This is a genomic window from Pseudomonas sp. B21-041 (genome assembly GCF_024748675.1).
GTDB lineage: Bacteria > Pseudomonadota > Gammaproteobacteria > Pseudomonadales > Pseudomonadaceae > Aquipseudomonas > Aquipseudomonas neuropathica.
Window position 1 is genome coordinate 5802672 of record NZ_CP087175.1, and the last position, 57671, is coordinate 5860342.

The following is a 57671-nucleotide window of genomic DNA, read 5'->3' on the forward strand; positions in this document are numbered from 1 at the left end:
TATCACCGGTTTCAATAGCGCCATGTCGGTGGATCGCTCGGCACTGGATCTGGGAATCTGGGTCAACCTCAACGAACGCAAACAGATGCTCGATCTGTTGCATCGCGACGGCTTCGTCCGTGACTTCACCTGCCATATCCGCCGCAGTGACGGGCAGATCCGCCTCTGTGAAGTATCCAGCCGTCCGCTGCCGATTGGCGAAGATGACTGCATGCTGACCATCGCCCGCGACATTACCGAGCGGCATCTGATGCAGGAAAAACTGCAGCAGGCCGCCACCGTGTTCGAAAGTACCGCTGAAGGCGTATTGATCACCGACACCCAACAACACATCAGTGCGGTCAATCGCGCTTTCACCGAAATCACCGGCTACAGCGAAAGCGAAGCGCTCGGGCATACCCCGCGTCTGCTCGCATCCGGTCTGCACGACAGCGCATTCTACGCGGCAATGTGGCACCAGTTGACCGACGAAGGTCACTGGCAAGGCGAGATCTCCAACCGACGCAAGAACGGCGAGCTGTACCCCAGCTGGCTGACCATCAGTGCTGTGCGCAATCGCGACAAGTTCATTACCCACTTTGTCGCGGTGTTTGCCGACATCTCCAGTCTCAAGCATGCGCAAGCCAAACTCGACTATCAGGCGCACCACGACCCGCTCACCGGCCTGCCAAACCGCACGCTGTTCGAAAACCGCTTGCTGATGGCACTGAACAGTCAGCAGGAAAACGGCGGTCAGGGCGCCGTGCTGTTTCTCGATCTCGACCGCTTCAAACACATCAATGACAGCCTCGGCCACCCGGTCGGCGATCTGCTGCTCAAGGGCATCGCCGTGCGCCTGAAGGAGCAATTGCGAGACATCGATACCGTGGCGCGTCTGGGCGGTGACGAATTCATCATTCTGCTACCCGGCCTGCAACAGGCCAGCGACGCCGATAACATCGCCACCAAACTGCTCAACTGCTTCGGTGCGCCATTCCAGGCCGGCGAGCATGAGTTCTTCATCAGCGCCAGCATTGGCACCAGCCTCTACCCACGGGACGGCTGCGATGTCGCCACCTTGGTGAAAAACGCCGACGCGGCGATGTACCGCTCCAAGGCCAAGGGTCGCAACCGCGTCGAGAGCTACACCCGCGACCTCACTGCCCAGGCCAGCGAGCGCATCGCGCTGGAGCATGAACTGCGTCGGGCCATTGAACGTGATGAACTGTTCCTCTACTACCAACCGAAAATCAGCCTCGACGATCATCGCCTGGTCGGTGCCGAGGCGCTGATCCGCTGGCGTCACCCGACCTTCGGCGACGTGCCGCCAGAGCACTTCATTCCGCTGGCCGAAGAGAACGGCATGATCCTGCAGATTGGTGACTGGGTGCTCGAGACGGCGTGCCGTCAAATGTTCGAATGGGGGCAGGTCTACGACAGCCTCGGCCCGCTGTCGGTGAACCTCGCCGGTGCGCAACTGCGTCAGCCAAATCTGCTCGGACGCATCGAACAGCTACTCAACGACAACCGCCTGCAGCCGGATTTACTGCAACTGGAAATTACCGAGAATTTCATCATGAGTCAGGCTGAAGAGGCGTTGGCGGTGTTACACCAACTCAAACACCTCGGCGTTCAATTGGCGATTGATGACTTCGGCACCGGATATTCTTCGCTCAGTTACCTCAAACGGCTGCCGCTGGACATCCTCAAAATCGACCAGTCGTTTGTCCGCGGACTGCCCGACGATCCCCATGATGCGGCCATTGTCCGGGCCATCATTGCGCTGGGCCGGAGCATGCAATTCACGGTTATCGCCGAAGGTGTGGAAACCCAGGCACAACAACAATTTCTCGCCGCCGAAGGCTGTGAACAGATCCAGGGCTACATCGTCAGCCTGCCGTTACCACCAGAAGAGTTCGCCGCGACGTTTCTTCGTGTAACCGTATCGGATTATTCGGATAGCACAGCCGAGAAACCGTCGCTATAATCCGCGACCTACTGAGGGCCTATAGCTCAGTTGGTTAGAGCAGAGGACTCATAATCCTTTGGTCCACGGTTCAAGTCCGTGTGGGCCCACCAAACCTGAAAGCCGCGCAAATGCGCGGCTTTTGCGTATCTGAAGCGAAAAAATGCGGCTCCTCAAAATCGCGGAATAGCTTATTCCGTCCATAATCTGTCCACTCGTGTGCACTGATGCTGCAACAGACACATCACCTTTCGCACTCCCACCGTCAAGGCCTTTAACCAGCGCGGCACCGGCAGTTGCTTCGCGACACTTGGTACTGGCTCACCAGCAGCACCCGGACTTGAGGCCTGCCGAGCGTTGCGCCGCTATCGCCCTTTTGCAAGGATTCGCAAAATGAGTGGTAAACCTGCTGCACGCGTTACAGATCCGACCGCCTGTCCATTGCCCGGACATGCAACCAACCCGATCGTTTCGGGTTCCCCCGATGTAATGTTCGAAGGCCTGCAGGCCGCACGACTGAACGACGCCACCGCTTGCGGAGGCCACATTGCTTCAGGAGTATCCTCCACCGTTTTCATCAACGGCCAACCCGCCGCCATGCTTGGCATGCGTCACCGACCACGGTGCACCGGTCATTCAGGGCGCGAGCACGATCATCATCGGCGACACGCACACTCTCGCGCCCTTCATCCCGATCCCGTCTCTACCCGCGCCATTCTCCGGGCGCTTTCAATTGATCAACCAGGAAACCGGCAAGCCCATGGTTGGCCGCAAGGTCAAGGTCTGGTCCTCCTCCGGCACCAGCTTCTTCGACACCACGGATGCCGAGGGTATGACCCGTTGGGTCAAGGATAAATCGCCGCAAACCCTTCATATCGACCTTGTGCAGGGTGAAAGCAATGACTGAACCGTTCGTATCCCAAGGTGGCATGAAACCAGAGGGTCAGATGAACCCTGTCAGCGTCCTGGAACCCAAACTCGACCCGCAGGACCGGGAAGTACTTTGCTCGGCGATGCGTCACTGCAGCGCTACGCCGAACATCAGCAAGGACGGCAAGAGCCTCAAGTTGCTGCGCGACGAACCGCATCTGGACTCTACAAATTCGCTGGCAGAACGCTTGTAGCGGTCTGCGCGCAGAGAAAAACCGATGCTCGCTGCACATGCTGAACCGCCCATGATGGGCGTTTTTTTTGCGTGTGCTTTTCTACTCATGAGATCACCCTCCTGTAAATCAACCATTAACCAGTTCGTTACTTCAGTATCCAGGCCCCACAGCCGTGGCGCATCTGATGATCCGAAAAGGGAGTTTTCATGGTTGATGTCACTCGACGCTCATTCGTTGGATTTGCTGCGACGCTGCCGTTACTGGCCCACAACCCCTGGGCACAGGCTCACATTGAAACCGCCTCGACAGCAGCAACTTCCGATGACGTGCTGATCAACTTCAACGAAAGTCCTTGGGGACCCTCAGCGGCAGCCCGGCACGCGATGCAGGAAGGTATCGCCCTGTCGGGACGTTATCCCTACAAGATCCAGTACCGACTCAATGCACTGTTTGCCCGCCAGCAAGGCATTCCCGAGGATTTCGTCCAGACGTATTGCGGCTCCAAACAGGCCTTGCAGCATGCCGTGCATGCCTTCACCCAGCAGGGCAGTCTGGTAGTCGCCGCCCCCTCCTACGAAGATCCCGCCCAGGCGGCTCGTGGCAGGAAAGTCACTGTCCACGAGGTTCCCCTGAACGCCGAGCATGCCCACGACCTGCCGCGCATGCTGGTTGCCGACCCTCGGCCCGGTTTGATCTATATCTGCAACCCGAACAATCCGACTGGCACTCTCACGGCTCGCAGCGATATCGAACGTGCCCTGAAGGACAAACCCAAAGGCTCGATTCTGTTGGTCGATGAGGCCTACATTGATTTCTCGCAGGCCACGACGTGCATTCCCCTGGTCAAGGAACACCCCGACCTGCTGGTGCTGCGTACCTTTTCGAAAATTTACGGCATGGCCGGCGCAAGGCTCGGTATCGCGGTGGGCAATCCGGTGTTGCTGGAACAACTGGAGGTGTTCGGCAACTACAACGTCCCAGCCGCATCGTCCCTGCTGGGAGCAATCGCCAGCCTTGAAGACGCGTCGTTGTTGAGCCAAAGGAAACACAACAATACGCGCCTGCGCGAGGAAACCGTCGCGTGGCTGAATACGCGCGGTTTTCGCTGCACGGCGTCCCAAGCCAACTGCTTCATGATAGACGTCAGACGCCCGGCGAGTGACATAGTCAAGGCTTTGGCCGAGCGTCGCGTGCATGTCGGTCGCGTCTGGAAAGAATGGCCGACCTGGGTTCGGGTGAGTGTCGGCACGGACGATGACATGCACCGGTTCCGGGAGGCGTTTGCCGAGGTTATGGCCTAAGCAACACGGGCGTGAAGTAACGGTCAGTTTTCAGCAGTTCAATATCGTCGACACGCAGATGAAAACCCGATCATCGCCTGCAAGCGTCCGCTCTATTGAGCCTGTAACATGCGCAAGCCACCGATTCGCGCCAATGGAGCCGCCCCCTTGCCAGACATCCGCCCGCCCGTGCTTGATGAAATCGACCGTCAGTTGATCGCCGCCCTGCAGATCAATGCCCGTGAAAGCGTAGCCATGCTCGCGCGGCAATTGGGCATCGCGCGCACCACTGTGACGTCGCGTCTGGCGCGGCTGGAAAAAGCCAAAGTGATCACCGGTTATGGCGTGCGTCTCGGCCAGCGAGTGGTCGATGGCGGGTTGCAGGCGTATGTCGGGATCAAGGTGCAGCCGCGCTCAGGCAAAGAGGTGTTGCGCCGGTTGAGTGCGATGGCGCAGGTGCAGCAGCTGTGTGCCGTGAGTGGCGAGTTTGATTATGTGGCGTGGTTGCGCACCGATTCGCCGGAGCAACTGGATCAGTTGTTGGATCAGATTGGCAGTGTGGACGGGGTGGAGAAGACGACGACGTCGATCATTCTGAGTAGCAAGATTGATCGGGGGCAGCCAGTTTAAGGTTTTGATCGGGCTTCTCGGCTGGATCAGAGGGCCTCTTCGCGAGCAGGCTCGCTTCTACACGCTGGTCGATGTGCAGTCTCTGATCGTCATATTGATATGTTAATTGGCAAAACGACGACATTTTGCGTCTTATTAACGTGTTCTACGCTCCCTAGAATGGCTGGCATCTTTTCCTATACTCAGACGCGCATCCTGCGTCGGGTCGCCAGCAAGGTCAGCCATGAACAAGAACAATCGCCATCCTGCAGACGGTAAGAAACCAGTCACCATTTTCGGCCCGGACTTTCCGTTCGCGTTCGACGACTGGATCGAGCACCCGGCCGGTCTCGGCACTATTCCTGAACATCATCATGGCGCTGAAGTGGCGATCGTCGGCGCTGGCATCGCCGGCCTGGTAGCGGCTTACGAGCTGATGAAGCTCGGCCTGAAACCGGTGGTCTACGAGGCTTCGAAGCTCGGCGGGCGTCTGCGCTCGCAAGCGTTCAACGGCACTGACGGCATCGTCGCGGAACTGGGTGGCATGCGTTTTCCGGTGTCCTCCACCGCGTTCTATCACTACGTCGACAAGCTCGGCCTGGAAACCAAACCTTTCCCGAACCCGCTGACGCCGGCCTCCGGCAGCACCGTGATCGACCTGGAAGGCAAAACCCATTACGCACAAAAGCTGGCGGATCTTCCTGCACTGTTTCAGGAAGTGGCTGACGCCTGGGCGGACGCACTGGAAGCCGGCTCGCAGTTCGCCGATATCCAGCAAGCCATCCGCGATCGCGATGTGCCGCGCCTGAAAGAACTTTGGAATACCCTGGTGCCGTTGTGGGACGACCGAACGTTCTACGACTTCGTCGCCACCTCCGAAGCCTTCGCCAAACTGTCGTTCCATCACCGCGAAGTGTTCGGGCAGGTCGGTTTCGGCACCGGCGGCTGGGATTCCGACTTCCCCAACTCGATGCTGGAAATCTTCCGCGTGGTGATGACCAACTGCGACGATCACCAGCACCTGGTGGTCGGTGGCGTCGAGCAAGTCCCACAAGGCATCTGGCGGCATGTGCCGGAGCGTTGCGTGCACTGGCCGGAAGGCACCAGCCTGAAATCCCTGCACCGTGGTGCGCCACGCTCGGGGGTGAAGAAAATCGCTCACGCGGCCGATGGCCGTTTCGCGGTCACCGACAATAATGGCGACACTCGCGAATACGCCGCAGTGCTGACCACTTGCCAGAGCTGGCTGCTGACCACCCAGATCGAATGCGACGAAACCCTGTTCTCGCAGAAGATGTGGATGGCCCTCGACCGCACCCGCTATATGCAATCGTCGAAGACTTTCGTGATGGTCGACCGGCCATTCTGGAAAGACAAAGACCCGGAAACCGGCCGCGACCTGATGAGCATGACCCTCACCGATCGCCTGACCCGCGGCACTTATCTGTTCGACAACGGCGACGACAAACCGGGGGTGATCTGCCTGTCGTACTCGTGGATGAGCGACGCCTTGAAGATGCTTCCGCACCCGGTGGAAAAACGCGTTGAGCTGGCGTTGAACGCGCTGAAAAAGATCTACCCGAAAGTCGACATCGCCGCGCGCATCATCGGCGATCCGATCACCGTGTCGTGGGAAGCCGACCCTTACTTTCTCGGTGCGTTCAAGGGCGCCCTGCCCGGCCACTATCGCTACAACCAGCGCATGTACGCGCACTTCATGCAGGACGAGATGCCCGCCGAGCAGCGCGGGATCTTCATCGCTGGCGACGACGTTTCGTGGACACCGGCATGGGTTGAAGGCGCGGTGCAGACGTCGCTCAACGCGGTGTGGGGGATCATGAAGCATTTCGGCGGTTCGACACATAAAGCGAACCCGGGCCCGGGTGATGTGTTCAAAGACATCGGCCCTATCGCCCTGCCCGAGTAAGAGGAATCCCTGATGCGTGTAGCCCTTTACCAATGTCCACCGCTGCCTCTGGACCCTGCCGCCAACCTGCAACGCCTGCATCAAGTGGCGATGGAGGCCAAAGGCGCCGATCTGCTGGTGCTGCCGGAGATGTTCATGACCGGCTACAACATTGGCGCCGAAGCGGTCAGCACCCTGGCTGAGGTCTACAACGGGGAATGGGCGCAGCAGATCGGCCGCATTGCCAAGTCGGCCGGTTTGGCGATTCTCTACGGTTACCCCGAGCGCACGGCGGACGGGCAGATCTACAACGCCGTGCAGTTGATAGACGCCAACGGTGAGCGCCTGTGCAATTACCGCAAGACGCACCTGTTCGGTGACCTTGATCGCTCGATGTTCAGCCCCGGTGAAGGCGATTTTCCGGTGGTTGAACTGAACGGCTGGAAACTCGGTTTCCTGATCTGCTACGACCTGGAATTCCCGGAAAACGCCCGACGCCTGGCCCTCGACGGCGCCGAGCTGATTCTGGTGCCGACGGCGAACATGATTCCGTTCGATTTTATCGCCGATGTCTCCGTACGCTCCCGCGCCTTCGAAAACCAATGCTACGTGGCCTACGCCAACTACTGCGGCCATGAAGGCGATATCCACTATTGCGGGCAAAGCAGCATCGCCGCGCCTGACGGCAGCCGTATTGCTCAGGCCGGTCTGGACGAAGCATTGATCGTCGGCGAACTGGATCGGCAGTTGATGATCGATTCACGCGCGGCCAATCGCTACCTCAGCGACCGCCGCCCGGAGCTTTACGGCGCGCTGAACAAGCGCTAATCCGCTAGCATGGGCACTCCACTGTTCTGGAAGTGCCCATGCCTGCGCCGACTCACCCCCGCCCCCACACCGAAACCCTGGCCAACGGCTTGCGCGTGACCCTGCGTCATGTGCCAGGCCTCAAGCGCAGTGCCGCTGCCCTGCGGGTGGCTGCCGGTAGTCATGACGTGCCATTGGCGTGGCCGGGGCTGGCGCATTTCCTCGAGCATTTGCTGTTTCTCGGCACTGAGCGTTTTCCGGCGGACGAAGGGTTGATGGCCTACGTGCAGCGCCACGGTGGCCAAGTGAATGCCAGCACTCGCGAACGCACCACTGACTTTTTCTTTGAGCTGCCGACGCGCTCGTTCAGCAAGGGGTTGGAGCGTCTGTCAGACATGCTAGCCAAGCCGCGTATGAATCTGGACGATCAACTGCGGGAACGGGAAGTGTTGCAGGCGGAATTTGTCGCCTGGTCGCAAGATCCTGCGGCTCAGCAGCAGTTTGCGTTGTATGAGGGTTTACCGGCAGAGCATCCGTTGCGCGGATTTCATGCGGGGAATCGGGACAGCCTGAAAGTGGAATTGCCAGCGTTTCAACAGGCGTTGAAGGATTTCCACCAGCAGTTCTATCGCACCGGACAAATGAGCTTGAGCCTGGTGGGGCCGCAGAGCCTTGAAGAGCAGCGCGCGCTGGCCGAGCAGTTCGCAGCGGCTTTGCCGGTTGGGGATAAAGTTGCACAGGTGGCGCCCCTGCCGCTGGCGGTGAAAAGTTATCAACAGGCCGCTGAGCGACGCGGCAATCTGCTGTTTGCGTTCGATGATTTGCCGGAGACTTCCGCCGAGGCAATGGCATTCCTCTGCCACTGGCTGAACAGTGCCAAGCCCGGGGGGTTGCTGGCGCATCTGCAGGAACAGAATCTGGCGGATGATCTGAAAGCCGCACCACTGTACTGCTTTGCGGGGCAAGCCTTGCTACATCTGGCATTCATCGCACCAGCCGAATCGATGAACGCCATTAGCGAACGCGCAAAGGATTGGCTGAGCTTCTTCGCGCAACAGGATTGGACGCCGCTGCGGGCGGAATACACGGCCCTGGTTCAGCGCCAGCAACAAGTCAGCGGCGCGCTGCAACTGGCACGACTCGACAGCGAGCGACAAGAGAGTGGTCTGTCCGACAGCGGCATCAGCGCCCTCAAACATCTGCTCCGTGAAATCGGTGTTGTGGATAACTTCAGCGCTCACTGGCGATTACCTGCTGCCAATCCATTCCTGCGCACCAGCGAACCGCTCGCCAATGCAGGCCTGATTCGCGGCCAAACCAGCGCCCACCGTGGCCTTCGTACATTTGCTCAGGATCGCTCGCGCGGCCGTCGCGAACGCTCGCCGATGCAGTTCAGCCAGGTCTTGCCGGACAGCGGCAATGAAGGCGCGATTTATCTGCGTTGGCAGGTTGAGTCTGCCGCCAGCCCTGATCTGCACTCGAGATTGCAACGCAGTCTTCGGGAAACTCAGCAAGACGCGCGCGAGGCTGGAGTCGAGTTGTCTTTCAGCACCACAGGGCATCAATGGTTGCTCAAGCTCACCGGCCTGCAGGAGCCAATGCCCAGCGTCCTGGAGCATGCGCTGAAATGTCTGACGCAAGTTGACGCCGATTCGTTGCGTAGTGAGGCGGAAACGCCGCTGATCCCCATTCGCCAGTTGCTGAAAGCGCTGCCGGAACAGGCGCTGGAATCAGCTAAAACCGGCGACGACGCCCAACAGCTGTGGACAACTTCGCATTGGGACGGCCTCGCGTTGGGACTGAGCCAACAGACCCAGTCCGCCTTGGGCCTGGCCCTGAGCCGGGTTCCCGGCATCCCGGACAACCAACTGGCAGCGCCGGCGGCAATCACCGCGCAAAAACACTGGCGCCATGTCGATACCGCCTCCAGCGAACACGCTGTGCTGTTGTTCTGCCCCGCCGCCAGCCGCGACATCGTCGAGGACGCCGCGTGGCGACTGTTGGCGCACGTGTGCCAGACGCCGTTCTACCAGCGCCTGCGCGTCGAATTGCAATTGGGCTATGCGGTGTTCAGTGCGCTTCGTCAGATGAATGGCCAAACCGCCCTGCTGTTTGGCGTGCAATCCCCGAGCGCCAGACCTGCGGAGTTGCTCAAACACATTCAACAGTTCCTCAAAGGTATGCCCGCGCTGATCGAACAGTTTGATGAGGCCAGCCTCAACCAGCAGCGGCATAACCTCGCGGATCAATTCGACGCAGCCAATCTATCCAGCAAAGACGCTGCTGAGCTGCTCTGGCAGGCCAGACTCGCAGGCCACTCGTCGGATTATCTTGGGCAATTACTCGCCGCCATTGGCCAACTGGATCGCCAGGCGTTGTTTAACGCAGCACAGCGCTTGATCAACGCCGAGGGCGGCTGGCTCTGTCTCGCCAGCGACCCCGCACCCGGTAACCCATGGCAAACGACAAATTGATCATTACCGAGGCTGCAAGGAGCTTTCTCGAATATTCACGGGCAAACCCGGTGAAATTTTGAGTAACATAGCCGCCTAACTATTTGGAACATCTTTGCGCTGCCGTGGACTATACCTATGGACAGCGCTATCCCACCCAACCTGAGGAGACACCCTATGTCCTGGACAAAACCGGCTTACACCGACCTGCGTATCGGCTTCGAAGTCACCATGTACTTCGCCAGCCGCTGAGCTCTGCTTACGTAGAATTGCAGTGCAACGCCTCGGCTCGCCGGGGCGTTTTATTTTCCGCGTAGAAATGATGGAGCGTTCATGTTCGTCCAGATTCTGGGTTCGGCCGCCGGTGGCGGTTTTCCGCAGTGGAACTGCAACTGCGTCAATTGCGCAGGCTTTCGCGACGGCAGCCTGAATGCCAAGGCCCGCACCCAATCGTCCATCGCGATTTCCGATGACGGCGTGAACTGGGTACTGTGCAACGCCTCGCCGGACATCCGCGCACAGCTGCAAAGCTTCGCCCCGATGCAACCGGGCCGCGCCCTGCGTGACACCGGCATCAGCGCGATCATTCTGATGGACAGCCAGATCGACCACACCACCGGCCTGCTCAGCCTGCGCGAAGGCTGCCCGCATCAGGTCTGGTGCACGGACATGGTTCATGAAGATCTGAGCACTGGTTTTCCGCTGTTCAAGATGCTCACCCACTGGAACGGCGGGCTGGACTGGAACCGCATCGAACTCGACCAGAGCTTCACCGTGGCCGCATGCCCGAACCTGCGCTTCACCCCGCTGCCGTTGCGTAGCGCCGCGCCGCCGTACTCGCCGCACCGCTTCGATCCTCACCCGGGCGACAACATCGGTTTGATCGTTGAAGACTTGAAGACCGGCGGCAAATTGTTCTATGCGCCGGGCCTGGGCAAGGTCGATGCGCCGTTGCTGGAGATCATGGCCGGCAGCGATTGCCTGCTGGTGGACGGCACGATGTGGGATGACGATGAAATGCAGCGCCGTGGCGTCGGCACCCGCACCGGTCGCGAGATGGGCCATCTGGCGCAGAACGGCCCTGGCGGCATGCTCGAAGTGCTGGAGCAGTTGCCTGAGCAGCGCAAAGTGCTTATCCACATCAACAACACCAATCCGATTCTCGATGAAGATTCGCCGGAGCGTGCTGAGTTGGCCCGGCGTAATGTTGAAGTGGCGTTCGATGGCATGAGTATTGTGCTGTAAGCATTTGAGACCGCTGCGCGGTCTATCGCGAGCAGGCTCACTCCTACATTGGAATGCGATCACTTGTAGGAGTGAGCCTGCTCGCGATAAGGCCGGTACAGACACCAGATATTTCTAGGGTTGTTCCCCGGAGAACCGCAATGACCGACACCCCGCTTTCCCCGGCCGAATTCGAAGCGGCCCTGCGCGCCAAAGGCGCCTATTACCACATCTACCACCCGTACCATGTGGCGATGTACGAAGGCCGCGCCACCCGCGAACAGATTCAGGGCTGGGTCGCCAACCGCTTCTACTATCAGGTGAACATCCCCCTGAAGGACGCGGCGATCCTCGCCAACTGCCCCGATCGGGAAATCCGCCGCGAGTGGATTCAACGCCTGCTCGACCACGACGGCGCCCCCGGCGAGGACGGCGGCATCGAAGCCTGGCTGCGTCTCGGCCAAGCGGTCGGCCTCGACCCTGATCAACTGCGCTCCCAGGAACTGGTGCTGCCCGGCGTGCGTTTCGCCGTCGACGCCTACGTCAACTTCGCCCGCCGCGCCAGTTGGCAGGAAGCCGCCAGCAGCTCGTTGACCGAACTGTTTGCACCACAGATCCACCAGTCGCGCCTCGACAGTTGGCCGCAGCATTATCCGTGGATCGACCCGGCCGGTTACGAATACTTCCGCACCCGTCTCGGTCAGGCGCGACGCGATGTCGAGCACGGTCTGGCGATCACGCTTGAGCACTACAAGACGCGTGAAGGCCAGGAGCGCATGCTGGAAATTCTCCAGTTCAAACTGGACATTCTTTGGAGCATGCTCGATTCCATGAGCATGGCCTACGAACTGAACCGCCCGCCGTATCACAGCGTCACCGAACAACGCGTCTGGCACAAAGGAATCACCTTATGAGTTTCGACCGCAGCAAAGTCCCGACCTGGCGTCCCGGCTACCGCTTCCAGTACGAACCGGCGCAGAAAGGCCATGTGCTGCTCTACCCCGAAGGCATGATCAAACTCAACGAAACCGCTGCGTTGATCGGCGGTTTAATCGACGGCGAACGCGATGTCGCGGCAATCATTGCCAAACTTGATGAGCAGTTCCCGGGCGTGCCTGAGCTCGGTGACGACATCGAGCAATTCATGGAGGTTGCCCGTGCGCAGCACTGGATCGAACTTGCCTGATCTGCCGCCCAAGCCTGAAGTCGGCCTGCCGCTGTGGCTGCTCGCCGAGCTGACCTACCGCTGCCCGCTGCAATGCCCGTACTGCTCCAATCCGCTGGATTTCGCCGAGCAGGGCAAAGAGCTGAGCACCGAGCAGTGGATCAAGGTGTTCCGCGAAGCGCGGGAGATGGGCGCGGCGCAACTGGGCTTTTCCGGTGGCGAGCCGCTGGTGCGTCAGGATCTCGCCGAGCTGATTCATGAAGCGCGGCAGTTGGGTTTCTACACCAACCTGATCACCTCTGGCATCGGCCTGACCGAGCAGAAAATCAGCGACTTCAAGAAGGCCGGGCTCGATCACATCCAGATCAGTTTTCAGGCCAGCGATGAGCAAGTGAACAACCTGCTGGCCGGCTCGAAAAAGGCTTTCGCGCAAAAGCTGGAAATGGCTCGCGCAGTGAAGGCCCACGGCTATCCGATGGTGCTGAACTTCGTCACCCATCGGCACAACATCGACAAGATCGACCGCATCATCGAGCTGTGCATTGCGCTGGAAGCCGACTTCGTTGAACTCGCCACCTGCCAGTTTTACGGTTGGGCGCAGCTCAATCGTGTCGGCCTGTTGCCGACCAAAGAGCAACTGGTGCGCGCCGAGCGCATCACCAACGAATACCGCGCGAAGCTGGAAGCCGAAGGGCATCCGTGCAAGCTGATTTTCGTCACCCCGGATTACTACGAAGAACGCCCGAAGGCCTGCATGAACGGCTGGGGCAGTATTTTTCTGACAGTCACACCGGACGGCACCGCCCTGCCTTGTCATGGCGCCCGACAGTTGCCGGTGCAATTTCCCAATGTGCGCGATCACAGCATGCAGCACATCTGGTACGACTCGTTCGGCTTCAACCGCTTCCGTGGTTACGACTGGATGCCCGAGCCGTGCCGCTCGTGCGACGAGAAAGAAAAAGACTTCGGCGGCTGCCGCTGTCAGGCGTTCATGCTCACCGGTGATGCGAGCAATGCCGACCCGGTGTGCAGCAAGTCCGAACATCACGGCGTGATTCTCAAGGCCCGCGAAGAAGCCGAGACTGCCACTCAAACCATCGAACAACTGGCCTTCCGCAATGAACGAAACTCGCGCCTCATCGCCAAGGGCTGAGCCATTCAGCGCTTCGCAAGCCGTCGCTGCCGGCATGGACTTCGCCGAACTTCAGCTCGGCGCCAACGGGTTGTTCTGGAATGAGTATCGACCGGAGGATGCCGCGTGCCGGATCTGGCATTGGCGCGATGGCGTGACGAAATGTCTGACGCCGAATGGTTTTAGCGTGCGCAGTCGCGTGTACGAATATGGCGGTGGCGCGTTTTGTCTGACGCCGGATGGGGTGGTTTTCGTCGCTGAGGCGGATCAGCAGTTGTATCGCCAGAAGCTCGGTGGCGAGCCGGAAGCACTGACCTCGGGTGAGTGTCGTTACGGCGATCTGCATTTTGCTTTCGGGCAAGTGCTGGCGGTCGAAGAACAGCAAGATCAGCATCGGCTGGTAGCAATCGGTCTCGCTGACGGGACGCGGCATTTATTGGCTGAAGGCGCGGATTTTTATGCGGCGCCAATCCTTAGTGTGGATGGCCAGCGTTTGGCCTGGATCGAGTGGAGTCGGCCGCATCAGCCGTGGACGTCGACCCGGTTGATGGTGGCTGAGCGTTCGACTGACGGTGCATTTGGTTCGCCGCAATGCATTGCCGGCACCGAGGTTGAAGAGTCCATTCAGCAACCGCGATTCGATGCCGACAATCGCCTTTATTGCCTGACCGATCGTGGTGGATTCTGGCAGCCGTGGGCTGAGACTTCCGACGGTTTGGAGCCATTACCTGCTGCGCAAGCCGATCACGCGCCAGCACCGTGGCAACTGGGCGGCTGCACTTGGTTGCCTGTTGAAAATTCGGTTTTAGCCAGTTGGAGTGAAGGCGGTTTCGGCCGTCTGACATTAGGCGATGACGACTTCACCGGTGACTACAGTCGTTTCCGGCATTTGGCTTTGGATGCGCAATTTATCTACTGCATCGCCGCCTCGCCGATCAGTCCTTCTGCGGTCATCGCCATTGATCGGGCGACGCGCAAAGTGAACATGCTGGCCGGCGGCGTAGCGCCTTTACCCGCAGAGCGCATTAGCCGTCCGCAAACCCTGTGTTACCCAAGCGGTTCGGGCGAAGCGCATGGGTTCTTTTATCCGGCCATGAGCGGCGAGACAAACCCGCCGCTGGTGGTGTTCATCCACGGCGGCCCGACATCGGCCTGCTACCCGATGCTCGATCCGCGCATTCAATACTGGACGCAACGCGGCTTCGCCGTGGCCGATCTCAACTATCGCGGCAGCAGCGGTTATGGCCGCGAATATCGGCAGGCCTTGCATCTGAGCTGGGGTGAGGTGGATGTCGAGGATGCTTGTGCGGTGGTGAGTTATCTCGCCGGCCAGGGTTTGATCGACGGTGATCGCGCATTCATTCGTGGCGGCAGCGCAGGTGGCTACACCACGTTATGTGCGCTGGCGTTCAAGCAAGTCTTCCGCGCTGGAGCGAGCTTGTACGGCGTCAGCGACCCGGTTGCGTTGGCTCGAGCTACGCACAAATTTGAAGGTGATTATCTGGACTGGCTGATCGGCGATCCCGAGCAAGACGCCGAACGCTACGCCGCACGCACGCCGTTGTTGCACGCAAACAACATCCGCGTACCGGTGATTTTCTTTCAGGGTGAACTGGACGCCGTGGTAGTGCCGCAACAGACCCGCGACATGGTCACGGCGCTGGAGCACAACGGCGTCCCGGTCGAAGCGCATTACTACCCCGACGAACGCCACGGATTCCGCCGCGCGGCCAATCAAGCGCATGCGCTGGAGCAGGAGTGGAAGTTCTATCGCCAGGTAATGGGATTGACGGACTGATCACCGCGCCCTGTTCAAAACCGGGTTGCCCCATTCGCGAGCAGGCTCGCTCCCACATTGGATCTGTGTTGTTCACAAATCCCCTGTGGGAGCGAGCCTGCTCGCGAAAGCTATCTACTTGGCGCCGCAGTACTCAGCGCTTGGCGATGATGTACACCGCATGCACGATCCCCGGAATATAACCGCACAACGTCAGCAGAATGTTCAACCAGAACGCCCCGCCAAACCCGACCTGCAGAAACACGCCCAGTGGTGGCAACAGAATAGCGATGATGATGCGAATGAAATCCATGGGGCAGCTCCTGTATGGGGGTTGGCTCACTTGAGCCATACAAGCTAATCGACCTGCGCCGCTCGTCAGGGTTCAGTGCAACGGCCATTTGATCGCCACCACCTCAAAAAAAACGCCCCACGCCAAAAGAATCAGGCGTGGGGCGTGCGTTATACCGCGAGACGGTTCTGGAAATCGGGTAAGAAACTTCAGTTCAGACGGCAATCCCCTTGCGGCATTGCAGTTGTGCGGTTCGCACTCGCGAGAAGGCGCGGCCCAGGCGCAGGAGCATTTCGTCGATGTTGGTTTTGCTGACGGTAAGGGCCGGGGTGAAGCGCAGGCAGTTGGCTTGCGGGGCGTTGAGCAGCAAGCCTTCGTGAAGGGCGGCGTGGACCACGGCCTCAGCGGAATCGTCCGACAGGGTCAGTCCGTAGAACAAACCTTGGCCACGCAGTTCGCCGTGGTCGTAGCGGTGCGCCAATCGGGCCAGGCCTTCGCGCAGATGCTGGCCATTATCGTTGACCTGCTGCAGGAAGCTGCGGTCGTACACGCTGTCGAACACCACCAGGCCAGCCGCTGTCATCAGCGCATTGCCGTGATGCGTGCCGCCCAGTTCACCCGTGTCGAAACAACACGCCTTGCCCCGCGCCAGCAGCGCCGCCAAGGGCACACCGCCGCCAAGGCCTTTGCCGAGCACGACGATATCGGCGCGTACGCCATAGGACTGTTCGGCAAGCAAGGTGCCGCAGCGACCGATGCCGGTTTGTACTTCGTCGAGGATCAGCAGAATGCCCAGCTCTCGGCACAGACGTTCAACGCCTTTTAGGTAATGCTCAGTCGCCGGAACAACCCCGGCATCGCTCTGGATCGGCTCCAGCATGATCGCCACGGTTTGCGCATCGACCGCGGCGTGCAGCGCGGGCAAGTCGTTGAACGGCACCAGATCGAAACCCGGCAGTAACGGCGCGAAACGGTTGTGCAAGTTGCAGCTATCGGAGGCAGAAATCGTCGCCAGACTGCGGCCATGGCAACCCTGCTTCGCGACAATGATTCGCGAGGCGCCGCCACGATGCAGTTGGCCCCATTTGCGCGCCAGTTTGATCGCCGCTTCACAGGCTTCGCTGCCGCTGTTGAGCAGATAGGCCTGATCGCTGGAGGTGCTGGCGCACAGCCGTTCAGCGAGGCTGAGCATGCCGCGATTGTGCAGGTTGAAACCGGGATTGATCAGCGCCTGCGCCTGGCTGGCAATCGCTTTGACCAGCGCTGATGGGCTGTGGCCAAGACTGTTGGCGCCACCGGCCTGGGAAAAATCGAGGTACGCGCGGTCATTGCTGTCCCACAGCCACGAACCCTGACCACGCACGAACACCTGTTGCGGCCGTTCGACGCTGGGCATCAGGCGCTCGGAGCTAAGATTTTCGTTGATATCAGAAGGATCAGCCTCAAAAGCGAGGTCATCGAGACTCGGCGTCTGGCGCCGCAAACTGAACAGATTCATTGAAAAACACCACGTTTAAGGTGTTTTGAACTGCCTATGCAAACACTGTCGAAGCGAACGCTATTCATCGCGCTTTCTGGCCCTGTAAGCCTTGTGAATGCGGTTAGACTAGGCTCACTGAGGTCTGCGGGCCATTTCGATTTACCAGCATTTTCGATAAGCATTACTTATGGATTTCAAACAACTGCGTTATTTCGTCGCGGTCTACGAAGAAGGCCATGTCGGCCGCGCCGCCGAACGCCTGTCGATCTCGCAACCGGCACTGTCGCAGCAGATCCGCCAGCTCGAACAGAACCTCGACGTCACCTTGTTCGAACGCAGCAGCAAACGCCTGCTGCCGACCCTCGCCGCGCACACGTTGTACAACCACGCTTTGCCACTGCTCGACGGATTGCAGCGGGCGCGTGAGGCGCTGGGCAACTTCAAGGGGCAGGCCTTGCGCACGCTGGCAATCGGCGTGCTGCAAACGGTTCACACCAGTCTCGTTCCGCAAATGCTTGAGCGGGTGCGCAAGGCACAGCCACATCTGGTGGTGCAGATCTATGAATTGACCGGACTTGAGATCGAGCGGCGGCTGCTCAACGGTTCTTTGGACATCGGCATCAGTTACCTGCCGCCGCGCCAACCCGGCCTGCACGGCGTGATGCTCTACGAAGATGAACTGACGCTGGTCATCCCGGCGGATCATCCGCTGCGTGAATTCAAGAAAGTTTCGATGCGCCAGGCTGCCGAGCTGCCGATGTTGCTGCTGGGCGAAGAGTTTCAGATCCGCCAGATCTGGCAGGCGCAATTGACCGCGCTCGGACGACGCCCGCAGGTGCAGGCCGAACTGAACAATATGGTGGGGATACTCGACAGCCTGCCGCACACCAAACTGGCGACGGTGCTGCCGGGGCGTTCGCAAAAGGAGTACGACGATCAGGATCTGCTCTGGAAACCGCTGAGCGAACCGCGCGTGCCGCTGAAGGTAGGGTTGGTCTGTCGCGATGTGCAGCGCCAGCAGGCGCCTTTGGCGCTGTTGCAGACATTGTTGGAAGAAGTGATGGAGCGCGAAGTGAAGCCGGCGCTTGATCCGCTGGCCTGACTACTTTTCTGCAGGCAAAAGAAAACCCCGCCGAAGCGGGGCTTTGCAGACTGTTTCCCTGACATCCATTTCACTCCGCCACCCTGGCAGAATCCTACGTGTCCGTGTTGTTGCTTTGCGCTTCCTGCGCGACGTCCATGAAATGTAGATTAGCCGTGGATCCAATCTACGCATATGGGAGAACAGCAGCACGTCATGTAAGAGAATGCTTACATGACGTCATCGCATCAGAATTGCGCCGCATCCAGCAGGAACAGCGACTCGCTACCGGCCTTCACCGACGCACTCAACGAGTGAATACGCGGCAGCAAGCGGGCGAAGTAGAAGCGCGCGGTGCCCAGTTTGCTGGCATAGAAATCGTCTTGCGCTTCTTTGCCTAGCGAAGCTTTGGCCATCAATGCCCACATGTAGGCGTACGCTGTGTATCCGAATGCTTGCAAATATTCGACCGAAGCCGCGCCGATTTCGTTCGGGTTGTTTTTCGCCCGATCCAGCAGCCACGAGGTCAGCTCGTCGAGGGTGTCGACGGCATCGTTCAGCGGTTTGGTGAATTCGCCCAGATCGGCGCTGGCCGTCGCGGTGAAATGGCGGATCTCGTCAGCGAACAGCTTGTAGAAAGCGCCACCGCTGCCGACGATCTTGCGCCCGACCAGGTCCAGTGCCTGAATGCCGTTGGTGCCTTCATAGATCTGGGTGATGCGCACGTCACGTACCAGTTGCTCCTGACCCCACTCGCGGATGTAGCCGTGGCCGCCGAAAATCTGCTGGCCGTGCACGGTGGTTTCCAGACCCAGGTCGGTGAGGAATGCCTTGGCCACAGGCGTCAGCAACGCGACCAGATCTTCCGCACGTTTGCGGGTGGTGGCGTCTTCGCTGAACTTGGCGGTGTCGAGCTGCATCGCTACGTAGGTGGAGAACGCACGGCCGCCCTCGTTCGAGGCTTTCATGGTCAGCAACATGCGCCGCACGTCCGGGTGGACGATGATCGGGTCAGCGACTTTGTCTTTGTTCTGCGCGCCAGTCGGCGAACGGCTTTGCAGACGGTCGCGGGCGTATTCGACGGCGTTCTGATAGGAGCGCTCGCCGGTGGCCAGACCTTGGATGCCCACGCCCAAACGCTCGTAGTTCATCATGGTGAACATCGCGGCCAGACCTTTATTCGGCTCACCGACCAGATAGCCCACGGCTTCATCAAAGTTCATTACACAGGTCGCGGACGCCTGGATGCCCATTTTGTGTTCGATCGAACCGCAGTTCGCCGGGTTGCGCGCGCCCAGGCTGCCGTCGGCGTTGACCATGAACTTCGGCACCAGGAACAGCGAGATGCCCTTAGGACCGGCCGGGGCGTCCGGCAGCTTGGCCAGCACCAGGTGAATGATGTTTTCGGTGAGGTCGTGTTCGCCACCGGTGATGAAGATCTTGGTGCCGCTGACTTTGTACGACCCGTCGGCCTGAGGCTCGGCCTTGGTGCGAATAATCCCCAGGTCGGTGCCGGCGTGCGGCTCGGTCAGGCACATCGAGCCGGCCCAGACGCCAGCGTACATGTTCGGCAGGTACGCGGCTTTCAGCTCTTCGCTGGCGTGAGCGTTGATCGACAGGCAGGCGCCGGCGGTCAGCATCGGGTACAGACCGAACGACAGGCTGGCGGAGTTGACCATTTCTTCGACTTGCGCCGACACGGCTTTGGGCATGCCCATGCCGCCGTATTGCGGATCGCCACCGACGCCAACCCAGCCGCCTTCAGCGTACGTCTGATAAGCCTGTGGGAAACCGGCCGGCGTGGTGACGGCACCGTCCTTCCAGTGGCAGCCTTCTTCGTCGGCAGCGCGGCTCAGAGGTGCGATGCTTTTGCTGGTGACTTTGCCGGCCTCTTCGAGAATGGCTTCAACGGTTTCGGCGTCGACAGTCTCGGCCAGGGCCGGCAGTTCGGCCCAGAGCTTGGCGACCTCGAACACTTCATTGAGGACGAAGCGCATATCGCGCAGCGGCGCTTTGTAGTCAGCCATGGCAAACCTCGCAAGATCTAAACAGGTGATTCGTGGAATGATGTTTTCGTTGAGCCCGAGTGTACCTCAACAACTTTTGCGACACATAGGGTCAACCCGTGACCGTTTTGTTATTTTTAGTCATCACAAAAAAGATCGCAGCCTGCGGCAGCTCCTACAGATAAAACTCGGTCCCATGTAGGAGCTGCCGCAGGCTGCGATCTTTTGATCTTGCTTAAAGCGCAAACATTTCCGCCGGCAACTTCATCAAGCAATCACTGCCCGCCTCGATCGCCGCACGATGCGCCGCCGTACGCGGCAACAAGCGCTTGAAGTAAAACTCGCAGGTCGCCAATTTCCCGCGCAGGTAATCCCCCTCGCCCTCGCCCGCCTCCAGTTGCGCCTGCGCCACCAGGCCCATGCGCAACCACAGATAGCCAAGGATGATGTAACCGCTGTACATCAGGTAGTCCACCGACGCCGCGCCCACTTCATCCGGGTTCTTCATCGCCGCCATCCCGACCTTCACAGTCAGGTCGCCCCACTGCTGGTTCAGCTGATTGAGCTGCGCAACGAAACTGCCCAGCTGCGGGTGCTCAGCGTTGGCTGAGCAGAACTTATGGACGATTTTGGTGAAACCGCGCAGCAACTTGCCCTGACTGCCCAGCACCTTGCGTCCGAGCAGGTCCAGCGCCTGAATGCCGTTGGTGCCTTCATAGATCGGTGCAATCCGGCAATCGCGCACCAGTTGCTCCATGCCCCATTCGCGAATGAAACCGTGGCCGCCGAACACCTGCATGCCGTGGTTGGTCACTTCCAGGCCGGTGTCGGTCATGAACGCTTTGCAGATTGGCGTGAGGAACGCCAGCAAATCCTCGGCCTCCTGCCGTGCTTCGGCATCACCGCTCAGATGCGCGACATCGAGCAACTGCGCGGTGAAGTAGGTCAGCGCCCGATTGCCTTCGTTAAAGGCTTTCATGGTCAGCAGCATGCGCCGCACGTCCGGGTGGACAATGATCGGGTCGGCAGGTTTATCCGGGGCTTTGGCGCCGGTCAGCGCGCGCATCTGCAAGCGGTCGTTAGCGTATTTGATCGCGCCCTGGAAGCTTGCTTCGCCCAGACACAAACCCTGCATGCCGGTGCCTAGCCGCGCGTGGTTCATCATGGTGAACATGCAGTTCAGGCCCTTGTTCGGCTCACCGATCAGATAGCCCTTGGCGCTATCGAAGTTCAGCACACAAGTGGCCGAAGCCTTGATGCCCATCTTGTGTTCGATCGAACCACAGGAAACACCGTTGCGCTCGCCCGCTTCACCCGCCGTATCCGGCAAGAACTTCGGCACGATAAACAGCGAAATCCCTTTGGTCCCGGCCGGCGCATCCGGCAACTTGGCCAACACCAGATGGATGATGTTATCGCTCATATCGTGCTCGCCGGCAGAGATGAAAATCTTGCTGCCGGTAACCGCGTAACTGCCATCAGCCTGAGGCACGGCGCGGGTCTTGATGATGCCCAGATCGGTGCCGCAGTGGGCTTCGGTCAGGCACATGGTGCCGGTCCACTGGCCGGCGGTGAGTTTGCTCAGGTAGGTGTCTTTCTGCTCGGCGCTGCCATGGGCATGGATCGCCGACATCGCGCCGTGGGTCAGGCCCGGGTACATGCCCCAGGAAGTGTTGCTGGAGCCGACCATCTCACTGATCACCAGCCCCAGCGAACTTGGCAGCCCTTGGCCGCCGCAGCTCGGATCTGCCGCCAGACCATGCCAGCCACCTTCGACATATTGTGCGAATGCCTGCTTGAAGCCTGTAGGCGTTGTCACCACACCGTTGTCGAAATGGCAGCCCTCTTCGTCACCGCTGCGATTGAGCGGTGCGAGCACGTTCTCGCAGAACTTCGCGCCCTCTTCGAGGATCGCGTTGATCATGTCCGGGCTGGCGTCGTGGGCGCCGAGGGCGGCGTAGTTGCTGTGAAAGTCGAAGACGTGGTCGATCAGAAAGCGCATGTCGCGCAGGGGAGCTTTGTACTCAGGCATGGTGGCTTCTCCGTCAGCAGATTTCTCCAACCTACTGCCGGCCACCACGCCCCACAATCATTGTGCAGGCGCTGAATGCGCCGTCATCACTCAACCTGCGGCCGTGTCCATGCGCACCGCGCCACGACGGTTCTGGCCGAACGCAACCACGCAGTTACGCCCCGCGCCTTTAGCGGCGTAAAGCGCCTCGTCGGCGGACTTCAGCACTTGTTCCGGGTTGCGTTGCTCCACTCGCTCGGCGACGCCGATGCTCACCGTGACCGAAACGCTGGAAGCACCGGAACCGGCGCGGCGCTGACGACCTTGCTGATCATCCTGCGGACGGTTTTCCTGATTGCGCAGTTGAATGCTGTAGGACGCAATCGACTCGCGGATCACCTCAAGGTGCGGCATGCACTCCTCAAGGGTTTTGCCTGCGAACACCAGGGCGAATTCCTCACCGCCATAGCGATACGCCCTACCGCCACCGCTGATTTTCGACAGTTTGCTGGCGACCAGACGCAAAACCTGGTCACCAACATCGTGGCCGTGGGTGTCGTTGAATTTCTTGAAGTGATCGACGTCGCTCATCGCCAATACATAGTTGCGACCCAAGCGCTGCATGCGTTCATTGAGCGCGCGACGGCCCGGCAGTCCGGTGAGTTCATCGCGGAAGGCCATTTGATAAGCCTCATGCGCAACCGCGGCGGCGATCATCAACATCACCTGACTGCACATGATGTTCAGGGTAAACGGCAGGATGAACGTTTTCGGCAGCATCCAGAACACACCGAGCAAACCCACCAGTTGCGCCGCATGCAGCGGACGCGGGTTGCGCCAGTATTGCCAGGCCAGCAGCAGGAACGCCGAGATGAACACTGGATACGAGAGCTGAATCAGACTCATCCACGCGCCGTGTAGCGCCGGCCAGCGAATTTCCGAGAGCCACATCAGCAATGCCTGGGGATAACTTTGCTCAAGCCCCAATGCCACGCTGCCAAAGGCCAGCAACACGGCGAAACGCGCGACCATGTCCTGGAACAGATGTGTACGTTCCTGCCATGCGGCGAACAAGCCGAACAACAACGGCAACAGCAGGCAGACGAGGTGGAAGACCACCGCAGCGTCTTCGCGGACCTTGCCATTGTCGCGGTAATAGTCGGTCTGGGTGTCGAGCAGAAAGTAGGCGATGTACACCGTGAGCATCAGAAACAGCTCGCGCTGACGGCGGTAAACCGCGCAATACGCGCCGCCCAGCAACAGCACCAACGTCGGCAACACGTTGAACAGCGACGTGAAGAATACGCTAAGGTCTTTGACGTACGCAGCCGCCAACCCCGCGAGTAACAACAGCAGTGAAGGTAGGAAATGGCTGAAACGTACAGCGGAAGAACGCGGCAAGGGTAAAGCTCCGACCCGTCATGGCAAAGAGGTGGCATTGTGCCTGCAATGCATGCAGTTAAGCACACACAATGTGATCCAGATCACACGCAGTCTCTTTAACGGCCGGAAACGCTGATTTCTGAGCCTTCGACCAAGGTTTTTTGCCTCCTTGGAGATGAAACCTCCTTCATGGCCATCATGCTTGATGGCCATGTCGGGAATTTCTTCCAGGAATACCCACAACCGGAGGAAATCCGCGCATAAAAAAACCGCTACCCCCCAAGGGAGCAGCGGTTTTTCAACAGACCGCGTTAATGCTTAGTAGCCCAGTGCGAAGTCTTCTTCTTTCATATCCATCAGGTTGTTGGCGCCCGACAGCATGGTGGCCACATGCGTACGGGTACGCGGCAGGATGCGCTGGAAGTAGAAGCGCGCGGTTTGCAGCTTGGCCGTGTAGAACGCCGCGTCGCCGGTGCCTTCTGCCAGCTTTTCAGCTGCCAGACGCGCCATGTCGGCCCAGAAGTAAGCCAGGCAGGCATAACCGGAATACATCAGGTAGTCCACGGAAGCCGCGCCGACTTCTTCGCGATCTTTCATGGCAGCCATACCGACCTTCATGGTCAGCTCGCCCCATTCCTTGTTGATCGCGGCCAGCGGTGCGACGAACTCTGCAACGGCTTCGTTGCCTTCGTTGTTCTGGCAGAACTTGTGGACGATCTTGGTGAAGCCTTTCAGGGCCTCGCCTTGCGTCATCAGCACTTTACGGCCCAGCAGGTCGAGTGCCTGGATACCGGTGGTGCCTTCGTACAGCATCGAAATGCGGCTGTCGCGAACGTTCTGCTCCATGCCCCATTCGGCGATGAAGCCATGGCCGCCGTAGATCTGTACGCCGTGGTTGGCGGATTCAAAACCGACTTCGGTCATGAACGCCTTAGCGATCGGGGTCATGAAGGCCAGCAGTGCGTCGGCTTTCTTTTTCTCTTCTTCGTCGACGCCGTATTTGACGATGTCGACCTGTTTGGCAGTGAAGTACACCATCGCACGGTTGCCTTCGGCGAACGCCTTCATGGTCAACAGCATGCGGCGAACGTCAGGGTGCACGATGATCGGGTCAGCGGCTTTGTCCGGCGCTTTCGGGCCAGTCAGGGAGCGCATTTGCAGACGGTCGCGAGCGTATTTCAGGCCGCCCTGGAAACCGATTTCGGCGTGGGCCAGACCTTGCAGTGCGGTACCCAGACGTGCGGTGTTCATAAAGGTGAACATGCAGTTCAGGCCTTTGTTCGCCGGGCCGATCAGGTAACCGGTGGCGCCGTCGAAGTTCATCACGCAAGTGGCGTTGCCGTGGATGCCCATCTTGTGTTCCAGCGAACCGCAACTCACTGCGTTGCGTGCACCGACGGTGCCATCAGCATTGGGCAGGAACTTTGGAACGATGAACAGCGAGATGCCTTTGGTACCAGCCGGTGCGTCCGGCAGGCGGGCCAGCACGATGTGGACGATGTTATCGGCCATGTCGTGTTCACCGGCCGAGATGAAGATCTTGGTGCCGGAAACCTTATAGGAACCATCGGCCTGAGGTTCGGCCTTGGTGCGCAGCATGCCCAGGTCGGTGCCGCAGTGTGGTTCGGTCAGGCACATGGTGCCGGTCCATTCGCCGGAAACCAGTTTGGTCAGATAGGCTTCTTGCTGCTCAGGGGTGCCGTGCTCGGAGATGGTGTTCATCGCACCGTGCGACAGGCCTGGGTACATGCCCCACGACCAGTTGGCTTCGCCAACCATCTCGCTCACTGCCAAACCCAGCGATTCAGGCAAGCCCTGACCGCCGTGCTCAACGTCGTGAGCCAGGCTTGGCCAGCCGCCTTCGACGAATTGCTTGTAAGCCTCTTTGAAGCCGGTCGGGGTTTTCACGCCGGACTCGCTCCAGGTGCAACCTTCGAGGTCGCCCACGCGGTTCAGCGGTGCCAGTACCTGCTCACAAAACTTGGCGCCTTCTTCGAGAATGGCGTCAACCATGTCTGGAGTTGCGTCTGCGCAAGCCGGAAGGCTCTGATAGTGCGCTTCGTAGCCGAGCAGTTCGTCACGAACGAAGCGAATATCACGCAAGGGGGCCTTGTAGTCAGGCATAGCGATAAACCTCTGCTGATGTAACCGGGAATGAACGACCGTGTTGATTTGTTGTGACGGTCAAACAGTTGTTTGAAACATACGTTTACGCCGAAATCTTGTCAAGCATCGATCTTTTGCCGTTCGTCCCCGCATCTTTCAAACAGCGGACGCAGCAAACCGCCATGAGCTCGAACGAGTCATGGGCGCTGAAAAAAGATTAGTTGAGGGAGAAGGACTTACAACGAAAAACGCCGCGACAAAGCGCGGCGTTCAGGGTGTAGATGGTGAAAAATCAGGCGAAGGTGTCGATGATCGTACCGAGCATTTCGTCGGAAGCTTTGGCAACTTTTACGCCTAGCTCCACCTGAAATTTGCCCTGGGCCATTTGCACCATGTCGCTGCCCAGGTCCATTTGCTGGCTGCGATCAACGCCGCGCAGACGATCGACCTGCGCTTCCGAAGACTGGCTGGTGACCGAACGCTCAATGGTGTTGTTGGCAATCTGGCTGGCGGCCTGATCAACGCGGTTCTGCCCGCTTTGAATCGAGCTCAGACCTGCATAAAAAGCTGTGTTACCGGAGATTTCCATAACAGTTCTCATCCTTGGGAAGGATCAATGGCGCCATTGAACCAGAGGCGCCAGAAAAACACCCGTCAAAAACACTAATGGCACAGTGCCTGCCCATAGAGAAAAGCTTAGTCGAGCAGATCCAGTTGCAAATGATCCGCTACCGCTTCGGCACTCAAGCTCTTGAGTTTCGGCACGCGCCCAAGGCACGGCGCCGGAATTCTCTCGGCCAATGTGGCGAGGTTCTCCTCAAGCCGCGAAGTCTTCGGATCGATGATATTCGCCACCCACCCGGCCAGTTGCAGCCCATCACGGGCAATCGCCTCGGCCGTCAGCAAGGCATGACTGATGCACCCCAGCCGCACACCCACCACCAGAATCACCGGCAGCTTCAACGCAATCGCCAGATCCGACAGATTGTCCTGGTCCGCCAACGGCACCCGCCAGCCACCCGCGCCCTCGATCAAGGTGAAATCGGCGTTCATCGCCAGAATCTCGCGCATCGGCGCCAGCAACGATTGCACGGTCAACGCTACTCCGGCCTCACGCGCCGCCAGATGCGGAGCAATCGCAGGCTCGAACGCCACGGGATTGACCTGTTGATAAGTCAGCGGCAGCGAACATTCGGCCAACAGCGCCAACGCATCGGAATTGCGCAGCCCCTTGGGCGTCACTTCGCACCCGGACGCCACCGGTTTGCCCGCCGCTGTGCTCAGCCCGGCCGAACGCGCCGCGTGCAGCAACCCTGCGGCAACCGTGGTCTTGCCGACATCGGTGTCCGTTCCGGTGATGAAATAGGCTGCGCTCATACGGGTTTCTCCAACACGGCGTAGACCACCTGATAAGTCGCCGGCAATCCCGACGCTTCACGGAACTGCTCGTAAGCTTCCACCAGCCCGAGAATCCGCGCGCGCCCGGTCAAACCACCGGGCCGTCCGGGATTCAGATTGTGCGCACCCAAGGCCTTCAATTCATGGGTCAGGCTGCGCACATCGGGGTAATGCAGCACGTGAGGCTGATTCTCCAGGCTTAGCGTACGCAAGCCACTGGCCGTACACAGTTGCTCATAACGGGCGAACTCGCGGAAGCGGTTGACGTGCACCATCCCGTCGACCTGCCGCCAGCTGTCGCGCAACTCAAACAGCGTCCCGACACAAAGACTAGCAAACGCAAAAATCCCACCCGGTTTCAGTACGCGAAAGGCTTCGCTGAGCACTGCATCGAAATCCGCGCACCACTGCACCGCCAGGCTGGAAAAGATCAGGTCGCAAGTCGAGTCCTGCAACGGCAGACGCTCCGCATCGCCAGCAATGAAGTACTCAGCGCCGCCCAACGGCCGCGCGTGATCGAGCATGCCCTCGGCAATGTCCAGCGCCAGACCGTGCCCCTCGATAAAATGCGAGGCCAGTGCCCGGGTGAAATAGCCGGTGCCGCAGCCCAGATCCAGCCAGCGCGACGGTGAAAAATCCGCCGGCAAGCGTTGAAGCAATTGTGTACCCACATCACGTTGCAACTCGGCGACGCTGTCGTAACTGGCCGCCGCGCGGGAGAAAGAGGCCGCGACCTGACGCTTGTCAGGCAAGCCGCCAGGCAGCACAAGAGACAAATCAGTCATCACCGCACTCATGTAAAAAAGCCTGGATAGCGCCCGCCAGTCCGTGGGGGTCTTCCAGAAGGAACGCATGACAGGCCTGTTCGATCAGACCTATTTCGATGTCCGGCAACAGGACGAACAACGCCCCCGCCGCTTCCGCCGGAACGAGAGCGTCCTGTCCGGCGAACAGATGAAATTGCGGGCCGCGAAATGCTTGCAGTGCTTCGCGGGTGTCCAGTTGCGCGAGCAATTCCAGGCCCGCCATCAACGCCGACGGCGCCGTGTGCGGTGCGCCGCCGAGCATCAACCGCGACAAGCCGCGCGCATCTTGTGCACCTTGAGCACAGAGCAGCGAAAAGCGTTTGAGGGTCAGCCGGGGATCGGCCTGGCAACCGGCGAGAAATGCATCGAAGGTCTCGCCCGGCATCGCGGTCGGCCACTGCTCATGGGCAACGAAGGAAGGGTTGCTCGCCAGAGTCAGTAAACCGCAGCAGCGCTCGCCACGGCGCGCCGCCAATTCGGACGCGAGCATGCCACCCAGCGACCAGCCACCGAGCCAGACGTCTTGTGGAATGCGTTCATCGAGTTCATCGAGCCAGTCTTGCAGGTCACTGGAATCCAGCTCCGGCAGCGGCTCGATTTCCACTTTCAGATGCTCGTCGAGCCCTTGCAAAGCGGCGGCCAGAGGCTCCATCGGCGACACACCGAGGCCCCAGCCGGGCAGCAGAATCAGGCGATTACGCATGGCTTGGCTCCGACGACAGTTGGGCAAAGCAATCGGCCAGTCCCTCTAACAATAGCTGCACCTGCGCCTCGCTGTGGGCGGCGGTCAGGGTCACGCGCAAGCGCGCGCTGCCGGCGGGCACGGTCGGTGGGCGGATGGCGGTAACCATCAGCCCGCGCTCGCGCAACATTTGCGACAACCGCACCGCGCGCCCGGCATCGCCGATCATGATCGGCTGGATCGGCGTGAAGCTGTCCATCAACTCCAGGCCGATCTGCTCGGCGCCCTGGCGGAACTGGCGGATCAAGGTCTGCAGATGATCCCGGCGCCAGTGTTCAGTGCGTAGCAACTCCAGACTTTTCAGGGTCGCGCAAGCCAGCGCCGGGGGCTGGCTGGTGGTGTAGATGTACGGACGGGCGAACTGGATCAGGCTTTCGATCAGCTCTTCGCTGCCCGCGACGAAGGCGCCAGCGGTGCCGAAGGCTTTACCGAGGGTGCCGACCAGTACCGGCACGTCCTCCTGACTCAAACCGAAATGCTCGACGATGCCGCCACCGTTCGCACCCAGCGGCCCAAAACCGTGAGCGTCATCGACCATCAGCCACGCGCCTTTGGCCTTGGCTTCACGAGCCAATGCCGGCAGGTCAGCGAGATCGCCGTCCATGCTGAACACACCGTCGGTGACTACCAGCGTATTGCCGGTGGCTTTCTCAAGACGCTTGGCCAGGCTCACCGCGTCGTTGTGCAGATAACGATTGAAACGCGCGCCGGACAACAGACCCGCGTCCAGCAGCGAAGCGTGATTGAGGCGGTCTTCCAGCACCGTATCGCCCTGCCCGACCAGCGCCGTGACCGCGCCGATATTAGCCATGTAACCGGTGGTAAAGAGCAATGCACGCGGTCGACCGGTGAGATCGGCCAGCGCTTCTTCCAGTGCGTGATGCGGGCCACTGTGGCCAATCACCAGATGCGAGGCACCGCCACCGACGCCCCAGCGTTCAGCACCGGCGCGCCAGGCTTCGATCACTTGCGGATGATTGGCCAAGCCCAGGTAATCGTTGTTGCAGAAGGCGAGCAACGGTTTGCCGTCGACCACCACTTCAGGCCCCTGCGGGGACTCAAGCAGCGGTCGCTGGCGATAGAGATTTTCGGCACGACGGGCAGCAAGGCGTGCGGCGAGATCGAAAGACATGCAGGCCTCGACTTTCAAGTGACACAGATCCCTTGTGGGAGCGAGCCTGCTCGCGAATAGGCCTTCACATCCAACATCAATGTCGACTGAGGCACCGCTTTCGCGAGCAGGCTCGTCCCACAAGGGGTTTTGCATTCCTTCAGAGGAATCCGCGCAGCTTTAAACCGCGGCGTTGTAGAACTGCTCGCTGCTCTTCTGCTCCACCAGCGCCTGTTCGATTGCGGCCTGGTGAACCTCATCGGAATGTTCTTCACGAGCTTCCGGCTGAATGCCCAGACGCGCGAACAACTGCATGTCCTTGTCCGCCTGCGGGTTGGCGGTGGTCAGCAGTTTGTCGCCGTAGAAAATCGAGTTGGCGCCGGCGAAGAAGGCCAGGGCCTGCATCTGCTCGTTCATCGCTTCGCGGCCGGCGGACAGGCGCACGTGGGATTGCGGCATGAGGATGCGGGCCACGGCGAGCATGCGGATGAAGTCGAACGGATCGACGTCTTCGGCGTTTTCCAGCGGGGTGCCGGCAACTTTCACCAACATGTTGATCGGCACCGATTCCGGATGCTCCGGCAGGTTGGCCAACTGGATCAGCAGATTGGCGCGGTCATCCAGCGACTCGCCCATGCCGAGAATGCCGCCGGAGCAGATCTTCATCCCCGATTCACGCACATAGGCCAGCGTTTGCAGACGTTCGCTGTAAGTACGGGTGGTGATGATGCTGCCGTAGAACTCGGGCGACGTGTCGAGGTTGTGGTTGTAGTAATCGAGCCCGGCCTTGGCCAGTGCCTCGGTCTGATCCTGATCGAGACGGCCGAGGGTCATGCAGGTTTCCAGGCCCATGGCCTTCACGCCTTCGACCATTTTCAGCACGTACGGCATGTCTTTGGCCGACGGATGTTTCCACGCCGCGCCCATGCAGAAACGTGTCGAACCGATGGCCTTGGCGCGTGCTGCCTCTTCGAGGACTTTCTGCACTTCCATCAACTTTTCTTTTTCAAGGCCGGTGTTGTAGTGACCGGACTGCGGGCAGTACTTGCAGTCTTCCGGGCAGGCGCCGGTCTTGATCGACAGCAGGGTCGACACCTGAACGCGGTTGGCGTTGAAATGTGCGCGGTGCACCGTTTGCGCCTGGAACAGCAAGTCGTTGAATGGCTGTACGAAGAGTGCTTTGACTTCGGCCAGAGACCAGTCGTGACGCAGGGTGGCAGTGGTGCTCGCGCTCATGGGTAGTTCCTTGGTTATGCTTGGCTGGCGGCTGCGGGAACGGAATACCCACAGGCGCGACACGGATGTTCGGCATATTTAAGGAAGAGTCATGCGCTGTCAACCACGATACGAAGGACAGGTTTACATCTGTTTAAATAACATACAGAGCTGCTTGCTTTGCGATGAGCCGGCAGAAGCAGAAATGCCAATCTGTGTGGCCTGCGAAACTGATTTGCCGTGGCTCGGCGACCACTGCCAGACCTGCGCTCTGCCACTCTTCGCCGCCGGCCTGACCTGTGGCGAGTGCCTGCTAGAGCCGCCGGCATTCGAACAGGTGGTGGTGCCGTGGCGCTATGGCTTCCCGGTCGACAGTTTGATTACGCGTTTTAAACACAACGCAAAATGGCCGTTTGGTCACCTGCTCGCCGACGTTCTCGGGCAATACCTGCAACATCGCTTCGATGAGGGGTTACCGAGGCCTGATGTGTTGTTGCCGGTGCCGCTGGCGAACAAACGCCTGCGTCAACGCGGGTTCAACCAGGCTGCGATGCTGGCGCGGTGGTTGAGTCAGTCACTGGATCTGCCGTGCGAAGAACGGGTTCTGCGGCGAATCAAGGATACCGACGCTCAGCAAAATCTCGATGCCAAGGCGCGTAAAGGTAATCTGCGCAATGCTTTCAGCCTGATACCCGACTCCGATGTGAAAGGCCGGCATCTGGCGTTGATCGATGATGTGCTGACTACGGGTGCCACTGCCCAGGCAATCGCCCGGTTACTGATGAACGCAGGCGCTGCACGGGTCGATGTCTATTGCCTGGCCCGCACGCCAAAACCCGGAACCTGAGCCAGCACAATCCCTGTAGGAGTGAGCCTGCTCGCGATAGCGTCATCATTGCCAACATTTATGCTGACTGATCCACCGCAATCGCGAGCAGGCTCACTCCTACAAGGGATCTCGGCTCGACTTGACTCTCGCGTCGCTAGCGGCCAACTTCCACGTCCACCGCCATAAAAAAGCACCCATCCATGTCCATGCCTTCCCTGCTCTCCCAGCACATCGTCCGCCGTCCGCAGCGCATCGCCTTGCTGCAACACATCGCCGAACAGGGCTCGATCACCCGCGCGGCGAAAAGCGCAGGCCTGAGTTACAAAGCGGCGTGGGACGCCATTGATGAGCTGAACAACCTGGCGCAAAAACCATTGGTCGAGCGCGCCGTCGGTGGCAAGGGCGGCGGCGGCGCGAAACTCTCCAGCGAAGGCGAGCGCGTTTTGCGCCTGTACCAAAAACTGCAGGCCTTGCAGACCCAGGTGCTGGAGGCAGCGGAAGACGCCAGTGATCTGGATCTGCTCGGTCGTTTGATGCTCAGAACCAGCGCACGCAATCAGTTGCACGGCAAGGTCGTGGCGATTGAAGCGCAGGGCCGCAATGACCTGATCCGCCTCGAACTGGCCGAAGGCCTGTGCCTCGACGCGCAGATCACCCACGACAGCACCGTGCATCTGGAGCTGCAAGCCGGCACCGAAGTGGTGGCCCTGATCAAGGCCGGCTGGCTGGAATTGCTCAGCAACGAGCAGCCTGCAACGTTTGGTCACAATCTTCTCAACGGCACCATCGAAACGATCCTCGACGCCGAGGATGGCCCGAGCGAAGTGCGCATTGCCCTGCCCAACGGCCATACCCTCTGTGCCCTGGCGGAACCGCTGGACCTGCGCACTCGCGGGCTGGGCGTCGCACAACCGGTGCAGGTGCAGTTTTCGCCGTCCAATGTGCTGCTCGGCACGCCGCTGTAATCAGGCGCTGCAACGAAAGCGTCATCGACGCTCATTAAGGTGGCTGCCAAAACCATGCAGGGAGCCTGATGTGAGCCTATTAGAAGAAAACCAATCCACTGACCTGGAAAAAATGGTCGGCCTCAGCCGTCGCGGTTTCATCGGCGCCGGTGCGCTGTGCGGCGCGGCGATGTTCCTCGGCGGCAGCCTGTTGAGCCGCAGCGCGCTGGCCACTGGCGTCAGCGCCGGCAACAGTCGTCTGCTCGGTTTCGAGAGTATTCCGGCGGCAACCACCGACGTCATCACCCTGCCCAAAGGCTACAAGTCTTCGGTGCTGATCAGTTGGGGCCAGCCCCTGCAGAAGAACGGCCCGGCCTTCGACCCGAGCGGCAACGGCACCGCGGCCGCACAGGAAGTGCAATTCGGCGACAACAACGACGGCATGAGCCTGTTCGCCTTCCCCGACGACCGCAATCGCGCGTTGATGGCGATCAACAACGAATACACCAACTACCGCTACCTCTACCCGCACGGCGGCATGCCGCAATCGGCCGAAGACGTGCGTAAAGCACTGGCCTGCGAGGGCGTGTCGGTGATCGAGGTACAGCGCAAGAACGGCCAATGGCAGTTCGTTCAGGGCTCACGCTACAACCGCCGCATTCACGGCAACTCACCGCTGCGCATCAGCGGCCCGGCTGCCGGTCACGACTTGATGAAAACGGCAGCCGACAAACACGGCAAGAAAGTCCTCGGCACCTTCCAGAACTGCGCCAACGGCAAAACGCCGTGGGGCACTTACCTGACCTGCGAAGAAAACTTCACCGACTGTTTCGGCAGCAGCAATGCCCAGCAACAGTTCGACCCGGCGCAGAAGCGTTACGGCGTCTCGGTCGCCAGCCGCGAGATCAACTGGCACCCGTACGACCCGCGCTTCGACATGGCGAAAAACCCCAACGAACTCAACCGTCACGGCTGGGTGGTCGAGATCGATCCGTTCGACCCGCAATCGACCCCGGTCAAACGCACCGCGCTGGGCCGCTTCAAACATGAAAACGCCGCACTGGCCGAGACCGACGACGGTCGCGCCGTGGTGTACATGGGCGACGACGAGCGTGGCGAGTTCATCTACAAATTCGTCAGCCGCGACCGCATCAACCACCGCAACGCCAAGGCCAACCGCGACATCCTCGATCACGGCACCTTGTACGTGGCGAAATTCGACAACGGCGACAGCAACCCCGATCACCCGAAAGGCCAGGGCCAGTGGATCGAGCTGACCCACGGCAAAAACGGCATCGACGCCAGCAGCGGCTTTGCCGATCAGGCCGAAGTGCTGATCCATGCACGCCTCGCCGCCAGCGTGGTTGGTGCAACACGCATGGACCGCCCGGAATGGATCGTCGTCAGTCCGAAGGATGGCCAGGTCTATTGCACCCTGACCAACAACGCCAAGCGCGGCGAAGACGGGCAGCCGGTGGGCGGGCCGAACCCGCGCGAGAAAAACGTCTACGGGCAAATTCTGCGCTGGCGCACCGACCGTGACGATCACGCATCGAAGACGTTTGCCTGGGACCTGTTTGTAGTCGCCGGTAATCCGGGCGTGCATGCCGGGACGCCGAAGGGTGGCTCGAAGAACATCACCCCGCAGAACATGTTCAACAGCCCGGATGGCCTGGGTTTCGACAAGGCCGGTCGCCTGTGGATTCTCACTGATGGCGATTCGAGCAACGCCGGCGACTTTGCCGGGATGGGCAATAACCAGATGCTTTGCGCCGATCCCAAGACCGGTGAAATTCGCCGGTTCATGGTCGGGCCGATTGGTTGTGAGGTGACGGGGATCAGTTTCTCGCCGGATCAGAAAACCCTGTTTGTCGGGATTCAGCATCCGGGGGAGAACGGCGGGTCGACCTTCCCCGAGCATCTGCCGAATGGCAAGCCGCGGTCTTCGGTGATGGCGATCACTCGCGAGGATGGTGGAATCGTCGGCGCCTGACAGGCCCTCATCGCGAGCAGGCTCACTCCTACATTTGGAATGCGTGCGTTCCCCTGTAGGAGTGAGCCTGCTCGCGATAGCGTCAGCACAGACACCAACCACCTCCCCCGCTGCCATCTGCGCTACCATGCTGGGCCGGACGCGGCAGCCTGCTGCGCGCAGGAGTCAGCATGGCCCACCCGTTTGAAACCCTCACCCCCGACCTCGTGCTCGATGCCGTTGAAAGCATCGGTTTCCTGAGCGATGCGCGCATTCTCGCGCTCAACAGCTACGAAAACCGCGTCTATCAGGTCGGCATCGAAGACTCCGAACCGCTGATCGCCAAGTTCTACCGCCCGCAACGCTGGACCAACGAAGCCATCCTCGAAGAACATCAATTCACCTTCGAACTGGCCAACGTCGACATCCCGGTGGTAGCGCCGCTGATCCACAACGGCGAAACCCTGCACGAGCATGCCGGTTTCCGCTTCACCCTGTTCCCGCGTCGCGGCGGTCGTGCGCCGGAGCCGGGCAACCTTGATCAGCTGTATCGCCTCGGCCAGTTGCTCGGGCGCATCCACGCGGTCGGCGCGACCAAGCCGTTCGAACACCGTGAAGCCCTCGCCGTGCAGAACTTCGGCCATGCCTCGCTGAACACCTTGCTTGAAGGCAACTTCATTCCAAAAAGCCTGCTGCCGGCCTACGAGTCTGTCGCCCGCGACCTGCTCAAACGCGTGGAAGATGCCTACGCCAACACGCCGCACCAGAACATCCGCATGCACGGCGACTGTCACCCCGGCAACATGATGTGCCGCGACGAGATGTTCCACATCGTCGACCTCGACGACTGCCGCATGGGCCCGGCGGTGCAGGACATCTGGATGATGCTCGCCGGTGATCGTCAGGAATGCCTAGGGCAGTTGTCGGAACTGATGGACGGCTACAACGAGTTCCACGACTTCGATCCGCGAGAACTGGCGCTGATCGAGCCGCTGCGCGCCTTGCGCCTGATGCACTACAGCGCCTGGCTCGCGCGGCGCTGGGATGACCCGGCCTTCCCGCACAGTTTTCCGTGGTTTGGCACCGAGCGTTATTGGGGTGATCAGGTGCTGGCGCTGCGTGAGCAGCTATCCGCGCTGAATGAAGAGCCACTGAAACTCTTCTGATCACCACCTCCCCCTTGTAGGAGTGAGCCTGCTCGCGATAGAGCTTTGTCAGTCGACGTAAATGTTAAATGTCAGACCGCGATCGCGAGCAGGCTCACTCCTACATTTGTCCGGTGTTCACAATTTCCCGACCATTGCGCTACGGCACTCGTAGACAAATCTCCTTACAATCCCTCCTTTGTTAGCTGCCTAAGCAAGGATTCTGCATGCAAGCCGCCAACCCGCGTCGCGGGTACATTCTGGGCCTGAGCGCCTACATCATCTGGGGCCTGTTCCCGATCTACTTCAAAGCCATCGCCGAAGTGCCGGCCGTTGAAATCATCATCCATCGAGTGCTGTGGTCGGCGCTGTTTGGTGCGTTGTTGCTGATGGTGTGGAAACACCCGGGCTGGTTGCGCGAACTGCTCGACAACCCTAAACGTTTGGCGATTCTGGCCTTGAGCGGCACGTTGATCGCGGCCAACTGGCTGACCTACGTGTGGTCGGTGAATAACGGGCGCATGCTGGAAGCGAGCCTCGGTTACTACATCAACCCGTTGGTAAACGTGCTGTTGGGCATGTTGATTCTCGGCGAGCGCTTGCGGCGGATGCAGTGGCTCGCGGTCGGCCTGGCGGCGGTCGGTGTGGCGCAACAGGTGTGGCAGGTCGGCAGTCTGCCGTGGGTGTCGCTGGTGCTGGCGTTGACGTTCGGCTTCTACGGTCTGATCCGCAAACAGGCGCCGGTCAAGGCGTTGCCGGGACTGGTGGTGGAAACCTGGATGCTGGTACCGATCGCGATTGCCTGGCTGCTGTTCAATCAGACCGCGACCAGCGCCCAACCGGAGTTCTGGACCACCTCGCAAGCCTGGTGGCTGGTAGCGGCCGGCCCGGTGACATTGGTCCCGCTGGTGTGCTTCAACGCTGCCACGCGTCACTTGCCCTACACCACCATCGGCTTCTTGCAATACCTGGCGCCGACTTTGGTGCTGCTGCAAGCCGTGCTGCTGTTCGGTGAGCATCTATCGTCCAGCACACTGGTGGCGTTTATCTTCATTTGGGCCGGCCTGGCCGTTTACAGCGTCGATGCCGTGATCAGTTTACGCCGGCGCAGCTGATCAAAAAACGTACAAACCCTCACAGGCCACGGTTCTCGTGGCCTGCATCGTTCCTTCCCAAGGTTATCCACATCGTGATCCCCGCCGTTTGTGTGCAAGTCACTGAATGTTGGCGGTTTTTTGATCAGTTCCGCGCAAGCCCCGGCCGGCTTGGCGCTGCGCCCGGTCTCTACAGGTTATCCACAGGCAGGTGCACGTTAAAACTGGATAACCCGGTCAGCGCTTAACTGTCTGTGCGTAACACCAGTTCGACCATCAGATCATCAGCCAGGGTTTCCAGCCGCGACTGCAATACATCCAGCGACAGGGTTAGCGGTACCGCGAGAATCGCTTCGGCGTGGAACAGCGGTTCGCTGCTCATCGGTGCCGGACGCACTTCAGTCACCAGCCGCTCAAGGTTGACGCCCTGCTCGCTCAACAACCGAGTGATGTCGCGGACGATACCGGGCCGGTCATTGCCCACCAACTCCATGGCGATCGGCTTCCAGGTGCAGGATTGCTCGATGCCACTCTCGGCAATCAATACGCGAATGCCATGCGTCGACAATGCTTGTAAGGCATCGACTAATTCGTCGTAAGCCTCTGCCGGCACCCCGACCCGAAGAATCCCGGCGAACTGCCCGGCCATCCGCGACATGCGGCTTTCCAGCCAGTTACCGCCGTGTTCGGCAATGCATTGGGCGATGCGCTCGACCTGCCCGGGCTTGTCCGGGGCGAATACGGTGAGTACGAGATGGTCCATGGCGCAGCCCTCTTGTCATGACTTTTGTTGTAGAAGGGCAAGTATAGGCAAGGGACGGTCCGCCGCCTCAGACGCCCGAAACAACAAATCGTGTACAACTTTTTATATTTAGCTGGAACAATCCATCTGTTTTTTGAGAACATCCCGTTCCGCGATGTGACCGCAATGCGACATGAGGTCGCAGAACGACGTAATTAGTCTGATTTTCACAAGCGCAACTCATCATGTAGTATGCCGCAGCGCGCACTACATAACGCTGAATCGATGTCTGCCCAAAGCCTGTTCGCAACCCTGAAAGCCCCGTCAGCAAGGCCCCAAGCCGTTGATTGGTCCCAGCCCAGCCGCCAGCAATGGCATGTACTGGTCGGCAGGTTTGTGGTTTAAATGGCCAGAGGCTTCATTGTCAAATTGAAGAGCTGAAAAGCGAAATAGCTGAGCAGAGTGAGGCAAGCAATGACTGAACACGTTCAAGTCGGTGGCCTGCAGGTCGCCAAAGTCCTGTTCGACTTCGTGAACAACGAAGCCATTCCCGGTACCGGCCTCACCGCCGAAAAATTCTGGGAAGGTGCCGACAAGGTCATTCATGACCTGGCGCCGAAGAACAAAGCCCTACTCGCCAAACGCGATGACTTCCAGGCTCGTATTGACGCCTGGCATCAGGAACGCAACGGTCAGGCGCACGACGCCGTGGCCTACAAAGCCTTCCTGCAAGAAATCGGTTATCTGTTGCCAGAAGCGGCTGATTTCCAGGCAACGACGCAAAACGTCGATGATGAAATCGCCCGCACCGCCGGCCCGCAACTCGTTGTGCCGGTGATGAACGCCCGCTTCGCTCTCAATGCCTCGAATGCCCGCTGGGGTTCGCTGTATGACGCCCTCTACGGCACCGACGCAATCAGCGAAGAAGGTGGCGCGGAAAAAGGCAAAGGCTACAACAAGGTGCGTGGCGACAAAGTCATCGCCTTCGCCCGTGCCTTCCTCGACGAAGCCGCGCCATTGGCTGCTGGCTCCCACGTCGATTCGACCGGCTACAAAATCGCCGACGGCAAACTGCTGGTCACCCTCAAGGGCGGCAGCAACAGTGGTCTGCGCGACGATGCACAACTGATTGGTTTCCAGGGCGACGCCAACGCGCCAATCGCGATCCTGCTGAAACACAACGGTCTGCATTTCGAAATCCAGGTCGACGCCACTACCCCGGTTGGCCAGACCGACCCGGCCGGCGTCAAAGACATCCTGATGGAAGCGGCGCTGACCACCATCATGGACTGCGAAGACTCCGTGGCCGCCGTCGATGCCGACGACAAAGTGGTGATCTACCGTAACTGGCTCGGCCTGATGAAGGGCGATCTCGCGGAATCGGTGTCCAAGGGCGGTCAGACCTTCACCCGCACCATGAACCCGGATCGCACCTACACCGCGCCAAATGGCGGTGAAGTGACGTTGCACGGTCGTTCGCTGCTGTTCGTGCGCAACGTTGGCCACTTGATGACCATCGACGCGATCCTCGACAAAGACGGCAACGAAGTTCCGGAAGGCATCCTCGACGGTCTGGTGACTTGCCTGGCGGCGATGCACAACCTCAACGGCAATACCTCGCGTCGTAACACCCGCACCGGCTCGGTCTACATCGTTAAACCGAAGATGCACGGCCCGGAAGAAGCAGCGTTCACCAACGAGCTGTTCGGCCGCATCGAAGACGTGTTGGGCCTTACGCGCAACACCCTGAAAGTCGGGATCATGGACGAGGAGCGCCGCACCACGGTCAATCTCAAGGCCTGCATCAAAGCGGCCAGCGAGCGCGTGGTGTTCATTAACACCGGTTTCCTCGACCGCACTGGCGACGAAATCCACACCTCCATGGAAGCCGGCCCGGTGGTACGCAAGGCCGACATGAAGGCTGAGAAGTGGATCGGCGCTTACGAAAACTGGAACGTCGATATCGGTCTGAGCACCGGCCTGCAAGGTCGCGCGCAAATCGGTAAAGGCATGTGGGCGATGCCGGACCTGATGGCGGCGATGCTCGAACAGAAAATCGCGCACCCGTTGGCCGGTGCTAACACCGCTTGGGTGCCGTCGCCGACTGCTGCTGCGCTGCACGCGCTGCACTACCACAAGGTCGACGTGTTCGCCCGTCAGGTCGAACTGGCCAAACGTGCTCGCGCTTCGGTAGACGATATCCTGACCATTCCGCTGGCGGTCAACCCGAACTGGACTCCGGAGCAGATCAAGAACGAACTGGACAACAATTCCCAGGGCATTCTTGGTTATGTGGTGCGCTGGATCGACCAGGGTGTGGGCTGCTCGAAAGTGCCGGACATCAATGACGTCGGCCTGATGGAAGACCGTGCCACGCTGCGTATCTCCAGCCAGCACATCGCCAACTGGCTGCGCCACGGTGTAGTCACCGAAGCGCAAGTGATGGAAAGCCTCAAGCGCATGGCGCCGGTGGTGGATCGTCAGAACGCCAACGACCCGCTGTACCGTCCGCTGGCACCCAACTTCGACAGCAACATCGCCTTCCAGGCGGCGGTCGAACTGGTGATCGAAGGCACCAAACAGCCGAACGGCTACACCGAGCCGGTGCTGCACCGTCGTCGTCGCGAGTTCAAGAAGGCCAACGGCCTGTAACTTGCGCTGAATGCCGGACATGAAAAAGCCCTGATCGAAAGATCAGGGCTTTTTTGTTTGTGCTGTGGATTGGATTTTTGTGGTGGGCTTGAGATCCATCCCCCCTCACCCCAGCCCTCTCCCCCAGGGGGGAGAGGGGGAAAGGGAGCAGATCTGTATGCTTTTCAAAATCTGAGCTCGACTCAGGAATTGCCAAGGGTAGAGGGGAAAGGGAGCCGATCTCTGTGCTTTTCAAAATCTGAGCTCGGCTCAGGAGTTGCCAAGGGTAGAAGGGAAAGGGAGCCGATCTTTGTGCTTTCAAAACCGGAGTTCGACTCGGGAATCTCAGGTCGGTGTACCTCAAACATTCACCGCGGTCAGTCCCCTCTCCCTCCGGGAGAGGGCTAGGGTGAGGGGCTCTTAGGGTTCAATCCCCAATTCATGTTTCACCAACTCCAACAACTTGCCCGTATCAATCGGCTTGAGCAGAAAATCCACCACGCTCAAATGCATCGCCGCGATCGCGTCTTTCACATCGGCATCGCCCGAGACAATGATGATCGGCATCGCCGCCCTTACCGACTCACGCACCTGGCGGATCAGCTCAAGGCCACCGACATGGCCCATGCGCAGATCGGTAATCACCAGCCCGATCGAAGGTTTTTCTTCGAGCATCTTCAGCGCCGTCTCGCCACTGGCTGCGGTCATGCAACGAATGCCATCCAACGCGAGAATCTCCGACAACAGCTCTCGGGCGTCCTTGTCGTCATCGACGATCAGTACACGCTGCGGCGGCAAATCGGGTTCGAGCATTACAGCGCTGAGCGCTTCACGCTCGGCGTCGCTCAAAATATCGTGGTCGGACATGGCGTTCTCTACGTTTTCAAATCAATCACCTGGCACAGTCGTCAGACATCGCTAAGCAGAGCTTCAATGTGCACTTCGTCGGATTTTTTTCCAAGAGGCTGGCGGGCGAATTTCCGACTGTTTTTGTAGGGCACTTCCCAAATGTGCCGAACGGCATGGCAAACCTAGACTTACGTCCAATGGGCACCCCGCCCGCAGGGGTCGACCATGGCCAGAACGATCCGACAACAACAATTCGAAAAAGACTGCGGTAATGGTTATGAGTAAAGCGGACGCCTTCACCCAGGCAGGGAAAACCGCGGTATTGCAGAACATTCAGGGCACCCTGCAATTCCTCCAGCGCTTCCCGCCCTTCAATCAGATGGAACACGCCCACCTGGCTTATCTGGTGGAGCAATGTCAGCTGCGTTTCTACGGCCAGGGCGAAAGCATCATCAAACCCGCCGACGGCCCGGTTGAACACTTCTATATCGTCAAGCAAGGTCGGGTGGTCGGCGAACGTCAGCACATCACCAAGCCCGGCACCGAGACCACGTTTGAAATCACCACCGGCGAATGTTTTCCGCTGGCCGCATTGCTCGGCGAACGCGCGACGCGCACCGAGCACCTTGCGGGCGAAGACACTTTCTGCCTGCAACTGAACAAACTGGCGTTCATCAAACTGTTCGCCCTCTCCAACGCCTTTCGCGATTTCGCCTTGCGCGGGGTAAGCAGTCTGCTCGATCAAGTCAATCAGCAAGTGCAGCAGAAAGCCGTGGAAACCCTCGGCACGCAGTACTCGCTGAACACCCGACTGGGCGAACTGGCGATGCGTCACCCGGTCACCTGCAGCCCCGACACGCCATTGCGTGAAGCGGTGAAGCTGATGCACGAGCAGCAGGTCGGCAGCATCGTTGCGGTGGATGCACACAAGGCGCCGCTGGGCATTTTCACCCTGCGTGATCTGCGTCATGTCGTGGCTGCGGGCGTCGGTGATTTCAGCGAGGCCATCGAGCGCCACATGACGCCTTCGCCCTTTTATCTTTCGCCGGATCACAGTGCGTTCGATGCGGCGATTGCCATGACCGAACGGCACATCGCGCATGTCTGTCTGGTCAAGGATCAGCGTTTGTGTGGCGTGGTCTCAGAACGTGATCTGTTTTCGCTACAACGGGTCGACCTGGTGCATCTAGCCCGGACGATTCGCAGCGCCCAACGCGTCGAACAGCTGGTCGGTCTGCGCGGTGAGATAGGCCAACTGGTCGAGCGCATGCTTGCTCATGGCGCGTCGTCGACGCAGATCACCCACATCATCACCTTGCTCAACGATCACACTGTGTGCCGGGTGATCGAGCTGACCCTCGCGGAAAAAGGCGATCCCGGCGTGCCGTTCAGTTGGCTGTGCTTCGGCAGCGAAGGCCGCCGCGAGCAAACGCTGCACACCGATCAGGACAACGGCATTCTGTTTGACGCCCGCGATGCTGCGCATGCAGCGGAGATTCGCGGCAAGCTGCTGCCGATTGCGCAGCAAATCAACCAGAGTCTGGCGCTGTGCGGCTTCACTCTGTGCAAGGGCAACATCATGGCCGGCAATCCCGAGCTGTGTCTGTCGCGGGCAGAATGGGCACGGCGCTTTGCAGCTTTTATTCGTGAGGCGACGCCGGAGAATCTGCTCGGGTCGAGCATTTATTTCGACCTGCGCGTGGTCTGGGGTGATGAACAAGGCTGTGAACAACTGCGCCGGGGCATTCTCGATCAGGTCGGCGACAACCGTTTGTTCCAGCGCATGATGGCCGAGAACGCCCTGCGCAATCGCCCACCGGTGGGACGTTTCCGCGAATTTGTGCTGGCGCGCAAGAACGGCGAGAAAGCCACGCTGGATCTCAAGGTGCAGGGGCTGACGCCGTTCGTGGATGGCGCACGATTGCTCGCGCTGGCTAACGGTATCGACGCCAACAATACCCTCGAGCGCTTCCGTCAGTTGGTCGAGAAAGAAGTCATCGAGCGACTGGATGGCGCGGCGTATGAAGAGGCCTATCACTTCATACAGCAGACGCGCATGCAGCAGCATCAATTGCAGACGCGGGAGAACCTGCCCTATTCCAACCGCGTCGACCCGGATAGCCTCAATCATCTCGACCGGCGCATCCTGCGTGAATCCCTGCGCCAGGCCCAGCGCCTGCAGAGCAGCCTGACCTTGCGGTATCAGCTATGAGCCTGTTCTCGTGGCTGCGCCCGGCGAGTGCGGTGGTGCCGGTGGATTTTCAGCAGCGTCTGGCGCAGCTGCCGACGATTACCGAGCTGAGCGAATGCACACTGCGCGAACAACGTTGGGTAGTGCTGGATCTGGAAACCACCGGGCTGAATCTGAACAAGGACCGTGTGTTGTCGATTGGCGCGGTGGTGATCGAGGACGGCGCGATCGACTTCAGTCAGCAGTTCGAACGCACGCTGCAATGTCGCGAGCTGAAGCTCAGCCCCAGCGTGTTGATTCACGGGTTGGGGCCGAATGCGATTGCGGCGGGCAGTGAGCCGGTCGAGGCGTTGCTGGAACTCATGGAATTTATCGGCGACAGCCCGGTGTTGGCGTTTCATGCGCCGTTTGATCAGCACATGCTCGGGCGTGCGCTGAAGGAACATCTGGGGCACAAGTTGCAGCAGGTCTTTCTTGATGTCGCCGACATTGCACCGCTGGTGTGTCCGCAAGCGAATATTCGTGAGGCCGGGCTGGATGAGTGGATCGACTGGTTCAAGCTTGAGGTGTTCGAGCGGCATAACGCCAGTGCCGATGCGCTGGCCACTGCGGAGTTGGCGTTGATTCTGTTCAGCCGGGCGCGGGGGCAGCAGATTCATAGTCCGTTGAATTTGCAGCAGCGGCTGAGTCAGTGGAAGCGGCGGCAGCAGGCGCCTTCGTTCTGAAATTGAGTCAAGTCCAAGATCCATCCCCCTCACCCCAGCCCTCTCCCAGAGGGAGAGGGAGCCTACCGAGGTGTCTCGGGCTCTTCATCGACCTGAGAAATCGGGTCGATTATGGATTCCCTGAAGTTCGCTCAGGTCGGTGTACCTCCAGAATATCCCCCGATCGATCCCCTCTCCCCCGGGAGAGGGCTAGGGTGAGGGTCTGCCTTTAAACGCTTACCTGACCAGTGGCCAATTGCTAACCATTCCCACCTCTGCCACAATCGCGAACAATTCGCGTTAGTTAATATTTCCCAATCGGTGATGTCCGGTGTCGTCAGTCCCAAGCCCTAACAGTGAGCTCGTCGGTGCGATGTATCGTGACCATCGCGGTTGGCTGCTGGCGTGGCTGCGGCGCAATGTGGCCTGCCCGCAGCGCGCCGAAGACCTGAGCCAGGACACCTTCGTCCGCCTGCTCGGTCGCGACGACATGCTGACACCCCGTGAGCCCCGCGCCTTTCTGGTGGCGATCGCCAAAGGCTTGCTGTTCGACTACTTCCGCCGTGCGGCGCTGGAACAGGCCTACCTCACCGAACTGATGCTGATCCCCGAAGGCGAACAACCGTCGGTGGAAGAACAGCAAATGATTCTCGAAGACCTCAAAGCCATCGACCGCTTGCTCGGCAAACTGTCGACCAAGGCCCGCGCCGCGTTCCTTTATAACCGCCTCGACGGCCTCAGCCATGCCGAGATCGCCGACAAGCTCGGCGTCTCGGTGCCGCGCGTTCGGCAGTATCTGGCGCAAGGCATTCGCCAGTGCTACATCGCCCTGTACGGTGAGCCGACGTGAGCCCGGCCAGTTCCAGACCGGTGCCGGCGCATGTGCTGGACGCGGCGATTGCCTGGCAACTGACCCTCGACTCAAGCAGCCCGCTGGAGCGTGAGGAATTCGCCAAATGGCATGCGGCCCATGAAGAACACGCCCGCGCGTGGCGGCAACTGGGCATGCTCGATCAGCGCTTCAGCGTGGCCAAAGGTCCGGCCCGCAGTGCCTTGCTGCAGTCACGCGAAGGCATTCGCCGCCGGGTGCGCAGACTGGGCGGTGGGCTGGCCAGCGTTGTGGTGCTGGTCGGTGTGGGGCTGTTCGCCAGCGAACGCTTTCTGCCGCTGGATTACTGGCTCGCCGATCAACGCACCGCGACCGGTGAGCAGCGCACCGTGCGTCTGGCGGACGGCACTGTGTTGAATCTGAACACCCACAGTGCGGTGGATGTGCGGTTCGATGAGAAGCGCCGGTTGATCGTGTTGCAGGAAGGCGAAATTCTTGTCGAAACCGGGCATGGCGATGCGCGCCCTTTTATCGTCGAAACCCGCGAAGGCAGCATGCGCGCGCTGGGTACGCGGTTCCTGGTCAAGCGTGAAGAAGAAGGCACGCGCCTGAGTGTGTTGCAGTCGGCGGTCGCGGCGCACCCGCAATCCAACCCTGCAGAGCAAATCCTCCATGAAGGCCAGCAAGTGCTGCTGCGCAGTGATGGATTGGGTTCGATCGTCGCGCTCAACCCCGGCGCCGATGCCTGGACGCGCGGCATGTTGGTGGTCGATAACGCGCGGTTGGGCGATCTGGTGCACGAGCTCGGGCGTTATCGTCGCGGGCATCTGGGCGTGGCACCTGACGTGGCTGACCTGCGGATTACCGGTAGCTTCCCGCTGCATGACACCGATAAAGCCCTGAGCGCCCTGCTGCCGACCCTGCCGGTGCAGATCGAGCGGCATACGCCATATTGGGTCACAGTCGCTAAGGCCGAGCCCTCCTCCCCTTGACCTGATCGTTCCCACGCTCTGCGTGGGAATGCAGCTCGGGACGCTCTGCGTCCCTGCCGAAGCGGACGCAGAGCGTCCATTGAGGCATTCCCACGCGGAGCGTGGGAACGATCAAGCCCGCAGAAATGTGGCTGTTTCCAGTTAATCGAAATTATTTTCATCCTGCCCTATCACTTTCTGCTTTTCATCCGGCACACAGGCAATTGAGAAATATTTCCATTCAGGAGCCGCCGTATGTCCCGTTCGCTAGACACCTTGTTGCGCCCCGGTCTGCTGGCCGTCGCCATCGCGCTCAGCGCGCCGCTGATCAGCAGTCCGTTGCTCGCCGCTGAACAAGCGTCCAGCGTGCGCGCCTACAACCTGCCGGCGGCGCCTCTGTCGACCACCCTGAACCAGATCGCCAGCCAGGGCGGCATTGCGCTGTCGCTGAATCCGTCGCTGGCGGCGGGCAAGACCTCGGCGCCGGTCAACGGCCAGTACGACGCGGCCGGTGCCTTGCGCGCGGCCCTGCGTGGCACCGGTCTGCAACTGGAACAAAGCAGCACCGGCACCTACACCCTTGTGGCGGTGCCTGAAGGGACGTTGGCCCTGCCGGAAACATCGGTTATCGGTGTGGAAAACTTCGAAAGCGCCTGGGGACCGGTCGACGGCTACACCGCCACCCGCACCGCCGCTGGCAGCAAGACCGACACCGCACTGGTCGAAGCGCCGCGTTCGATCTCCGTCGCGACTCGCCAGCAAATGGACGACCGCAGCGTGCACAGCATCGATGACGCCGTGCGCTACATGCCGGGCATCACCGCCAGCAGCTACGGCAGCGACACCCGTGCCGACTGGCTGCGGGTGCGCGGTTTCGAACCGACCCAGTTCCTCGACGGCCTGCCACTGCCAAAAGGCGTGTACGCCAACCCGAAACAGGAAACCTGGAACCTCGACCGCCTCGCCCTGCTGCGTGGCCCGGCGTCGTCGGTGTACGGTCAGACCCCACCGGGCGGTTTGCTGGACATGGTCAGCCGTCGCCCAAGCGCCGAAGCCAGCAACGAAATCCAGCTGCAGTACGGCAGCGACAATCACCGTCAGATCAACTTCGCCAGCACCGGCAAGATCGATGACGCCGGCCAGTTCCTCTACGGTCTCAGCGGTGTGGTGCGCGACAGCGGCACGCAAGTCGATCACGTCGACAACAAGCGCTACAACATCGCGCCGAGCCTGACCTGGAACATCGACGACGACACCAAGCTCACCCTGCTGAGCCAGTTCACCCGCGACGATACCGGCATCACCAGTCAGTTCCTGCCGATTCAGGGCACCAAGATCAAGTCACCGTTCGGTGATATTTCCCACCACAAGAATCTGGGTGATCCGGACTGGGAATATTACGATCGCACCTACTACGCGCTGGGCTACGCCTTCGAACATCGTCTGAACGATGTCTGGCAGTTCAAGCAGAACCTGCGCTACACCAAGTCGGACCTGTCGTTCCAGTCGCTGACGCCGGGTTCCTACCCGTTCACCGAAGTGGATGATCAAGGCAACGTCGGGCGCACCAGCACCAGCGTCGAAGAAGACATCAGCCAGTTCGCCGTGGACAACAACTTCCAGGCCGACTTCGCCACTGGCGATATCCGCCACACCCTACTGCTGGGCCTGGATCATCAGCGCAGCAACACCAACTACACCTCGATCTTCGGCGACGGTTTGACCACCAACGTGATCACCCCGATCTACGGCCAGCCAATCGTACGTCCAGCGCGCTCCACGGCGTTTTACGATTACGACCAGAAAACCTACCAGACCGGCCTGTACATTCAGGACCAGATGGCCCTCGACCAGTGGCGCCTGACCCTCGGCGGCCGTGAAGACTGGGTGCACACCAGCACAAAGTTCATCAACAAGGGCGATGCCACCAACACCCAGCGTGACAAGGCCTTCAGCGGCAACGCAGCGCTCAGTTATGTCTTCGACAACGGTTTCGTGCCGTACCTGTCGTACGCCGAATCCTTCCAGCCGACCACGGGTGCCGACGCTACCTCGACGGGTTCGCTCAAACCGACCGAAGGCAAGCAGTGGGAACTGGGCATCAAGTACCAGCCACCGGGCAGTAAAACCCTGCTGACCGCCGCCGTGTACGACCTCACCCAAAAGAACGTCTCGGTCAACACCTTCGTCAACAACGTCTCGATCACCAGTCAGACCGGCGAAGTGAAAGTCAAAGGCCTCGAGCTGGAAGCGGTTTCCGACGTCACCGACAACCTGAAAGTCATCGCTGCCTACACCCTGGCCAAATCCGAAGTGCAGAATGGCGTCGACAAGGGCAATCGCCTGCAACTGATGCCGAACCAGCAAGCGTCGCTGTGGACCGATTACACCTGGCACGCCGGCGTCCTCGACGGCTTCGGCATTGGCGGTGGCGTGCGTTACACCGGCAACACCTACGGCGACAAGGCCAATACCTGGCTGGGCAAAGCGGACGCCTACACCGTGTTCGACGCAAGTGTGCATTACGACCTCGGCCGTCTGGACAACAGCCTCAAAGGCGCGTCGCTGGCGGTCAACGCAACCAACCTGTTCGACAAGGAATACATTTCCACCTGCGACAGCTTCTACTGCTACTACGGCGACACACGCAGTGTCGTCGCCAGCGCCACTTACAAGTGGTAAGCGCTTGAGCTGAAACAGGCCCTGTGACCAGGCCGTCCTTCGTGGACGGCTTTGGTGTTTTTGAAGGTCATGAAATGAAAAGTAAAACAATTCGTCGCTGGTCGTTCATCCACACCTGGACCAGCCTGGTCTGCACCGTGTTTTTGCTGATGCTGGCACTGACCGGTTTGCCGCTGATCTTTCATCACGAGATCGAGCACCTGCTCGGCGACGCACCCGAAGTGCGCGAGCTGCCAGCCGATACGCCTCGATTGAATCTGGCGCAACTGGTCGAGGCCGCCGAAAAGCATCGCCCCGATGACGTCGTGCAGTACTTCGGCTTCGATGACGATGAGCCGAACGCCGTGCTGACGATCATGGCGAAAACCGCTGGCACCGAACCGAATTCCTCGCACACGTTCATGCTCGATGCGCGAACCGGGGAAGCGCTGGAAACGCCTTCGGCCAATGGCGGCTTGATGCTGTTCATCCTGCGACTGCATGTCGACATGTTCGCCGGGCTGCCGGGCAAATTACTGCTGGCGTTCATGGGGCTGCTGTTTGTCGTGGCCATCGTATCCGGGACGGTGCTGTACCTGCCGTTCATGCGCCGTTTGAAGTTCGGCACGGTGCGTCAGGACAAGTCGACACGGCTGCGCTGGCTCGACCTGCATAACCTGATCGGTGTTGTCACCCTGACCTGGGCGCTGGTTGTCGGCGTGACCGGTGTGATCAGCGCCTGCGCCGACCTGCTGATCGCTGCCTGGCGCAATGACGCACTGACTGCGCTGATCGAACCGTACCGCGGTGCGCCACCGCTGACCCACCTGGCGCCGGCCACGCGTTTGCTCGATATCGCTGCTGAAGTTGCGCCGGAGATGAAACCGGATTTCATTGCCTTCCCCGGCACACGCTTTTCCAGCGAACACCATTACTCGGTGTTCATGAAGGGCGGTACGCACCTGACCTCGCATCTGCTGACGCCGGTGCTGATCGATGCGACCACGCTGCAGGTCACCGCCGTGGCCGAACGGCCGTGGTACATGGACGCCATGGGCATGTCGCAGCCGCTGCACTTTGGTGACTATGGCGGCATGCCGATGAAAATCCTCTGGGCCACTCTGGATGTGCTGACGATCATTGTGCTCGGCAGTGGCGTGTATTTGTGGGTGGTGCGGCGCAGAGCGGCCAGGCCTGTGCTGGAAACGGCGGAGGCCTCTGCATGAAGCCGCGTCAGTCGAGTTTCTGGAAAGTCTTCAGCACGCCGATCGTGATTGCGTTGCTCAGTGCGGCGGGGTTGTTTGCGGCGTTGCTGGGGGATGGGATTTGGGATGCATTGAGCTGGGTCGGACTGGGTGTTCCGGCCTTTCTGGCGATCAGGGGATTGTTGCTGCGCAGGTAGTTTTTGTGCTGTCGGTGATGGCCTCATCGCTGGCAAGCCAGCTCCCACAAGGATCTCTGCTGGGCCTGAAATGTGTGTTCACTGCAAAAACCTGTGGGAGCTGGCTTGCCAGCGATGGCGGCCGGATGGGCGCCATAAATTCCCTCGCCAGCCATCGCGGTTCTGACTAGGCTAACCACCTGCTCTTCGACGATCACCGAGGTTTGCCAATGTCCGCCCCCAGCATGACCCTGTACCACAACACGCTCTCCCCGTTTGTGCGCAAAGTGATGGTGTTGCTGCACGAAACCGGCCAGCAGGATCGCGTCGCGCTGCAAGACTGCGTGCTCAGCCCGGTCAGCCCGAGCGCCGAGCTCAATCTCGACAACCCGCTGGGCAAGATCCCTGCCCTGCGCCTGGCCGACGGCAATGTCATCCATGACAGCCGTGTGATCCTCGAATACCTCGACCAACAACACGTCGGCAACCCGCTGATCCCGCGCGAAGGCGCGGCTCGCTGGCGCCGCCTGACCCTGGCCTCGATGGCCGACGGGATCATGGATGCGTCGGTGATGGTGCGTTATGAAATGGTCCTGCGCGCGCCGGAAAAGCATTGGGATGAATGGCTCGAGGCTCAGCGCGACAAGATCCGCCGCGCCCTCGCAGTGTTGGAAAAAGATGCCATTGCCGAGCTGACCAGCCATTTCGATGTCGCGGCGATCAGCGTGGCGTGTGCGCTGGGTTATCTCGATCTGCGTTTCCCGGACCTGGGCTGGCGTGATGCCAACCCGCAACTGGCCAACTGGTTCTTTGAGGTGAGTCAGCGACCGTCCATGATCGCCACGATGCCCAAGCCTTAAATCGGCGGCGCCTGTTCCGGCCTCTTCGCTGGCAAGCCAGCTCCCGCAGGATTTGTGGTAGATCGGGGATTTGTGTCATCACCGAACTCATTGTGGGAGCTGGCTTGCCAGCGATGGCACCACCTCGGTTCCACAGGCAAAAAACCGATCATCCGCGTCACCAATCCCTCCCTCCAGCACTGATCCTCACGCAATCCCAGCGACCGGCTCATTGCATCGCCCCGACATCAAACTCCAACGGCTTCGCCGGTTTCTGACCGATCCCGTACCAATCCAGTTTGCGCGTCAGCACCATGAACACACCGAGCAAACCAAACAGCAACAACGAGCCCATCAACAACGCGTAATCCTCAGCGCTCAGCAAGCCATAAAGCAGGCCATACAACGCCGCCAGCCCCGCCGAAAAACTCAAGCCGTGACGCACACTGCGCAGCACATGGCAGACATAAAATCCGATCAACACCACACAGGCACTGGCCGACAGCAAATATGCCAGGGCAAAACCAATGTGCTCCGACAGCGACAGCAACAACAGATAAAAGAATGCCAGCGCCACACCAACCAGCGCGTATTGCACCGGGTGCACGGCCAGACTCTTGAGTACTTCGAAGAGGAAGAAACCGGCGAACGTCAGGACAATGAACAGCAGCGCATACTTGATCGCCCGGTCACTCTTCAGATATTGATCCACCGGATCGATAAAGCTCACACCGAAGCTACGACCGTTGAACGCCTCGCAATCATTGCTGCTCACGCAACGGCTCATGGCGTCTTGCAGGTTGGTGGAGAAAAACGTGGTCTGCCAATCGGCGCTGAAACCTTGATCATTGATTTCACGTTTGCCCGGCAGGAAGTTGCCGACAAAGCTTGGATGCGGCCAGTTGGCAGTGAGGCTGACGCTGCTGCTCTTGCCCACCGGCAGCACCTGCAATGAACCAGTGCCTTGCAGACGCAGGTCGAAGCCGAAGCTCAGTTCCATGGTTTTACTGGTGTCGAGCAACGGCAGCGTGACCCGCACACCTTCACCGAGCCAACCGACTTGCGTACCCGGAACGAAATCGAGGCGCTGGCCATCGAGCTCCAGTTTCAGCGCATTTTCGATACCGCGAATATCGCTGATACCGACCGCGAGAAACGGTGCATCGAACTGGTAGTCGCTGAAGTCTTCCTTGATGCCCAATTGCGCCGGCAATGAGAAATGGCCGTTGATGCGGTTATCGGCGTGGAACAGCCGCGCCTCATAAATGCCCCGCGCACGCAGTTCGGTTTGCACCTGGCCGTCCAGTTCAAATCGTTCCGGCAGGAAGTACAAACGCCCGCGTTCTTCGCCCGGTTCGTCGTAACGCTGGTTGGTTTTATCGTTGGTTTTCCAGTTGTGAATCACTTTGCGATACGGCACCACCATCACCGGGCCGCTCAGTTGCTGGCTGTAGCTGGAGCTGCGGGCAATGTCTTCGAGCACGCCATCGCGCAGCTGTTGGCGCTCGTCGATGACGCCGTCGATCATCAGCAGCGGGATCAATAACAGCAGGATCAGCAGGGCGATGGCGCCGAGCTTTATAGTCAGATTCTTGTTCATGGGACTCTCCCTGTTTGGATGGGGAGAGTCTGCTGAGTGGGTGTGGGGGTTTTGTGGGGGGAATGTGGAGATTGTGTGGAAAAATCAAAAGATCGCAGCCTTCGGCAGCGCCTACAGGTGTACGCACCCTATGTAGGAGCTGCCGAAGGCTGCGATCTTTTGACGGAATCAAGGCAAGCGCAATGTCACCTCAACACCACTTTCGACATTACGAATCTGCATCGTCCCACCATGTAACTTGACCACCTCTTCAACGAAGTTAAGCCCCAACCCCGTGCTTTTTCGTCCACTGTCCGGGCGCGGCAATGAGTAGAAGCGTTCAGTCAAACGCGGCAAAGCGTAGTCAGGAATCGGCGCCGTTTCATTGAACAATCGAAATTCGATCTGCTCGCCAACCCGCTCGGCACTGAAGCGCAGCAGCCCCTCAACCGGGGTGAAATCCAGCGCATTCTCCAGCAGATTACCCAACGCCTGACGCAGCAGAAACGGCTCGCCGATCAACAGAAGATCAGCCGCAATCGCCTGTTCGATGCGCAACTGCTTTCCTTCAATCCGCGCCGCCTGCCCCTGCAACAACTGATCAACCAGCGCCGCCAACGGCACGGCGACCCGCTCTTCAAGGCCCTGACGTTGTTCCACTTGTGCCAGATTCAACAACCGCTCGATCAACTGCTGCATCCGCGCACTTTCACTGTCGATGTTGCCGACAAAGCGCAATCGCTGAACCGGCGGCATGTCCCCTTGCAGCAACTCCGCCGCGCCACGAATCGCCGCCAGCGGACTTTTCAGTTCATGGGTCAGCGTGTGCACATAACGCTCGACGTAGGCCTTGCCTTCCAGTTGCGTGCGCATCTGTTCCACGGCGGTAGCCAATTGTTCCAGTTCACCGCCACGGTAATGCGGCACTTCCACCCGCCGGCCCTCACTCACCGCTTGGGCATAACCGGTCAGACGATGCAGCGCGCGGCTCAGCCACCACGACAGCAATGCGCCAAAGAGCAGACCGAGGCCGATCAATCCGGCGCCGTAAAACAGCAGGCGCCGCTCGGTGCGATCGACGTAGGGCTGCAATGAGCTGTTCGGCTTGGCCACGGTGACCACACCGATGATCTGGCCGTTGTCGCGGATCGGCGCGCCGACGTGCATCACCGACGAGCTGGCGTCATCCGGATCACTGCGGCTCGAACGTGCGCCGTACTCACCGCGCAGGGTCAGGTAGACGTCGTTCCAGCGCGAGTAATCCTGACCGACCGCGACACCACTGGAATCGAGCACGACGATGCCTTTCGCGTCGGTGACGTAGATACGGTGGTTGACCTGATTTTTCGGCAAGCCCCAGATGGTCGCTTGCGGCTGACGCTCGCCATACGCGCGCAGCAATTCAGGCCAGCGATTCTCACTGAGGGTGCCGGCCTTGAAATCATCACGGAGGATTTCCGCCATCAGGTTGGCGGTATCGACCAGGGTTTCTTCGGTGGACTGGCGCACGCCGGGGCGGATTTCTTCCATCACCGTGTTGAGCACGAAATACCCGGTCAGGCCGACAAACAGCACATACACCAAAAAGATCCGCAGCCCCAGTGACATCAGCTGTGCCCCGGGCTGTAGCTGTAACCAAGGCCGCGATGGGTCTGGATCGGCTCGGCGTCGGCACGCACCAGACGCAGTTTGGCGCGCACGCTTTTGATGTGGCTGTCGATGCTGCGCTCGTAACCGGCGTCGGCCGCCACGCCCAGCGCATCGAGTAATTGCTCGCGGCTGAAGACCCGCTCGGGTTGTTCGAGCAGGCATTGCAGCAGGCGGAATTCGTGGCGGGTCAGGCTTAACGTCTGGCCGCGATAAATGATTTGAATCCGTTCCGGATCAATACGGAACAGCGCTGAACTGGTCTCAATCGCTGGACGCGGCGCCATGCGTTTCAGGATTGCCTTTACTCGCGCCGCGACTTCTCGCGGGCTGAACGGCTTGACCACGTAGTCGTCGGCGCCGATTTCCAGCCCGACCACACGATCAATCTCGGCATCGCGGGCGCTGAGGAACAGCACCGGCACCTCGCTGAAGCGCCGCAGTTGCTTGCAGGTCTCGAAACCGCTGATGTCCGGCAGGCCAATGTCGAGGATGATCAGATCGGCCGGCGTCTGCCGCTGATGTTCAAGCGCCGCCGCGCCGAGGCTCAGCCACGTGGTGGTGAAGCCCTCGCCCTGCAGAGCAAAAATCAGCGTGTCGGCAATCGCCGCTTCGTCTTCGACAATCAGGATATGAGGCATGGCGTCCGAGCCCGTGGATTAGGTGCGCGAACGGTGCCCCAAGCCTGACGTTACGTCAATGAGACCACTTGGTTCAGCAGTCCGGTTTGTCGGCGGTGAAGCGCCGCGCCGGGTTCACTGCCGCGCCGAATTCACGCAAGGCCTTGGCACCGATCAGCAGCGGGTAGTTGAAGTTGCTGCGGTCGGTCAGGTTGACCTCGACGGTACGCTTGACGTTACCCAGACACAGTTCCAGATCGACCACCGGGCGCTTGGCGACTTCGGTGCTTTCGCCCTCGTCCTCTTCATCCGAACGGCTCTTGATCTTGCTGATCCGCGCGACCTTGTGTTCATAGACCTTGTTGCTGGCGTCTTTGGTGGCGAGGCGGAACCGCACCCATTCATCGCCATCGCGGGTGAAGGTCTCGATGTCCTTGGCCGACAGCGAGGCGGTCAGGGCGCCGGTGTCCATCTTGGCCTTGAGCACTTCACCGCCGATTTCCGGCAGCGCGATGTATTCATAGCGCCCGTACAGGGTCGGCTCGGCGGCCATGACCGGCAGGGCGACGAGGGCAAACAGTGCAAGGAGGGATTTCAAGTAAGGGGCTTCCTTGAGAGGTTGGGCAACGGGATTTTAGACCGTTGCGCGCTTGATCGTTCCCACGCTCTGCGTGGGCATGCATCCAGTGACGCTCTGCGTCACAGGGACGCGGAGCGTCCCGGGCGGCGTTACCACGCAGAGCGTGGGAACGATCAGGTTAACGCGACTAAAGTGAAACATTCGTCACCGCCGATTTGGCCTGTCGCGCGAAGCTGCTTATCATGGCGTGCCCATCCGTTTGCAAAGAGTTGCTTATGCGCCGCCTGCTCACCGGCTGTTTCGTCACCCTGCTGCTGTTGCTCAACACCCTGATCCTGATCGGGCCGTTGCTGGTATTTGCTCTGCTCAAACTGATCGCACCAGGCCGCTGGCGCGATTACGCGTCGGGCGCGGTGATGTGGATCGCCGAGACCTGGGCCGAGATCGACAAGCTGATTTTCCGCCTGTGCATCCCCACCCAATGGGACATTCGCGGTGGCGAAGACTTGCGCAGTGACACTTCGTATCTGGTGGTCAGTAACCACCAGTCGTGGGTCGACATTCCGGCGCTGATCCAGACCCTCAACCGCCGCACGCCGTTCTTCAAATTCTTCCTCAAGAAAGAACTGATCTGGGTGCCGTTTCTCGGACTGGCGTGGTGGGCGCTGGATTACCCCTTCATGAAACGCTACACCAAGGCATTTCTGGCAAAACATCCGGAGCTGGCCGGCAAGGATCTGGAAATCACCAAACAGGCCTGCGAGCTGTTCAAGCGTCAGCCAGTGACCGTGGTGAATTATCTGGAAGGCACGCGCTACACCGCCGCGAAAAGCGCGCAGCAGCAATCACCGTTCAAGTATTTGCTCAAGCCCAAGGCCGGTGGCGTAGCGTTTGTGCTGGCGGCGATGGGTGAACAGCTGGATGCGATTCTCGATGTCACGGTGGTTTATCCACAGGCGAACATCCCGGGTTTCTGGGATTTGATCAGCGGCAAAGTGCCGCGCGTGATCATCGACATCAAGACCCGCGAACTCGACCCGGCACTGTGGCAGGGCGATTACGAGAATGATCCGGCGTTCCGCCAGACGTTCCAGAACTGGGTCAACCAGCTCTGGAACGAGAAGGATCAGCGCATCGCCGAACTGCGCCGCGAACGCGGCTGAATCAGCTACCGGTGCCGGCACCCCAGATGCTGCCCAGGCTGCTCAGCAGCGAACCGCCGACGCCCTGCTGACCGAGGTATTGCAACAGCACAGGGGCAAACTGGCCGATCATGCCGCTGTCCATGCCCAATGCGCTGAAGGCATTGTTCAGGTCATTGGTGTCCTTGACGTTGCCCAGCGCATTCTCCAGCCCGGCGGACTTGCCGGACGAGCCGAGCAAAGCGCCCAACGCCGCCAGATTGCCGCTGCCACCCGACAGTTTGTCGATGCCTGGCACTTCTTTGGCCAACTGCGAATAATCGGTACTGCTCAATTGATTCTTGGCCAGACCGAGCATCGCACTGGTGCCGCCAACGGCTTGCTCCGGCGTGACATCCAGCGCACTGAGAGCACTGAGCAAACCGGCGGTTTCCGAGGTCGGCGCCGCAGCGGCCGCCTTGTCACCGCCCTGCATCCCCGAAACCGCACCAGCGACGTCGTTCAGACTGAAACCGGCAAACACCGGCCCGGCGGCCAGGGTCAGGAGCGATGCCAAGGCAATACCGCGTGAAATCTTCATTCAGACATCCTCTTGCGCTGTGAAAACCACCCGTTGCACGAGCAGTGAAACTGCCGGTTTGACCGGGTATCCGCCGGCATGTTCCGGCGCGGCGCATCCATTTTCGTCCGGCCTGCGTATATAAAACGTGAAATCCCGGACACCTTCGCGATGAATGGCACAACCGCTGTCGCTGAACTAGCCTGTGAACAGTCCGAGCCCAGCCCTCGTCGCTCGACCTTTGCCTGGAGAGTGGTCATTTCCATCGCCGACACCGATCAGTTGCGCCAGCTGTTGGCCCAGTGTGCACTGGGCGATCGTCGCGCCTTCGAAACGCTGTACCGCAGCGTCGGCCCGCGTCTGCATGGCGTCGCCCTGCGGTTTATGGGCCGCACCGATCTGGCGGAGGAAGTGCTGCAGGAAAGCTTCGTGCGCATCTGGAACAACGCCTCGCGCTACGAAGCGCACCTGTCGGCGCCGCTGACTTGGATGATCAACATCACCCGTAATCAGGCCATCGATCAGTTGCGTAAACATCGCGAAAGGCCACTGACCGATCTGGAACAGGACACACTGCCGGACGAAAGCCCCTCGGTTCACGAGCAACTGAACAGCGCCCGTGAGGCCAACGCGCTGAACCGATGCCTCGAAACCCTCGAAAGCATGCAGCGCCAGTCAATCACCGTGGCCTACTTTCAAGGATTGTCGTGCACGGAACTCGCCGAAC

The 57671-nt window shown here is 60.0% G+C and carries 49 protein-coding genes, 1 tRNA gene and 1 pseudogene (2 of these 51 cut by a window edge); 32 read left to right on the forward strand and 19 right to left on the reverse strand.

Annotated features, from left to right (window positions below):
- The 15 genes and pseudogenes from LOY43_RS25925 to LOY43_RS25995 form a co-directional block, all read left to right on the forward strand.
- On the forward strand, positions 1-1966 hold the 3' portion of the coding sequence (locus LOY43_RS25925; RefSeq protein ID WP_258708902.1) for a bifunctional diguanylate cyclase/phosphodiesterase. 1781 nt of this gene lie to the left of the window's left edge; the window shows 1966 of its 3747 coding nt (coding positions 1782-3747); its start codon lies off the left edge, out of view; its stop codon occupies positions 1964-1966.
- Positions 1967-1981: 15 nt separating this feature from the next.
- Positions 1982-2058, forward strand: a tRNA-Ile gene (locus LOY43_RS25930).
- A 280-nt stretch (positions 2059-2338) separates the two neighbouring features.
- Positions 2339-2852: pseudogene (locus tag LOY43_RS25935) on the forward strand (PAAR domain-containing protein).
- Positions 2845-3069 (forward strand): hypothetical protein, encoded by a 225-nt coding sequence (locus LOY43_RS25940; protein ID WP_258708903.1) that lies wholly within the window; start codon positions 2845-2847, stop codon positions 3067-3069. The pseudogene LOY43_RS25935 and the gene LOY43_RS25940 overlap by 8 nt, the downstream one beginning before the upstream one ends.
- A gap of 188 nt (positions 3070-3257) precedes the next feature.
- On the forward strand, positions 3258-4352 hold the full coding sequence (locus LOY43_RS25945; RefSeq protein ID WP_095126222.1) for a pyridoxal phosphate-dependent aminotransferase: 1095 nt from the start codon (positions 3258-3260) through the stop codon (positions 4350-4352).
- Positions 4353-4499: 147 nt separating this feature from the next.
- Positions 4500-4961: an Lrp/AsnC family transcriptional regulator gene (locus LOY43_RS25950; protein ID WP_007910086.1), complete on the forward strand. Its 462-nt coding sequence runs from the start codon at positions 4500-4502 to the stop codon at positions 4959-4961.
- 223 nt (positions 4962-5184) lie between these two features.
- Positions 5185-6867 (forward strand): NAD(P)/FAD-dependent oxidoreductase, encoded by a 1683-nt coding sequence (locus LOY43_RS25955; RefSeq protein ID WP_095050305.1) that lies wholly within the window; start codon positions 5185-5187, stop codon positions 6865-6867.
- Positions 6868-6879: 12 nt separating this feature from the next.
- Positions 6880-7674, forward strand: coding sequence for a carbon-nitrogen hydrolase family protein (locus tag LOY43_RS25960; protein ID WP_220557078.1), 795 nt, complete (start codon positions 6880-6882; stop codon positions 7672-7674).
- A gap of 38 nt (positions 7675-7712) precedes the next feature.
- Entirely contained in the window at positions 7713-10127 is a 2415-nt protein-coding gene (gene pqqF / locus LOY43_RS25965; RefSeq protein WP_258708904.1) for a pyrroloquinoline quinone biosynthesis protein PqqF, read from the forward strand.
- Between the two features lie 156 nt (positions 10128-10283).
- Positions 10284-10358: a pyrroloquinoline quinone precursor peptide PqqA gene (gene pqqA / locus LOY43_RS25970; protein ID WP_003422658.1), complete on the forward strand. Its 75-nt coding sequence runs from the start codon at positions 10284-10286 to the stop codon at positions 10356-10358.
- Positions 10359-10439: 81 nt separating this feature from the next.
- Positions 10440-11351 (forward strand): pyrroloquinoline quinone biosynthesis protein PqqB, encoded by a 912-nt coding sequence (pqqB, locus tag LOY43_RS25975; RefSeq protein WP_064388219.1) that lies wholly within the window; start codon positions 10440-10442, stop codon positions 11349-11351.
- 140 nt (positions 11352-11491) lie between these two features.
- Positions 11492-12244, forward strand: a complete 753-nt coding sequence (pqqC, locus tag LOY43_RS25980; RefSeq protein WP_095050302.1) for a pyrroloquinoline-quinone synthase PqqC — start codon at positions 11492-11494, stop codon at positions 12242-12244.
- A complete protein-coding gene (gene pqqD / locus LOY43_RS25985; protein ID WP_095050301.1) occupies positions 12241-12516 on the forward strand; it encodes a pyrroloquinoline quinone biosynthesis peptide chaperone PqqD in 276 nt (91 codons plus the stop codon). Before pqqC ends, pqqD begins: the two co-directional genes overlap by 4 nt.
- Complete coding sequence (gene pqqE, locus LOY43_RS25990) at positions 12509-13648, forward strand: pyrroloquinoline quinone biosynthesis protein PqqE (protein WP_016983158.1); 1140 nt, start codon at positions 12509-12511, stop codon at positions 13646-13648. Before pqqD ends, pqqE begins: the two co-directional genes overlap by 8 nt.
- Positions 13614-15425: a S9 family peptidase gene (locus LOY43_RS25995; RefSeq protein WP_258708905.1), complete on the forward strand. Its 1812-nt coding sequence runs from the start codon at positions 13614-13616 to the stop codon at positions 15423-15425. Before pqqE ends, LOY43_RS25995 begins: the two co-directional genes overlap by 35 nt.
- Positions 15426-15558: 133 nt before the next feature.
- Here LOY43_RS25995 and LOY43_RS26000 read toward each other — a convergent pair whose 3' ends face one another.
- Both LOY43_RS26000 and LOY43_RS26005 read right to left on the reverse strand, forming a co-directional pair.
- A complete protein-coding gene (locus tag LOY43_RS26000) occupies positions 15559-15717 on the reverse strand; it encodes a YqaE/Pmp3 family membrane protein (RefSeq protein ID WP_003228885.1) in 159 nt (52 codons plus the stop codon).
- Between the two features lie 193 nt (positions 15718-15910).
- Entirely contained in the window at positions 15911-17194 is a 1284-nt protein-coding gene (locus LOY43_RS26005) for an aspartate aminotransferase family protein (RefSeq protein ID WP_095126227.1), read from the reverse strand.
- Positions 17195-17363: 169 nt separating this feature from the next.
- On the opposite strand from LOY43_RS26005, the gene LOY43_RS26010 reads away from it, so the two are divergent.
- A complete protein-coding gene (locus LOY43_RS26010; RefSeq protein WP_077574788.1) occupies positions 17364-18278 on the forward strand; it encodes a LysR family transcriptional regulator in 915 nt (304 codons plus the stop codon).
- A gap of 227 nt (positions 18279-18505) precedes the next feature.
- Here the strand turns inward: LOY43_RS26010 and LOY43_RS26015 are convergent, their stop codons facing one another.
- The 10 genes from LOY43_RS26015 to bioB form a co-directional block, all read right to left on the reverse strand.
- A complete protein-coding gene (locus tag LOY43_RS26015) occupies positions 18506-20284 on the reverse strand; it encodes an acyl-CoA dehydrogenase C-terminal domain-containing protein (RefSeq protein WP_194935268.1) in 1779 nt (592 codons plus the stop codon).
- A 214-nt stretch (positions 20285-20498) separates the two neighbouring features.
- Positions 20499-22295 (reverse strand): acyl-CoA dehydrogenase C-terminal domain-containing protein, encoded by a 1797-nt coding sequence (locus LOY43_RS26020; protein WP_258708906.1) that lies wholly within the window; start codon positions 22293-22295, stop codon positions 20499-20501.
- Positions 22296-22385: 90 nt separating this feature from the next.
- The gene (locus tag LOY43_RS26025; RefSeq protein ID WP_095050296.1) at positions 22386-23675 is read right to left on the reverse strand and encodes a GGDEF domain-containing protein; all 1290 of its coding nucleotides are present in this window, start codon (positions 23673-23675) and stop codon (positions 22386-22388) included.
- A gap of 300 nt (positions 23676-23975) precedes the next feature.
- Positions 23976-25781 (reverse strand): phenylacyl-CoA dehydrogenase, encoded by a 1806-nt coding sequence (locus LOY43_RS26030; protein WP_095050295.1) that lies wholly within the window; start codon positions 25779-25781, stop codon positions 23976-23978.
- 274 nt (positions 25782-26055) lie between these two features.
- Entirely contained in the window at positions 26056-26352 is a 297-nt protein-coding gene (locus LOY43_RS26035) for a pyrroloquinoline quinone biosynthesis protein PqqE (RefSeq protein ID WP_093429944.1), read from the reverse strand.
- 107 nt (positions 26353-26459) lie between these two features.
- On the reverse strand, positions 26460-27140 hold the full coding sequence (gene bioD / locus LOY43_RS26040) for a dethiobiotin synthase (protein ID WP_095050294.1): 681 nt from the start codon (positions 27138-27140) through the stop codon (positions 26460-26462).
- A complete protein-coding gene (gene bioC / locus LOY43_RS26045) occupies positions 27137-27946 on the reverse strand; it encodes a malonyl-ACP O-methyltransferase BioC (protein ID WP_095126230.1) in 810 nt (269 codons plus the stop codon). The genes bioD and bioC overlap by 4 nt, the downstream gene beginning before the upstream one ends.
- A complete protein-coding gene (locus tag LOY43_RS26050; RefSeq protein WP_095050292.1) occupies positions 27939-28670 on the reverse strand; it encodes an alpha/beta fold hydrolase in 732 nt (243 codons plus the stop codon). The genes bioC and LOY43_RS26050 overlap by 8 nt, the downstream gene beginning before the upstream one ends.
- On the reverse strand, positions 28663-29841 hold the full coding sequence (gene bioF / locus LOY43_RS26055; protein WP_258708907.1) for an 8-amino-7-oxononanoate synthase: 1179 nt from the start codon (positions 29839-29841) through the stop codon (positions 28663-28665). The genes LOY43_RS26050 and bioF overlap by 8 nt, the downstream gene beginning before the upstream one ends.
- 159 nt (positions 29842-30000) lie before the next feature.
- Positions 30001-31056 carry a biotin synthase BioB gene (gene bioB, locus LOY43_RS26060; RefSeq protein ID WP_007910031.1) on the reverse strand — a complete coding sequence of 352 codons (1056 nt, stop codon included), beginning with the start codon at positions 31054-31056 and terminating at the stop codon, positions 30001-30003.
- 91 nt (positions 31057-31147) lie between these two features.
- On the opposite strand from bioB, the gene LOY43_RS26065 reads away from it, so the two are divergent.
- From LOY43_RS26065 to rarD, 5 genes are all read left to right on the forward strand, one after another.
- The gene (locus LOY43_RS26065; RefSeq protein ID WP_258708908.1) at positions 31148-31882 is read left to right on the forward strand and encodes a ComF family protein; all 735 of its coding nucleotides are present in this window, start codon (positions 31148-31150) and stop codon (positions 31880-31882) included.
- Positions 31883-32064: 182 nt separating this feature from the next.
- On the forward strand, positions 32065-32829 hold the full coding sequence (locus LOY43_RS26070; protein ID WP_095126231.1) for a TOBE domain-containing protein: 765 nt from the start codon (positions 32065-32067) through the stop codon (positions 32827-32829).
- 70 nt (positions 32830-32899) lie between these two features.
- Positions 32900-34801, forward strand: coding sequence for a PhoX family phosphatase (locus tag LOY43_RS26075; RefSeq protein ID WP_093429938.1), 1902 nt, complete (start codon positions 32900-32902; stop codon positions 34799-34801).
- 170 nt (positions 34802-34971) lie between these two features.
- Positions 34972-35946, forward strand: a complete 975-nt coding sequence (locus LOY43_RS26080) for a serine/threonine protein kinase (protein WP_093429937.1) — start codon at positions 34972-34974, stop codon at positions 35944-35946.
- Between the two features lie 206 nt (positions 35947-36152).
- Positions 36153-37040 carry an EamA family transporter RarD gene (gene rarD / locus LOY43_RS26085; RefSeq protein WP_093429936.1) on the forward strand — a complete coding sequence of 296 codons (888 nt, stop codon included), beginning with the start codon at positions 36153-36155 and terminating at the stop codon, positions 37038-37040.
- A gap of 223 nt (positions 37041-37263) precedes the next feature.
- Here the strand turns inward: rarD and LOY43_RS26090 are convergent, their stop codons facing one another.
- Positions 37264-37782, reverse strand: coding sequence for a glycine cleavage system protein R (locus LOY43_RS26090; protein WP_093429935.1), 519 nt, complete (start codon positions 37780-37782; stop codon positions 37264-37266).
- 453 nt (positions 37783-38235) lie between these two features.
- Between LOY43_RS26090 and LOY43_RS26095 the strand changes: the two genes are divergently transcribed.
- Entirely contained in the window at positions 38236-40413 is a 2178-nt protein-coding gene (locus LOY43_RS26095) for a malate synthase G (RefSeq protein WP_258708909.1), read from the forward strand.
- A 399-nt stretch (positions 40414-40812) separates the two neighbouring features.
- Here LOY43_RS26095 and LOY43_RS26100 read toward each other — a convergent pair whose 3' ends face one another.
- Complete coding sequence (locus LOY43_RS26100) at positions 40813-41259, reverse strand: response regulator (RefSeq protein WP_095050287.1); 447 nt, start codon at positions 41257-41259, stop codon at positions 40813-40815.
- A gap of 259 nt (positions 41260-41518) precedes the next feature.
- On the opposite strand from LOY43_RS26100, the gene LOY43_RS26105 reads away from it, so the two are divergent.
- The 8 genes from LOY43_RS26105 (at position 41519) to LOY43_RS26140 (ending at position 50838) form a co-directional block, all read left to right on the forward strand.
- Positions 41519-43453 (forward strand): putative nucleotidyltransferase substrate binding domain-containing protein, encoded by a 1935-nt coding sequence (locus LOY43_RS26105; protein ID WP_305883329.1) that lies wholly within the window; start codon positions 41519-41521, stop codon positions 43451-43453.
- A complete protein-coding gene (locus LOY43_RS26110) occupies positions 43450-44157 on the forward strand; it encodes a PolC-type DNA polymerase III (RefSeq protein WP_258708910.1) in 708 nt (235 codons plus the stop codon). Before LOY43_RS26105 ends, LOY43_RS26110 begins: the two co-directional genes overlap by 4 nt.
- Positions 44158-44509: 352 nt before the next feature.
- Positions 44510-44986, forward strand: a complete 477-nt coding sequence (locus tag LOY43_RS26115) for an RNA polymerase sigma factor (RefSeq protein WP_189661312.1) — start codon at positions 44510-44512, stop codon at positions 44984-44986.
- Positions 44983-45957 (forward strand): FecR domain-containing protein, encoded by a 975-nt coding sequence (locus tag LOY43_RS26120; protein WP_095050284.1) that lies wholly within the window; start codon positions 44983-44985, stop codon positions 45955-45957. The genes LOY43_RS26115 and LOY43_RS26120 overlap by 4 nt, the downstream gene beginning before the upstream one ends.
- A gap of 234 nt (positions 45958-46191) precedes the next feature.
- Positions 46192-48618 carry a TonB-dependent siderophore receptor gene (locus tag LOY43_RS26125; protein WP_258708911.1) on the forward strand — a complete coding sequence of 809 codons (2427 nt, stop codon included), beginning with the start codon at positions 46192-46194 and terminating at the stop codon, positions 48616-48618.
- Positions 48619-48692: 74 nt separating this feature from the next.
- A complete protein-coding gene (locus tag LOY43_RS26130; protein ID WP_095050334.1) occupies positions 48693-49823 on the forward strand; it encodes a PepSY domain-containing protein in 1131 nt (376 codons plus the stop codon).
- Positions 49820-49999 (forward strand): hypothetical protein, encoded by a 180-nt coding sequence (locus tag LOY43_RS26135; RefSeq protein WP_095050282.1) that lies wholly within the window; start codon positions 49820-49822, stop codon positions 49997-49999. Before LOY43_RS26130 ends, LOY43_RS26135 begins: the two co-directional genes overlap by 4 nt.
- A gap of 209 nt (positions 50000-50208) precedes the next feature.
- On the forward strand, positions 50209-50838 hold the full coding sequence (locus LOY43_RS26140; protein ID WP_095126234.1) for a glutathione S-transferase: 630 nt from the start codon (positions 50209-50211) through the stop codon (positions 50836-50838).
- Between the two features lie 208 nt (positions 50839-51046).
- Here LOY43_RS26140 and creD read toward each other — a convergent pair whose 3' ends face one another.
- The 4 genes from creD to LOY43_RS26160 all read right to left on the reverse strand — a co-directional run bounded on the left by creD (position 51047) and on the right by LOY43_RS26160 (position 55261).
- Positions 51047-52417: a cell envelope integrity protein CreD gene (gene creD, locus LOY43_RS26145; protein ID WP_258708912.1), complete on the reverse strand. Its 1371-nt coding sequence runs from the start codon at positions 52415-52417 to the stop codon at positions 51047-51049.
- 168 nt (positions 52418-52585) lie between these two features.
- A complete protein-coding gene (creC, locus tag LOY43_RS26150; protein WP_095050278.1) occupies positions 52586-54004 on the reverse strand; it encodes a two-component system sensor histidine kinase CreC in 1419 nt (472 codons plus the stop codon).
- The gene (creB, locus tag LOY43_RS26155; protein WP_038363216.1) at positions 54004-54684 is read right to left on the reverse strand and encodes a two-component system response regulator CreB; all 681 of its coding nucleotides are present in this window, start codon (positions 54682-54684) and stop codon (positions 54004-54006) included. Before creB ends, creC begins: the two co-directional genes overlap by 1 nt.
- Before the next feature lie 73 nt (positions 54685-54757).
- Positions 54758-55261: an ATP-dependent zinc protease gene (locus LOY43_RS26160; protein WP_095050277.1), complete on the reverse strand. Its 504-nt coding sequence runs from the start codon at positions 55259-55261 to the stop codon at positions 54758-54760.
- 257 nt (positions 55262-55518) lie between these two features.
- Here LOY43_RS26160 and LOY43_RS26165 point away from each other — a divergent pair, with 257 nt between their 5' ends.
- Complete coding sequence (locus tag LOY43_RS26165; protein WP_258708913.1) at positions 55519-56406, forward strand: acyltransferase; 888 nt, start codon at positions 55519-55521, stop codon at positions 56404-56406.
- Between the two features lies 1 nt (position 56407).
- On the opposite strand, the gene LOY43_RS26170 is transcribed toward LOY43_RS26165, so the two are convergent.
- Complete coding sequence (locus LOY43_RS26170; protein ID WP_095050275.1) at positions 56408-56965, reverse strand: DUF2780 domain-containing protein; 558 nt, start codon at positions 56963-56965, stop codon at positions 56408-56410.
- Between the two features lie 150 nt (positions 56966-57115).
- Between LOY43_RS26170 and LOY43_RS26175 the strand changes: the two genes are divergently transcribed.
- Positions 57116-57671: the 5' portion of an RNA polymerase sigma factor gene (locus LOY43_RS26175; RefSeq protein ID WP_095050274.1), read on the forward strand. The gene runs 80 nt beyond the window's last position; the window shows 556 of its 636 coding nt (coding positions 1-556); it begins with the start codon at positions 57116-57118; its stop codon lies off the right edge, out of view.

Excerpts from the sequence above, each read along its gene's own strand:
- LOY43_RS25955 (WP_095050305.1), top strand. The coding sequence starts at position 5,185 with ATGAACAAGAACAATCGCCATCCTGCAGACGGTAAGAAACCAGTCACC.
- LOY43_RS26010 (WP_077574788.1), top strand. The coding sequence starts at position 17,364 with ATGGATTTCAAACAACTGCGTTATTTCGTCGCGGTCTACGAAGAAGGC.
- LOY43_RS26130 (WP_095050334.1), top strand. The coding sequence starts at position 48,693 with ATGAAAAGTAAAACAATTCGTCGCTGGTCGTTCATCCACACCTGGACC.
- pqqF (WP_258708904.1), top strand. The coding sequence starts at position 7,713 with ATGCCTGCGCCGACTCACCCCCGCCCCCACACCGAAACCCTGGCCAAC.
- LOY43_RS26005 (WP_095126227.1), bottom strand. The coding sequence starts at position 17,194 with ATGAATCTGTTCAGTTTGCGGCGCCAGACGCCGAGTCTCGATGACCTC.
- LOY43_RS26050 (WP_095050292.1), bottom strand. The coding sequence starts at position 28,670 with ATGCGTAATCGCCTGATTCTGCTGCCCGGCTGGGGCCTCGGTGTGTCG.
- LOY43_RS26090 (WP_093429935.1), bottom strand. The coding sequence starts at position 37,782 with ATGGACCATCTCGTACTCACCGTATTCGCCCCGGACAAGCCCGGGCAG.
- LOY43_RS26070 (WP_095126231.1), top strand. The coding sequence starts at position 32,065 with ATGTCCATGCCTTCCCTGCTCTCCCAGCACATCGTCCGCCGTCCGCAG.
- LOY43_RS26000 (WP_003228885.1), bottom strand. The coding sequence starts at position 15,717 with ATGGATTTCATTCGCATCATCATCGCTATTCTGTTGCCACCACTGGGC.
- bioB (WP_007910031.1), bottom strand. The coding sequence starts at position 31,056 with ATGAGCGCGAGCACCACTGCCACCCTGCGTCACGACTGGTCTCTGGCC.
- LOY43_RS25995 (WP_258708905.1), top strand. The coding sequence starts at position 13,614 with ATGAACGAAACTCGCGCCTCATCGCCAAGGGCTGAGCCATTCAGCGCT.
- creB (WP_038363216.1), bottom strand. The coding sequence starts at position 54,684 with ATGCCTCATATCCTGATTGTCGAAGACGAAGCGGCGATTGCCGACACG.
- LOY43_RS26115 (WP_189661312.1), top strand. The coding sequence starts at position 44,510 with ATGTATCGTGACCATCGCGGTTGGCTGCTGGCGTGGCTGCGGCGCAAT.
- LOY43_RS25940 (WP_258708903.1), top strand. The coding sequence starts at position 2,845 with ATGACTGAACCGTTCGTATCCCAAGGTGGCATGAAACCAGAGGGTCAG.
- LOY43_RS26035 (WP_093429944.1), bottom strand. The coding sequence starts at position 26,352 with ATGGAAATCTCCGGTAACACAGCTTTTTATGCAGGTCTGAGCTCGATT.
- creC (WP_095050278.1), bottom strand. The coding sequence starts at position 54,004 with ATGTCACTGGGGCTGCGGATCTTTTTGGTGTATGTGCTGTTTGTCGGC.
- LOY43_RS25945 (WP_095126222.1), top strand. The coding sequence starts at position 3,258 with ATGGTTGATGTCACTCGACGCTCATTCGTTGGATTTGCTGCGACGCTG.
- LOY43_RS26140 (WP_095126234.1), top strand. The coding sequence starts at position 50,209 with ATGTCCGCCCCCAGCATGACCCTGTACCACAACACGCTCTCCCCGTTT.
- bioD (WP_095050294.1), bottom strand. The coding sequence starts at position 27,140 with ATGAGCGCAGCCTATTTCATCACCGGAACGGACACCGATGTCGGCAAG.
- LOY43_RS26020 (WP_258708906.1), bottom strand. The coding sequence starts at position 22,295 with ATGCCTGAGTACAAAGCTCCCCTGCGCGACATGCGCTTTCTGATCGAC.
- LOY43_RS26165 (WP_258708913.1), top strand. The coding sequence starts at position 55,519 with ATGCGCCGCCTGCTCACCGGCTGTTTCGTCACCCTGCTGCTGTTGCTC.
- creD (WP_258708912.1), bottom strand. The coding sequence starts at position 52,417 with ATGAACAAGAATCTGACTATAAAGCTCGGCGCCATCGCCCTGCTGATC.
- LOY43_RS26125 (WP_258708911.1), top strand. The coding sequence starts at position 46,192 with ATGTCCCGTTCGCTAGACACCTTGTTGCGCCCCGGTCTGCTGGCCGTC.
- LOY43_RS25960 (WP_220557078.1), top strand. The coding sequence starts at position 6,880 with ATGCGTGTAGCCCTTTACCAATGTCCACCGCTGCCTCTGGACCCTGCC.
- LOY43_RS26170 (WP_095050275.1), bottom strand. The coding sequence starts at position 56,965 with ATGAAGATTTCACGCGGTATTGCCTTGGCATCGCTCCTGACCCTGGCC.
- LOY43_RS26110 (WP_258708910.1), top strand. The coding sequence starts at position 43,450 with ATGAGCCTGTTCTCGTGGCTGCGCCCGGCGAGTGCGGTGGTGCCGGTG.
- rarD (WP_093429936.1), top strand. The coding sequence starts at position 36,153 with ATGCAAGCCGCCAACCCGCGTCGCGGGTACATTCTGGGCCTGAGCGCC.
- LOY43_RS26135 (WP_095050282.1), top strand. The coding sequence starts at position 49,820 with ATGAAGCCGCGTCAGTCGAGTTTCTGGAAAGTCTTCAGCACGCCGATC.
- LOY43_RS26030 (WP_095050295.1), bottom strand. The coding sequence starts at position 25,781 with ATGCCTGACTACAAGGCCCCCTTGCGTGATATTCGCTTCGTTCGTGAC.
- pqqC (WP_095050302.1), top strand. The coding sequence starts at position 11,492 with ATGACCGACACCCCGCTTTCCCCGGCCGAATTCGAAGCGGCCCTGCGC.
- LOY43_RS26105 (WP_305883329.1), top strand. The coding sequence starts at position 41,519 with ATGAGTAAAGCGGACGCCTTCACCCAGGCAGGGAAAACCGCGGTATTG.
- bioF (WP_258708907.1), bottom strand. The coding sequence starts at position 29,841 with ATGTCTTTCGATCTCGCCGCACGCCTTGCTGCCCGTCGTGCCGAAAAT.
- LOY43_RS26065 (WP_258708908.1), top strand. The coding sequence starts at position 31,148 with ATGCGCTGTCAACCACGATACGAAGGACAGGTTTACATCTGTTTAAAT.
- bioC (WP_095126230.1), bottom strand. The coding sequence starts at position 27,946 with ATGACTGATTTGTCTCTTGTGCTGCCTGGCGGCTTGCCTGACAAGCGT.
- LOY43_RS26080 (WP_093429937.1), top strand. The coding sequence starts at position 34,972 with ATGGCCCACCCGTTTGAAACCCTCACCCCCGACCTCGTGCTCGATGCC.
- pqqB (WP_064388219.1), top strand. The coding sequence starts at position 10,440 with ATGTTCGTCCAGATTCTGGGTTCGGCCGCCGGTGGCGGTTTTCCGCAG.
- LOY43_RS26100 (WP_095050287.1), bottom strand. The coding sequence starts at position 41,259 with ATGTCCGACCACGATATTTTGAGCGACGCCGAGCGTGAAGCGCTCAGC.
- LOY43_RS26015 (WP_194935268.1), bottom strand. The coding sequence starts at position 20,284 with ATGGCTGACTACAAAGCGCCGCTGCGCGATATGCGCTTCGTCCTCAAT.
- LOY43_RS26095 (WP_258708909.1), top strand. The coding sequence starts at position 38,236 with ATGACTGAACACGTTCAAGTCGGTGGCCTGCAGGTCGCCAAAGTCCTG.
- pqqD (WP_095050301.1), top strand. The coding sequence starts at position 12,241 with ATGAGTTTCGACCGCAGCAAAGTCCCGACCTGGCGTCCCGGCTACCGC.